At 64.5% G+C, this 53814-nt stretch carries 44 protein-coding genes and 3 pseudogenes; 19 read left to right on the top strand and 28 right to left on the bottom strand.

The window, feature by feature from the left end:
* Window positions 1-826: 826 nt before the first annotated feature.
* Together recJ and IX761_RS22410 are read right to left on the bottom strand one after the other, a co-directional pair.
* A complete protein-coding gene (gene recJ / locus IX761_RS22415) occupies window positions 827-2536 on the bottom strand; it encodes a single-stranded-DNA-specific exonuclease RecJ (protein ID WP_194791690.1) in 1710 nt (569 codons plus the stop codon).
* Between the two features lie 30 nt (window positions 2537-2566).
* Window positions 2567-3109: a YaeQ family protein gene (locus IX761_RS22410; RefSeq protein WP_194791689.1), complete on the bottom strand. Its 543-nt coding sequence runs from the start codon at window positions 3107-3109 to the stop codon at window positions 2567-2569.
* A gap of 106 nt (window positions 3110-3215) precedes the next feature.
* On the opposite strand from IX761_RS22410, the pseudogene IX761_RS22405 reads away from it, so the two are divergent.
* A pseudogene (locus IX761_RS22405) lies at window positions 3216-3365 on the top strand (CoA transferase); the annotation flags it as partial.
* 3 nt (window positions 3366-3368) lie between these two features.
* On the opposite strand, the pseudogene IX761_RS22400 reads toward IX761_RS22405, so the two are convergent.
* A pseudogene (locus IX761_RS22400) lies at window positions 3369-3608 on the bottom strand (YaeQ family protein); the annotation flags it as partial.
* A 188-nt stretch (window positions 3609-3796) separates the two neighbouring features.
* Between IX761_RS22400 and IX761_RS22395 the strand changes: the two are divergent.
* From IX761_RS22395 to IX761_RS22385, 3 genes and pseudogenes are all read left to right on the top strand, one after another.
* Window positions 3797-4036 (top strand): annotated as a pseudogene (locus IX761_RS22395) (CoA transferase); the annotation flags it as partial.
* A gap of 59 nt (window positions 4037-4095) precedes the next feature.
* A complete protein-coding gene (locus IX761_RS22390) occupies window positions 4096-5295 on the top strand; it encodes a CaiB/BaiF CoA transferase family protein (protein WP_194791688.1) in 1200 nt (399 codons plus the stop codon).
* Between the two features lie 68 nt (window positions 5296-5363).
* On the top strand, window positions 5364-6185 hold the full coding sequence (locus IX761_RS22385; protein WP_323744599.1) for a TIGR02285 family protein: 822 nt from the start codon (window positions 5364-5366) through the stop codon (window positions 6183-6185).
* Between the two features lie 134 nt (window positions 6186-6319).
* Here the strand turns inward: IX761_RS22385 and IX761_RS22380 are convergent, their stop codons facing one another.
* From IX761_RS22380 to xerD, 6 genes are all read right to left on the bottom strand, one after another.
* Window positions 6320-6601 carry a DUF3509 domain-containing protein gene (locus tag IX761_RS22380; RefSeq protein ID WP_194791687.1) on the bottom strand — a complete coding sequence of 94 codons (282 nt, stop codon included), beginning with the start codon at window positions 6599-6601 and terminating at the stop codon, window positions 6320-6322.
* A 112-nt stretch (window positions 6602-6713) separates the two neighbouring features.
* Entirely contained in the window at window positions 6714-7115 is a 402-nt protein-coding gene (locus IX761_RS22375) for a histidine kinase (protein WP_194791686.1), read from the bottom strand.
* Window positions 7116-7719: 604 nt separating this feature from the next.
* Window positions 7720-9129 (bottom strand): threonine synthase, encoded by a 1410-nt coding sequence (thrC, locus tag IX761_RS22370; RefSeq protein WP_194791685.1) that lies wholly within the window; start codon window positions 9127-9129, stop codon window positions 7720-7722.
* Between the two features lie 54 nt (window positions 9130-9183).
* Entirely contained in the window at window positions 9184-10488 is a 1305-nt protein-coding gene (locus IX761_RS22365; RefSeq protein ID WP_194791684.1) for a homoserine dehydrogenase, read from the bottom strand.
* Between the two features lie 82 nt (window positions 10489-10570).
* A complete protein-coding gene (locus IX761_RS22360) occupies window positions 10571-11320 on the bottom strand; it encodes a thioredoxin fold domain-containing protein (protein WP_194791683.1) in 750 nt (249 codons plus the stop codon).
* A 154-nt stretch (window positions 11321-11474) separates the two neighbouring features.
* On the bottom strand, window positions 11475-12371 hold the full coding sequence (xerD, locus tag IX761_RS22355) for a site-specific tyrosine recombinase XerD (protein ID WP_194791682.1): 897 nt from the start codon (window positions 12369-12371) through the stop codon (window positions 11475-11477).
* Between the two features lie 68 nt (window positions 12372-12439).
* Between xerD and IX761_RS22350 the strand changes: the two genes are divergently transcribed.
* Window positions 12440-14239, top strand: a complete 1800-nt coding sequence (locus IX761_RS22350) for a cation:proton antiporter (RefSeq protein ID WP_194791681.1) — start codon at window positions 12440-12442, stop codon at window positions 14237-14239.
* Between the two features lie 143 nt (window positions 14240-14382).
* Here the strand turns inward: IX761_RS22350 and IX761_RS22345 are convergent, their stop codons facing one another.
* The 6 genes from IX761_RS22345 to ffh form a co-directional block, all read right to left on the bottom strand.
* Window positions 14383-14793, bottom strand: a complete 411-nt coding sequence (locus tag IX761_RS22345) for an acyl-CoA thioesterase (protein WP_194791680.1) — start codon at window positions 14791-14793, stop codon at window positions 14383-14385.
* A gap of 167 nt (window positions 14794-14960) precedes the next feature.
* Window positions 14961-15311, bottom strand: coding sequence for a 50S ribosomal protein L19 (gene rplS / locus IX761_RS22340; protein ID WP_023629812.1), 351 nt, complete (start codon window positions 15309-15311; stop codon window positions 14961-14963).
* A 43-nt stretch (window positions 15312-15354) separates the two neighbouring features.
* Window positions 15355-16107 carry a tRNA (guanosine(37)-N1)-methyltransferase TrmD gene (trmD, locus tag IX761_RS22335; RefSeq protein WP_110993301.1) on the bottom strand — a complete coding sequence of 251 codons (753 nt, stop codon included), beginning with the start codon at window positions 16105-16107 and terminating at the stop codon, window positions 15355-15357.
* Window positions 16108-16110: 3 nt separating this feature from the next.
* Window positions 16111-16647 carry a ribosome maturation factor RimM gene (rimM, locus tag IX761_RS22330; protein WP_194791679.1) on the bottom strand — a complete coding sequence of 179 codons (537 nt, stop codon included), beginning with the start codon at window positions 16645-16647 and terminating at the stop codon, window positions 16111-16113.
* A gap of 5 nt (window positions 16648-16652) precedes the next feature.
* Window positions 16653-16904, bottom strand: a complete 252-nt coding sequence (gene rpsP, locus IX761_RS22325) for a 30S ribosomal protein S16 (RefSeq protein ID WP_008094480.1) — start codon at window positions 16902-16904, stop codon at window positions 16653-16655.
* Between the two features lie 232 nt (window positions 16905-17136).
* Window positions 17137-18513 (bottom strand): signal recognition particle protein, encoded by a 1377-nt coding sequence (gene ffh / locus IX761_RS22320; RefSeq protein WP_194791678.1) that lies wholly within the window; start codon window positions 18511-18513, stop codon window positions 17137-17139.
* 283 nt (window positions 18514-18796) lie between these two features.
* On the opposite strand from ffh, the gene IX761_RS22315 reads away from it, so the two are divergent.
* From IX761_RS22315 to IX761_RS22305, 3 genes are all read left to right on the top strand, one after another.
* Window positions 18797-19606 (top strand): cytochrome C assembly family protein, encoded by an 810-nt coding sequence (locus IX761_RS22315; RefSeq protein WP_194791677.1) that lies wholly within the window; start codon window positions 18797-18799, stop codon window positions 19604-19606.
* 9 nt (window positions 19607-19615) lie between these two features.
* Window positions 19616-20794, top strand: a complete 1179-nt coding sequence (locus IX761_RS22310; RefSeq protein ID WP_194791676.1) for a transporter associated domain-containing protein — start codon at window positions 19616-19618, stop codon at window positions 20792-20794.
* A gap of 243 nt (window positions 20795-21037) precedes the next feature.
* Complete coding sequence (locus IX761_RS22305) at window positions 21038-22342, top strand: MFS transporter (protein ID WP_194791675.1); 1305 nt, start codon at window positions 21038-21040, stop codon at window positions 22340-22342.
* A gap of 106 nt (window positions 22343-22448) precedes the next feature.
* Here the strand turns inward: IX761_RS22305 and purT are convergent, their stop codons facing one another.
* The 5 genes from purT to IX761_RS22280 all read right to left on the bottom strand — a co-directional run bounded on the left by purT (window position 22449) and on the right by IX761_RS22280 (window position 25673).
* Window positions 22449-23630 (bottom strand): formate-dependent phosphoribosylglycinamide formyltransferase, encoded by a 1182-nt coding sequence (gene purT, locus IX761_RS22300; RefSeq protein ID WP_194791674.1) that lies wholly within the window; start codon window positions 23628-23630, stop codon window positions 22449-22451.
* A 73-nt stretch (window positions 23631-23703) separates the two neighbouring features.
* Entirely contained in the window at window positions 23704-24171 is a 468-nt protein-coding gene (locus IX761_RS22295) for a VUT family protein (RefSeq protein WP_194791673.1), read from the bottom strand.
* 145 nt (window positions 24172-24316) lie between these two features.
* Window positions 24317-24514 (bottom strand): DUF1289 domain-containing protein, encoded by a 198-nt coding sequence (locus IX761_RS22290; RefSeq protein ID WP_125859962.1) that lies wholly within the window; start codon window positions 24512-24514, stop codon window positions 24317-24319.
* On the bottom strand, window positions 24504-25028 hold the full coding sequence (locus IX761_RS22285) for a gamma carbonic anhydrase family protein (protein ID WP_194791672.1): 525 nt from the start codon (window positions 25026-25028) through the stop codon (window positions 24504-24506). The genes IX761_RS22290 and IX761_RS22285 overlap by 11 nt, the downstream gene beginning before the upstream one ends.
* Window positions 25029-25073: 45 nt before the next feature.
* Window positions 25074-25673, bottom strand: a complete 600-nt coding sequence (locus IX761_RS22280; RefSeq protein ID WP_194791671.1) for a CoA pyrophosphatase — start codon at window positions 25671-25673, stop codon at window positions 25074-25076.
* A 132-nt stretch (window positions 25674-25805) separates the two neighbouring features.
* Between IX761_RS22280 and IX761_RS22275 the strand changes: the two genes are divergently transcribed.
* From IX761_RS22275 to IX761_RS22235, 9 genes are all read left to right on the top strand, one after another.
* Window positions 25806-26360 (top strand): NUDIX hydrolase, encoded by a 555-nt coding sequence (locus IX761_RS22275; RefSeq protein ID WP_194791670.1) that lies wholly within the window; start codon window positions 25806-25808, stop codon window positions 26358-26360.
* Between the two features lie 20 nt (window positions 26361-26380).
* Window positions 26381-26938 carry a L,D-transpeptidase family protein gene (locus tag IX761_RS22270; RefSeq protein WP_194791669.1) on the top strand — a complete coding sequence of 186 codons (558 nt, stop codon included), beginning with the start codon at window positions 26381-26383 and terminating at the stop codon, window positions 26936-26938.
* Window positions 26939-27044: 106 nt separating this feature from the next.
* Window positions 27045-29075, top strand: a complete 2031-nt coding sequence (locus IX761_RS22265) for a PhoX family protein (RefSeq protein ID WP_194791668.1) — start codon at window positions 27045-27047, stop codon at window positions 29073-29075.
* Window positions 29076-29362: 287 nt separating this feature from the next.
* Entirely contained in the window at window positions 29363-30094 is a 732-nt protein-coding gene (locus IX761_RS22260) for a GntR family transcriptional regulator (RefSeq protein WP_194791667.1), read from the top strand.
* Between the two features lie 11 nt (window positions 30095-30105).
* Complete coding sequence (gene nagA, locus IX761_RS22255) at window positions 30106-31194, top strand: N-acetylglucosamine-6-phosphate deacetylase (RefSeq protein ID WP_194791666.1); 1089 nt, start codon at window positions 30106-30108, stop codon at window positions 31192-31194.
* 8 nt (window positions 31195-31202) lie between these two features.
* On the top strand, window positions 31203-32213 hold the full coding sequence (locus tag IX761_RS22250) for an SIS domain-containing protein (protein WP_194791691.1): 1011 nt from the start codon (window positions 31203-31205) through the stop codon (window positions 32211-32213).
* An 18-nt stretch (window positions 32214-32231) separates the two neighbouring features.
* A complete protein-coding gene (ptsP, locus tag IX761_RS22245; RefSeq protein ID WP_194791665.1) occupies window positions 32232-34775 on the top strand; it encodes a phosphoenolpyruvate--protein phosphotransferase in 2544 nt (847 codons plus the stop codon).
* A 12-nt stretch (window positions 34776-34787) separates the two neighbouring features.
* Window positions 34788-36452: an N-acetylglucosamine-specific PTS transporter subunit IIBC gene (nagE, locus tag IX761_RS22240; RefSeq protein WP_194791664.1), complete on the top strand. Its 1665-nt coding sequence runs from the start codon at window positions 34788-34790 to the stop codon at window positions 36450-36452.
* A 214-nt stretch (window positions 36453-36666) separates the two neighbouring features.
* Entirely contained in the window at window positions 36667-38652 is a 1986-nt protein-coding gene (locus tag IX761_RS22235) for an HET-C-related protein (protein WP_194791663.1), read from the top strand.
* Between the two features lie 80 nt (window positions 38653-38732).
* On the opposite strand, the gene IX761_RS22230 is transcribed toward IX761_RS22235, so the two are convergent.
* Window positions 38733-39044: a YqfO family protein gene (locus IX761_RS22230; RefSeq protein WP_194791662.1), complete on the bottom strand. Its 312-nt coding sequence runs from the start codon at window positions 39042-39044 to the stop codon at window positions 38733-38735.
* Between the two features lie 2 nt (window positions 39045-39046).
* The gene (gene purL / locus IX761_RS22225) at window positions 39047-42946 is read right to left on the bottom strand and encodes a phosphoribosylformylglycinamidine synthase (RefSeq protein WP_194791661.1); all 3900 of its coding nucleotides are present in this window, start codon (window positions 42944-42946) and stop codon (window positions 39047-39049) included.
* 313 nt (window positions 42947-43259) lie between these two features.
* On the opposite strand from purL, the gene mltF reads away from it, so the two are divergent.
* Complete coding sequence (mltF, locus tag IX761_RS22220) at window positions 43260-44717, top strand: membrane-bound lytic murein transglycosylase MltF (RefSeq protein WP_194791660.1); 1458 nt, start codon at window positions 43260-43262, stop codon at window positions 44715-44717.
* A 156-nt stretch (window positions 44718-44873) separates the two neighbouring features.
* Here mltF and tadA read toward each other — a convergent pair whose 3' ends face one another.
* The gene (tadA, locus tag IX761_RS22215) at window positions 44874-45353 is read right to left on the bottom strand and encodes a tRNA adenosine(34) deaminase TadA (protein WP_194791659.1); all 480 of its coding nucleotides are present in this window, start codon (window positions 45351-45353) and stop codon (window positions 44874-44876) included.
* On the bottom strand, window positions 45353-46735 hold the full coding sequence (locus IX761_RS22210; RefSeq protein ID WP_194791658.1) for a multicopper oxidase family protein: 1383 nt from the start codon (window positions 46733-46735) through the stop codon (window positions 45353-45355). The genes tadA and IX761_RS22210 overlap by 1 nt, the downstream gene beginning before the upstream one ends.
* Window positions 46736-46942: 207 nt before the next feature.
* Between IX761_RS22210 and IX761_RS22205 the strand changes: the two genes are divergently transcribed.
* Window positions 46943-48823, top strand: coding sequence for an LTA synthase family protein (locus tag IX761_RS22205; protein ID WP_194791657.1), 1881 nt, complete (start codon window positions 46943-46945; stop codon window positions 48821-48823).
* A 48-nt stretch (window positions 48824-48871) separates the two neighbouring features.
* Here the strand turns inward: IX761_RS22205 and guaA are convergent, their stop codons facing one another.
* From guaA to IX761_RS22185, 4 genes are all read right to left on the bottom strand, one after another.
* Window positions 48872-50449 (bottom strand): glutamine-hydrolyzing GMP synthase, encoded by a 1578-nt coding sequence (guaA, locus tag IX761_RS22200; RefSeq protein WP_125465272.1) that lies wholly within the window; start codon window positions 50447-50449, stop codon window positions 48872-48874.
* 78 nt (window positions 50450-50527) lie between these two features.
* Window positions 50528-51997 (bottom strand): IMP dehydrogenase, encoded by a 1470-nt coding sequence (gene guaB / locus IX761_RS22195; protein ID WP_023628475.1) that lies wholly within the window; start codon window positions 51995-51997, stop codon window positions 50528-50530.
* An 86-nt stretch (window positions 51998-52083) separates the two neighbouring features.
* Window positions 52084-52641, bottom strand: a complete 558-nt coding sequence (locus IX761_RS22190; protein WP_194791656.1) for a sugar ABC transporter ATPase — start codon at window positions 52639-52641, stop codon at window positions 52084-52086.
* A gap of 50 nt (window positions 52642-52691) precedes the next feature.
* Window positions 52692-53447: a sulfite exporter TauE/SafE family protein gene (locus IX761_RS22185; RefSeq protein ID WP_194791655.1), complete on the bottom strand. Its 756-nt coding sequence runs from the start codon at window positions 53445-53447 to the stop codon at window positions 52692-52694.
* Between the last annotated feature and the right edge of the window lie 367 nt (window positions 53448-53814).

Here is a 53814-nt window from a genome sequence, read left to right as displayed (position 1 = left end):
ACATGGCGACCTCCAAGAGAACGATGTAAGTATCGCTTCTTGGCGTCCGTTGTCAGGGGACAGGCCCAGCAAAACCGCCTGCTCCCATCATCCGGCCCCTACGCTGCGCTCCGGGGTTCCCTCACTCCGGNCTTGCTCCCGCGTGGACGCACCGAAGGGCCATCCATGGCCCATCAGTGCTCGATGGGCATCCATGCCCATCGCCCCGCTCCGCAAGTCCTACGTTCGGCCTCCTGAAGTCGCGTTTGGCGGTGACTGGGCTATCGCGCGCTTAGAAGCAAGAGCAAGAGCAAGAGCAGCGAGTGTTCAATTGTTATTAATGTGTTGTTTGTAATGGCCTCATCGCCGGCAAGCCGGCTCCCACAGTGACCGCGTAAATTTCGAGTTCAGTGCGGTATCTGTGGGAGCTGGCTTGCCAGCGATTGCAATTGAAAGTTCAACAAAACAATCAACTAGCGACAGCAGCGTCAATATAGGCGCCGCCCCTAACTTCGCGACTTCAGGAGGCCGATCGGAGGGCTTGCGGAGGGAGGCGACGGGCATGGATGCCCGTCGAGCACCGATGGGCCATGGATGGCCCTTCGGTGCGTACTCCCGGGAGCAAGACCGGAGTGAGGGAACCCCGGAGCGAAGCGCAGGGGCCGGATGATGGGAGCGAGCGGCTTTGCTTACTTTGGCCAAGACCAAAGTAAGCCGCCGTAAGGGCGGAAAGGTGAATAAGCGTCACCAAAGCAAATGGATATGCTCAAAATCTTAAAAACCAACAAACCAAAAAATCAAAAAATCAAAAAACCAACTAACAATAAGCGAACCCACCAAAGGCGAATCACCGCGCTTCCATGTGCGCAATCATCAACTGCACACTCTCATTCCCGCGAAACTCATTAACATCCAACTTGTAGGCCAACTCCACCCACCGCACAGTAGGATTCGGCCAAACCTCCCGATCAACCCCAAAGGCAATCCCATCCAACCGCACCGAACCGCATTCGCTCTTGAGCACCACCTTCAGATGCCGCTCACCCACGACCCGCTGCTCGACCAGCTGAAACACCCCATGGAACAACGGCTCGGGAAAGTGCTGCCCCCAAGGCCCGGCATTGCGCAAAGCCCGCGCCAGGTCCAGGTGAAACTCCTCGACCGCCAGCACCCCGTCAGATAGCAACCGCCCGGTCAGATCCTCCTCCCGCAGTTGCCGCCGCACCTCAAGATCGAACGCCTCGGCAAACGCCGGAAAATGCTCGGCCGGCAACGACAGCCCCGCCGCCATGGCATGCCCACCAAACTTGCTGATCAGCGAAGGGTGCCGCGCCGCCACCGCATCCAGCGCATCGCGAATATGAAACCCCGCCACCGACCGCGCCGAGCCCTTGAGCATGCCTTCACCGGCATCGGCAAAAGCGATGGTTGGCCGGTGATAGCGCTCTTTCAACCGCGAAGCCAGGATACCAATCACCCCCTGGTGCCAGTCAGCGTCGAACAGGCACAACCCATAAGGCATGGACTCCACCGGCAGATCCTTGAGCTGGGCCAGCGCCTCACGCTGCATACCCTGCTCGATCGACTTGCGATCCTGGTTCAACCCGTCCAGCTGCTGGGCCATGTCCAGCGCCAGCGCGGCGTCCTCGCACAGCAGGCACTCGATACCCAGGCTCATGTCATCCAGGCGCCCTGCAGCGTTGAGCCGTGGGCCAAGGATGAAGCCAAGGTCAGTGGAGGTAATCCGACGGTGATCACGGCGGGCAACTTCGAGGATCGCTTTCAACCCAGGGCGAGCACGACCGGCACGGATACGTTCGAGCCCCTGGTGCACCAGGATGCGGTTGTTGGCATCCAACGGCACCACGTCGGCCACACTGCCCAACGCCACCAGGTCCAGCAGCTCGCCAATGTTCGGCTGCGCTTGCGTTTCATACCGCCCGAGATTGCGCAGCCGTGCACGCAAGGCCATCAGCACATAGAAGATCACTCCGACGCCGGCCAGCGACTTGCTCGGGAACTCACAGCCTGGCTGGTTCGGATTGACGATGGCATCGGCCTGGGGCAACTGCTGGCCGGGCAGGTGGTGGTCAGTGACCAGCACCTTGAGCCCCGCAGCCTTGGCCGCAGCCACGCCGTCGACGCTGGAAATGCCGTTGTCCACGGTGATCAGCAACTGAGGCTGGCGCTCCAGGGCCACGGCGACGATCTCCGGGGTCAGCCCGTAGCCATACTCGAAGCGGTTGGGCACCAGGTAATCGACATGCGCCGCCCCCAGCAACTGCAACCCCAATACCCCGACCGTGCTGGCCGTGGCGCCGTCGGCGTCGAAGTCGCCGACAATGAGGATGCGCTGGCGCTGGTCGAGGGCCTCGACCAGCAGGTCCACCGCCGCCTCGATGCCCTTGAGCTGCTGGTACGGCAACAGCCGGGCCAGGCCCTTGTCCAGTTCGGCCTCGGACTGTACGCCACGGGCGGCATACAAACGGGTCAGCAAAGGTGGCAGGTTACCCAGCAATGGCAGGGTCGACGGCAGGGGACGGGGTTCGATACGCATGAGGTCTTCGGCAATCAGGTCTGTGTCAGGTCAGCCGCGCTCGCCGAGCAGCCACTCCAGCTGCACCTCGTGCTGGCCACGGTCGTCGGTGACGAAAATCGTGCCTTCGCTGATCATCACGTCCCACTTGATGGTGCGCGGCATGTCGGTGGCCAGGGTTTCCAGCACCTCTTGCGGCACGGCGGCGATGCTCAGGTTCTTCAGGCCCTTCACCGCGTCGACCACCTTGTTCTGCCACACCCGCAGGCTGCCATAGGCCAACAGGCTGGTGCGCTCGGTGCGGCGCGAGCACCAGGTCAGGCGCTCGGCGTCCGGCTGGCCGACTTCGATCCAGTGCAGGATGCGGTCGTCCAGGCTTTTTTCCCACAGCGCCGCCTCGTCGACATCCGACAGGCCACGGCCAAACGCCAGCTGCTCGTTGTACCAGAGGGCGTAGGCCAACAGACGCACGGCCATGCGCTCCTCGGTTTCCGAAGGGTGGCGGGCGATGGTCTGGCGCACGCTTTCGTACACGCCGCGATCGAGGTCGGTCAGATTCAGTTCGAACTTGTAGGTGGTGGACGGCTGGGCCATGGGCGAGGGGCTTCGTTGAAAAGAAAGTCGCACAGTCTAACTGATCCGGTGCCATCGCCGAGCTGTGATAAAACCACCGCTCAACGCCCTTTCGCCAGGATGCCCCATGCCCACGCCCAGCAAACCGCTCGCCGGCCTGAAAGTCATCGAGCTCGGCACCCTGATCGCCGGCCCGTTCGCCTCGCGCATCTGCGCCGAGTTCGGCGCCGAGGTGATCAAGGTCGAGTCGCCCGACGGCGGCGACCCGCTGCGCAAGTGNGTGCAGGATGCGGTCGTCCAGGCTTTTTTCCCACAGCGCCGCCTCGTCGACATCCGACAGGCCACGGCCAAACGCCAGCTGCTCGTTGTACCAGAGGGCGTAGGCCAACAGACGCACGGCCATGCGCTCCTCGGTTTCCGAAGGGTGGCGGGCGATGGTCTGGCGCACGCTTTCGTACACGCCGCGATCGAGGTCGGTCAGATTCAGTTCGAACTTGTAGGTGGTGGACGGCTGGGCCATGGGCGAGGGGCTTCGTTGAAAAGAAAGTCGCACAGTCTAACTGATCCGGTGCCATCGCGGGGCAAGCCCGCTCCCACGCCAGGACACGTGGGAGCGGGCTTGCCCCGCGATCAGCTTCACACCGATATATCTGCCATCGCCGAGCTGTGATAAAACCACCGCTCAACGCCCTTTCGCCAGGATGCCCCATGCCCACGCCCAGCAAACCGCTCGCCGGCCTGAAAGTCATCGAGCTCGGCACCCTGATCGCCGGCCCGTTCGCCTCGCGCATCTGCGCCGAGTTCGGCGCCGAGGTGATCAAGGTCGAGTCGCCCGACGGCGGCGACCCGCTGCGCAAGTGGCGCAAGCTGTACGAGGGTACTTCGCTGTGGTGGTTCGTCCAGGCGCGCAACAAGCAGTCGCTGACCCTCAACCTCAAGCATGCCGAAGNTGCCATCGCCGAGCTGTGATAAAACCACCGCTCAACGCCCTTTCGCCAGGATGCCCCATGCCCACGCCCAGCAAACCGCTCGCCGGCCTGAAAGTCATCGAGCTCGGCACCCTGATCGCCGGCCCGTTCGCCTCGCGCATCTGCGCCGAGTTCGGCGCCGAGGTGATCAAGGTCGAGTCGCCCGACGGCGGCGACCCGCTGCGCAAGTGGCGCAAGCTGTACGAGGGTACTTCGCTGTGGTGGTTCGTCCAGGCGCGCAACAAGCAGTCGCTGACCCTCAACCTCAAGCATGCCGAAGGCCGCGAGGTGCTCAAGCGCCTGCTCGCCGACGCCGACATCCTGATCGAGAACTTCCGCCCCGGCGTGCTGGAAAAACTCGGCCTGGGTTGGGATGTGCTGCATGCACTCAACCCACGCCTGGTGATGGTGCGCCTGTCCGGCTTTGGCCAGACAGGGCCGATGAAGGACCAGCCGGGCTTCGGCGCGGTGGGCGAATCCATGGGTGGGCTGCGCTACATCACCGGTTTCGAGGACCGCCCACCGGTGCGCACGGGGATCTCCATCGGTGACTCGATCGCCGCGCTATGGGGAGTGATCGGTGCCCTGATGGCCCTGCGGCACCGCGAGGTCAACGGGGGTGAAGGCCAGGTGGTGGACGTGGCGCTGTACGAGGCGATCTTCGCCATGATGGAGAGCATGGTCCCGGAGTTCGATGTGTTCGGCTTCATCCGCGAGCGCACCGGCAATATCATGCCGGGCATCACCCCCTCCTCCATCCACACCACCGCCGATGGCCGCCACGTGCAGATCGGCGCCAACGGCGACGCCATCTTCAAGCGCTTCATGCAGGCGATCGGCCGCGACGACCTGGCCGACGATGCAAGCCTGGCCAGCAACGATGGCCGTGACGCCCGCCGCGATGAACTCTACGGGGTGATCGATCGCTGGGCCAACAGCCTGCCGCTCGACCACGTCATGCAGGTGCTCACTGACGCCGAAGTGCCGGCCAGCCGCATCTTCTCGGCCGAAGACATGTTCAACGATCCGCAGTACCTGGCCCGCGAGATGTTCCTCCAGGCAAAACTGCCAGACGGCAAGCCGTTCAAGATGCCCGGGATCGTGCCCAAGCTCTCCGACACCCCGGGCAGCACCGAGTGGGTCGGCCCCGCCCTGGGTGAGCACACCGACAGCGTCCTCGCCCGCCTGGGCTATGACACTGCCGCCATCGCCAGCCTGCGCCAGGCGGGCACGGTCTGACTCGCGCCAGCACCTGGCGCAGGCGTATCGCCAGCCTGCCCATTGCGCTGTGCCTGCTGGCGCTTACGGTGCAAGCGGTACAGGCCAAGGAGCGCCTGCTCTGGCTGGTCCGTGACTTGCCGCCGTTTACCATTTTCGAGGGTGCTGAGAAAGGCAAGGGCGTGATCGACCAACTGCTGCCCAAGCTGATCGCACAGATGCCCGAGTACGACCACAGTGTGGTGCGGGTCAACCGCGCCCGGGGCATCCAGATGCTCATGGAGCCCAGTTTCACCTGCGACCCTACGCTGCTGTGGACCCCGGAACGCGCCAAGTACGTGTACTTCTCCAAGCCCACGGTGGGCGTGATGAGCGGCGGCCTGGTGGTGCGCAAGCAGGACCAGACCCTGGTTGCGCCTTACCTCGACGGGCAACAGGTGGACCTCAGGCACCTGCTGGCCGATACCCATCTCAAGCTGGGCATCGTCGCCGAACGCAGCTACAGCGCGCAGGTCGACGATATCTTGCGCCAACTGCCCGACAGCGCCCTGAGCCGCCACTATGGCAACGACGCCACCGCCAGCCTGTTGCAGATGCAGCAACTCGGGCGCCTGCAACTGGTGCTGGGCTATTGGCCCGAGGTGCGCTACCTGATCCAGCAACAAGGTGGCTCGCTGGACGACTATGGTTTCTACCCGATCAGCGGCGTGAACCGTTATCAGTTCCTGCACGTGGGCTGCTCGGACACGCCGCTGGGCCGCGAGGCCATCGCCCACATCGACCAGTTACTGCCCGCGCTGCGCCGCGACACGCTGCCCGAGTTGTATGCCCGCTGGCTGGATCCGGCGTTGCGCGAAGCCTATTTGCAAGAGGCCGGCCATTTCTTCGACGGCACGCTGCCAGCCCCTTAGGCCAGAAAAAAGAAACCCCGGCCGCTGGGGAAGACGACCGGGGCAAGCGAAAGCCAATTTGGGCTTCCGACGACAGCCTGACACTACCGGAGCAAAGCACCGTCACGCTGTGGTCGATAATTCTGATGCGCCTGTCAGGCAAAGGTTCCCTGGTCGTGGCGTTGATGCTGCAAGGCAGCGATCACGCACGGTTGCAGGCGACCTTCGGCGATCTGCAGGTCACGGTGCAAGCCATCGACCAAGTCGACTAGCAGATGCTGGTCGACCAGTTGGCGCGCAGCCACCTGGCGTTGCAGGGTCACGGCGCCACGGGGGTCATACAGGGTCAGTTGGCGATTACCGCTGGCGTCGACGGCGCCAAGTGCGGTCAGGTAGGGGGTCAGGGCATCGTTGAGCAGGCTGCAGACTCTTTCCATCCGGATCACTCGCTGGCTTGTGGGCATGGAGGAACTGACCGTCAGGGCTGGCGCAAAGTTCGCTGCCGGCCCTTGCAGCGAGCATGCGCGGGCAATATGACAGTTTGAGTGCCTAGCCCGGGCGTTGCGCCAGCGGTGCTGGCAGACGCCCTAGCGCCTTGCCCAGGGCCACCGTGGACATTGGCCATGGCAGCTCGTCCAGCACCCACAGCCCCAGTTTGCGGGCTTCACGGGCCAGATCCGGGCCATGCCCTGCACCTTGCCCGACGAACAGCAGCGCCTTTGGCTTCGGCTCCCGCGCGAGGTAGCGGAACAACGACTTCGCGCTGCTGGCGGCCATGTCGTGGTCGAGCACCAGCATGTCCACCGGCCGGTCCTGGTCCAGGCAGGCCAGGGTGCCGGGCATGTCTTCGGTCAGGCGCACGTTGTAGAGCCCTTGGGCATTGAATGCCTGGTGCAGGAGGATCTGGTGGAATGGACGGGGCTGGTGGATAAGGACCTGAAACTGGTGCATGGGGTTTCCCTGGGCGAGGCGCTCTAGGCAGTTCGATGCTCCGAACTTTAGTGGGCAGTTGGACAGCGCCATACAGGAAAATTCTGAAAAGCCTTGGCAAAAGGCTTAAAAATTGACGTGTTTTTCTTTGCCTGGTCGAGGTCGAGGTTCTGACCGCTATCGCATGAGGGCGGCCAAGGGCTTGCCGATGGTTTTGCAGCGCTCTCAAGATCGAGCGCCGCCCGCGCGGCGCATCGCTGGCAAGCCAGCTCCCACATCTGTTTCTGGCCAGTTATGTCTGTGAGGTCTCCACTGTCCGCCTTGGTGCATACCTCAAGTCTGGTGGGGCGGCATCAGCGCCAACGCTGAAACCGCGTCGTACAAACAAGGCGGACAGTGGAGATGGACCAGGAGTAACTGGCCCGAAACAAACTGTGGGAGCTGGCTTGCCAGCGATGCGCCGCGCGGGCGGCGCTCGATCTTGAGAGCGCTGCAAAGTTTTCGACAAGCGCCTGGCCGCCCTCATGCGATATCGGTCAGTACCTTGAAAGGAATGGCACCTCCCGGAACCGCACACCCACAAAAAAACCCGTCCAAAGACGGGCTTCTTCACAAATGACCAGCCTTACAACGGCTTGCCACGATTACCATGCTGGCTGACAAATTCCTGCACGGTCTTCAGGTCATTGGCCAACACCGTGCAACGCTCTTCACGGCTGAACAGGTCGCTCAAATGCGCCGGCAGCTCCAGGGCCTTGCCAATCCCCGCCTTCTCCACCGCATCGGGGAACTTGACCGGGTGCGCAGTCCCCAGCACCACCATCGGCGTATCCAGGCTACGACGGCACTCGCGGGCGGCCTTGACCCCGATCGCCGTATGCGGGTCAAGCACTTCACCCGTGCTGGCAAACACCTCGGCGATGGTCTCGCACGTCTGCTCATCAGTGACCGCCAGCGAATCGAACAGCTTGCGCGCCTCGGTCCAGCGATCCTGCTCGACGCTGAAACCACCGCCCTGCTTGAAGGTATCCATCAGCTGGGCAACAGCGGCGCCATTGCGCCCGTGCAGGTCGAACAGCAGACGCTCGAAGTTGGACGAAACCATGATGTCCATCGACGGCGACAGCGTCGGGTGCAGGGCGTCCTTGACGTACTGGTTGCCGCTCATGAAGCGGTGCAGGATGTCGTTGCGGTTGGTCGCCACCACCAGCTGGCTGATCGGCAGGCCCATGTTGCGGGCCAGGTAGCCGGCGAAGATATCGCCGAAGTTGCCGGTCGGTACCGAGAACGCCACCGAACGCGCAGGGCCACCCAGCTGCAAGGCAGCATGGAAGTAGTAGACGATCTGGGCCATGATCCGCGCCCAGTTGATCGAGTTGACCGCCACCAGGCGGGTGCCCTTGAGGAACGACTGGTCGGCGAAGCTGGCCTTGACCATCTCCTGGCAGTCGTCGAAGTTGCCCTCGATGGCGATGTTGTGAATGTTGTCGCCCAGGATGGTGGTCATCTGCCGGCGCTGCACCTCCGACACACGCTGGTGCGGGTGCAGGATGAAGATGTCGACGTTGTCGCAACGGCGGCAGCCTTCGATGGCGGCGGAACCGGTGTCACCGCTGGTGGCGCCGACGATCACCACACGCTCACCGCGCTTGAGCAGCACGTGGTCGAGCAGGCGGCCGAGCAGTTGCAGGGCGAAGTCCTTGAACGCCAGGGTCGGGCCGTGGAAAAGCTCCATCACCCACTCATTGCCGTTCAACTGGCGCAGCGGCGCGATGGCGGCGTGGGCGAAGTTGCCGTAGGTCTCTTCGAGAATCTTCTTGAAGTCGGCATCGGCGATGCTGCCGGCAACGAATGGGCGCATCACCCGGAAGGCCAGCTCGTGATACGGCAGGCCAGCCCAGGAGGCGATCTCTTCGTGGGTGAAGCGTGGCAGGTTCTCGGGAACGTACAGGCCGCCGTCGGTGGCGAGGCCGGCCAGCAGCACGTCTTCGAAGTTCAGGGCCGGAGCCTGGCCGCGGGTACTGATATAGCGCATGGGTGCAAACCTTCGATGCTGGGCGCGGGCCGCCGTTGCGGCCCGCTGCCGGAATTAATTGAGCTGTTCGACGCGGATGCGCACAACCGGGCCTACCACGTCCTGCAGGGCTTCCAGGGCGACGATGGCGTCGTTGATACGCTGTTCGACCACACCGTGGGTGACCAGGATCATCGGCACCAGGCCGTCCTGTTCCTCGGCTTCCTTCTGCATGATCGACTCGATGTTGATACCGCGCTCGCTCAGGATGCTGGCCACCTGGGCCAGTACGCCCGGGTGGTCCTTGGCCTGGATACGCAGGTAGTAGGCGCTCTCGCAGGCTTCGATCGGCAGGATCGGGTGGGCCGACAGCGAATCCGGCTGGAACGCCAGGTGCGGCACGCGGTTCTCCGGGTCGGAGGTCATGGCGCGGACCACGTCGACCAGGTCGGCGACCACCGACGAGGCGGTCGGCTCCATGCCGGCGCCGGCGCCGTAGTACAGCGTGGAGCCAGCGGCGTCGCCGTTGACCATCACCGCGTTCATCACGCCATTGACGTTGGCGATCAGGCGGTCGCTGGGGATCAGCGTCGGGTGCACGCGCAGCTCGATGCCTTCGGCGGTGCGGCGGGCCACACCCAGGTGCTTGATGCGGTAGCCCAGGGCTTCGGCGTAGTTCACGTCAGCGGTGGTCAGCTGGGTGATGCCTTCGGTGTAGGCCTTGTCGAACTGCAGCGGGATACCGAAAGCGATGGAGGCCAGGATGGTCAGCTTGTGCGCCGCATCGATGCCCTCGACGTCGAAGGTCGGGTCGGCCTCGGCATAGCCCAGCGCCTGCGCTTCGGCCAGCACGTCGGGGAAGGCACGGCCTTTTTCACGCATTTCGGTGAGGATGAAGTTGCCGGTGCCGTTGATGATCCCGGCCAGCCAGTTGATGCGGTTGGCCGACAGGCCCTCGCGGATCGCCTTGATCACCGGGATACCGCCGGCCACCGCAGCTTCGAAGGCGACGATGACGCCCTTCTCGCGGGCCTTGGCGAAGATCTCGTTGCCGTGCACGGCGATCAGCGCCTTGTTGGCGGTGACCACGTGCTTGCCATTGTCGATGGCCTTGAGCACCAGGTCGCGGGCGATGGTGTAGCCACCGATCAGCTCAATGACGATGTCGATCTCGGGGTTGCTCGCCACTTCGAACACATCAGCGGTAATGGGGGTACCGGTAATCTGGCAGTTCGGGTTGGGCGAGCGCATGGCGATCTGGGCCACTTCAATACCGCGCCCGGCACGGCGGGCGATCTCCTCGGCGTTGCGCTTGAGTACATTGAAGGTTCCGCCACCGACGGTCCCCAACCCACAGATGCCTACTTTGACCGGATTCACTGTGAACTCCCCATTGAACGGCCGGCACCTGCGCCGACCGTGAAACATGCCATCACCCCATGACGATGGCGTACTGAATTGGTTACTTGCTTTCTGCCAGGGCCAGCTTGGCGACTTGCGGTGCCGGCTGGTAGCCCGGGATCACCTGGCCGCTCTCCAGCACGATGGCCGGCGTGCCATTCACACCGATCGACTGGCCGAGCTGGAACTGCTTGCTGACCGGGTTGGCGCACTTGGCGGCCTTGATCTCTTTACCGTCGACCATCTTGTCCAGTGCCGCGCGACGATCGCTGGAGCACCAGACCGCCTGCAACTGCTGGTCGCCCGGCGAGCCCAGGCCCTGGCGCGGGAAGGCGACATAGCGCACTTCGATGCCACGGCGGTTGAGCTCCGGTACCTCGGCGTGCAGCTTGTGGCAGTACGGGCAGGTGGTGTCGGTGAACACGGTGATGTGCGACTTGGTTTCACCCTTGGCCGGGTAGACCACCATCTCCGCGGCCGGGATGCCATTGATCAGCTTGGCGACACCCAGGCGCTCGGTCTTCTCGGTGAGGTTGACCGGCTTGCCATCCTGGATCTGGTACAGGTAGCCCTGCATCACGAACTGGCCGTCGGCGCTGGCGTACAGCACGCGGCCGCCTTGCAGTTTCACTTCGTACAGGCCGTTGAGCGGGCTGCTGCCAACGCTCTCGATCGGCACTTCCAGCTCGAGATTCTGCAACGACTTGCGAATGGCCTGCTCGGCACCGGCATTGCCATCGGTGGCTGCGGCAGCGGCAAAGGTGCTGGCCAACGCCAGGGCGGCGGCGGCAAAAATCTGGGTCAAGCGCATGGGGTACTCCTGAAGACGGACGGGGCCGGAGGGGCGTCGCCTACGCAGCGCGCGTGGCAAACGGGCGGCCCTTGCAACAAACCGTCCAAGCCTACCACAACAGGCCCGCGCAGAAAGGCTCCTCAGGCACCAGTCGGCGGAACATGAAAATCATTCATCCACGTGGGTGGTGCTGGGCGTGCAGCTGCTGCAGGCGCGCCTTGGCCACGTGGGTGTAGATCTGCGTGGTGGACAGGTCGCTGTGGCCCAGCAGCATCTGCACCACGCGCAGGTCGGCACCGTGGTTGAGCAGGTGGGTGGCGAAGGCGTGGCGCAGGGTATGCGGCGACAACGGCTTGTCGATACAGGCCACCCGCGCCTGATGCTTGATGCGGTGCCAGAAGGTCTGGCGAGTCATCTGCTCACCGCGCTGGCTGGGGAACAGCACGTCGCTGGGGCGACCATTGAGCAATTCGCCGCGACCATCACGCAGGTAGCGCTCGATCCACACCACCGCCTCTTCACCCATCGGCACCAGGCGCTCCTTGCTGCCCTTGCCCATCACCCGCAGCACCCCCTGGCGCAGGTTGACCTGGTCGAGCGTGAGGCTGACCAGCTCGGTCACCCGCAGGCCGCAGGCGTACAGCACTTCGAGCATCGCGCGATCGCGCTGGCCGATGGCTTCGCCCAGGTCCGGCGCTTGCAGCAGCGCCTCGACGTCGGCTTCCGACAGCGACTTGGGCAGCGGCCGGCCCAGCTGGGGCATGTCCACCTGCAAGGTTGGGTCGACGGCAACCAGCCGCTCGCGCAGCAGGTAACGGAAAAAACCCCGCACACCGGAGAGAAACCGCGCCGTGGAGCGCGGCTTGTAGCCCTGGTCGAAGCGCCAGGCCAGGTGATCGAGGATCAGTTCGCGCCCGGCGTCGGGCAGCGCCACGCCGCGCTCCTGCAACCAGCCATGGAACAAGGCCAGGTCGCTGCGATAGGAAACGCGGGTATTGTCGGAAAGCCCCTTTTCCAGCCACAAGGCGTCGAGGAACTGGTCGATCAGGGGGTGGTCGAGGGCGGGCATGAAGACTCGGTGGCAAACGGCAGAATGGCGCTTAGTCTTTCATAACCACGCCAACATAGGGAGCCCGCATGAGCGAACAGCAGATCCTTCTGAGCTTCGGTGGCATCGGCGCCGCCGCCCTCGCCTGCCAGTGGCTGGCCTGGCGCCTGAAGCTGCCGGCAATCCTGTTCCTGTTGCTGTCCGGCATCCTCGCCGGGCCAGTGCTGGGCTGGCTGCAACCGCAGGCGTTGTTCGGGCCGCTGTTGATGCCGCTGGTGTCGCTGGCGGTGGCGCTGGTGCTGTTCGAAGGCAGCCTCACCCTGCACATTTCACAGTGGCGTGAGATCGGCAGCGTGGTCCACCGGCTGATCACGCTCGGCGCCCTGAGCACGTGGGTGGTGATCGCCGTAGCGACCCATTGGCTGCTGGATTTCGATTGGCCGCTGGCGATCCTGTTCGGCACCTTGACCCTGGTCACCGGGCCGACGGTGATCGTGCCCATGTTGCGCGTGGTGCGGCCCAAGGCGACGATCGCCAACATCCTGCGCTGGGAGGGCATCGTCATCGACCCGATCGGCGCGCTGCTGGCAGTGGTGGTGTACAGCTTCATCATCGCCAGCGGCAGTGGCGAAGGCCTGCTGCACAGCCTGGGCACGTTCGCCGGGGTGATCTTCTGCGGCTGCGCCCTGGGCGCAGCCGGTGGCTGGCTGCTGGGGCAGATCATGCGTGCGCAGTGGCTGCCCGAGTACCTGCACAACCTGGCATCCCTGGCAGCGGTGCTGGGCATCTTCATCGCCGCCAACCAGATCGTCCATGAGTCGGGGCTGCTGGCGGTGACGGTGATGGGCATGTGGCTGGCCAATATGCCGGGCGTGGATGTGCGGCAGATCCTGCACTTCAAGGAAAACCTCAGCGTGCTGCTGATCTCCGGCCTGTTCATCCTGTTGGCCGCACGCCTGGACCTGCATGCCCTGCTGGGACTCGGGCCGGCGGTGCTGGCCTTGTTGCTGGTGATCCAGTTGCTGGCGCGACCGTTGAACGTGTTCCTGTCGACCCTGGGGTCGTCGCTGAACTGGCGGGAACGGGCGCTGCTGGCCTGGATCGCCCCGCGCGGCATCGTTGCCGCCGCAGTCTCGGCGATCTTCGCCATTCGCCTGCATGAGGCCGGTCACGAGGGCGCATTGCTGCTGGTGCCGCTGACCTTCGCCGTGATCATTGGCACCGTGGTGCTGCAAAGCGCCACCGCCAGGCCGCTGGCGCGCCTGCTCAAGGTCGCGGAGCCGGCCCCCAGCGGCTTTCTCGTGGTCGGTGCCAACCCGCCCGCGCGGGCCATCGCCAAGGCGTTGCATCAACTGGGCAGCCGGGTGCTGTTGACCGACTCGAGCTGGGAGAACATCCGCGCCGCGCGCATGGAGAACCTGCCCACCTACTTCGGCAACCCGGCCTCGCAACACGCCGACGCGCATCTGGACCTGGTGGGCCTGGGGCACCTGCTGGGGTTGTCACCCGCTGGCGAGATCAACACCCTGGCCTGCGCCCGGTTTCGCCACGATTTCGGCCATGCCCGGTTGTTCGCCCTGGCCAGCGGCCTGGAAAAACAGCGCAGTGACAAGCACCGGGCCAGCGAGGAGCATCGCGGCCATGCGCTCGGTTCACGGCCGATGACCTATGCGCAACTGGCCAAGCTGCTGCAGCAGGGCGCCGAGCTGTACAGCACCACCCTGACCGAAGCCTTCGCCTGGAATGACTACCTGCAATTGCACGGTGAGCGCGCAACCTTGATGTTCGCCCGTGACAACCATGGCTGGGTGCACGTGGCCAGCCCGGATCATCCGTTGCAGCCGCAACCGGGCTGGACGCTGGTGGCGCTGATAGAGCTTGAGGCTTGATAGCTTCTGTAGGAGCGGCCTTGTGTCGCGAAAGGGCTGCAAAGCAGCCCCATGTCATGGCGGTGCAACAACTATCGCCAGGGCCGCTTTGCGGCCCATCGCGACGCAAGGCCGCTCCTACAGGGGCTGCGCTGCGCGCGAAATCAGGCCTGTGGCAGCACCGGCACCGGGCGCTTGTCCTCGTCGATGGCGACGAAGCTGAACACGCCGTGGATCGCGCGTTCGCGGCCGTCCAGGTACATGTTCTCGACGAATACATCCACCTGCACCTGCAAGCTGGTATTACCGACCTTGACCACGCTGCCCACCAGCTCGACGATCGAGCCCGCCGGGATCGGGTGCTTGAAGTCGATGCGGTCGGTGGACACGGTCACCAGCGGCAGGCGGCAGAAGCGCGTGGCGGCGATGAACGATACTTCGTCCATCCAGGCCAGGGCGGTACCGCCGAACAGGGTGTTGTGGTGGTTGGTGGTGTTGGGGAACACCGCCTTGGTCACGCGGGTCACCGACAGTTCGGTGCGGTGCTGGATTTCCTGGTCTCTTGGGGTGGTCATGGGCGCTCACATCGCAAGGGTTTGAGGGCCGTGTCGCCTGCATCGCCGGCAAGCCGGCTCCCACAGGACGTACAGCACAGGCTGAACAGGGGGGAGCAGAAAGCAAAAAAGCAGCCCGAAGGCTGCTTTTTTCTCGCAAGGGGCCTAGGCCACCAGGCAAACCGTCATCAGGACAGTTTTTCCTTGATGCGAGCGGCTTTGCCGGACAGGTCGCGCAGGTAGTACAGCTTGGCTTTACGCACGTCACCACGACGTTTCACGGCCAGGCTGTCGATCTGCGGGCTGTAGGTCTGGAAGGTACGCTCTACGCCAACGCCGCTGGAGATCTTGCGCACGGTGAAGGCGCTGTTCAGACCGCGGTTACGCTTGGCGATAACGACGCCTTCGAACGCCTGCAGACGCGAGCGGTCGCCTTCCTTCACTTTAACCTGGACGACAATGGTGTCGCCTGGTGCGAAGGTCGGGATCTCTTTGCTCATCTGCTCGGCTTCGAGCTGCTGGATGATCTTGTTGGTCATGCTGTGCTCCTAAGATGGATAACGCGATCCACCATCGATACGTTTAACTATCGTCCCGCTCGCGGAGGTATTCCTCGAGCAGCTTCTTCTCTTCTCCAGAAAGCGAGCGACTTTCCAGAAGATCGGCGCGTCGTTCGAAGGTCCTACCAAGGGACTGCTTCATCCGCCATCGCCGGATATGTGCATGGTTGCCACTAAGCAACACGTCGGGTACACGCTGATCCGCATACACCTCAGGTCGGGTGTAGTGCGGGCAATCCAGCAGACCGTCGGTGAAAGAATCTTCCTCCGCCGAGTCCACATGCCCTAAAGCTCCGGGCAGCAGCCGCGTAACCGCATCGATCAGTACCATGGCCGGCAGCTCGCCACCGGAAAGCACATAGTCGCCAATCGACCACTCCTCATCGACATGAGCCTCGATAAAGCGCTCGTCGATGCCTTCATAACGACCGGCGATCAGGATCAACGATTCCTGTTCGGCCAGGCCTTTGACCGCTTGCTGAGTCAGCTTGCGGCCTTGCGGCGAAAGGTAGATCACCTTTGCCGTTGCTCCGGCGACTTGCCTGGCGTTGACCAGGGCGTCTTCCAGAGGCTTGATTTTCATCACCATGCCCGGACCACCGCCAAACGGCCGATCATCCACGGTGTGGTGGCGATCTGTGGTGTAGTCCCGCGGGTTCCAGCAGGTCACTTGCAGCAACCCCTGTTTCACCGCGCGGCTGGTAATGCCGTACTCCGTGATGGCCGAGAACATCTCGGGGAACAACGTGATGACGTCTACGCGAAGGTTACCCATCGTTTAGAAATCCGCGTCCCATTCGACTCGCATCACACCGGCTTCGAGGTCGATTGCCAGCACACATTGCTCCGTATAGGGCAACAGACGCTCGCGATCATCCAGGCTGCCTGTGCAAGGCTTGACCACCATTACATCGTTCGCGCCGGTCTCCAACAGGTGATCGATCGTGCCGAACAACTGTTCGTCCTGATTGATGACCTTCAGGCCTTCCAACTGGTACCAGTAGTACTCGTCGGCTGCCAGGTTGGGCAAAAGGCTCCGCGCAATGCAGATCTCAAAGCCGCTCAGAAGCCGGGCTTCATCACGATCATCGAGGCCTTTCAATTTCACGACCAGGCCCTTTTGGGAGCCACGACCGCTGACCAGCTCGACCTGCTTTACCTTGCCTTCATGCCGAAGCGTCCAGCGCGGATAATCCAACAGGTTTTCAATCGGATCGGTAAAGGAGTACACCTTCACCTCGCCGCGAACGCCGTGAACCGAAAAAATCTTGCCAACGACGATGAGGTCGTCAGCCTTTTCTGGCGTCGCGTTCATACTGCTCAGGCTGCGGCCTTGGCAGCGTCCTTCAGCAGCTGAGCAACACGCTCAGACGGCTGTGCGCCCTGGCTCAGCCAGTAGGTGACGCGCTCTTGGTTGACCGACAGCTTGACTTCGGCGCCCGATGCGATCGGGTTGAAGAAGCCAACGCGCTCAACGAAACGGCCGTCACGGGCGTTACGCGAGTTGGTCACGGTCAGGTGGTAGAAAGGGCGCTTTTTCGAGCCGCCACGGGCAAGACGGATGGTTACCATGTGAACATCGTTCCTATAGTCGGTGCTGCAAAACTGAATGCCCAATGGGCACACGGGTGCCCAAAAGGCCGCATATTCTCGGGGAATACACGGACATTTGCAAATGCCTTTTTCGGCGAGTGCATGACCCACCGTTCAGTTGTGCCGGTTAAGCCGCTGTTTTGCGGCGCTGTACCCGCCGAAGCGGGGGTTGGCGGGCTACCTTCATGCAAAGGCAGCCCGCCGAATTCGATTACATCTTGGGCATGCCGCCGCCCGGCAGCATCCCGCCTAGGCCACGCATCATCTTGGCCATGCCGCCCTTGGCGGAGAATTTCTTCATCATCTTCTGCATCTGCTTGTGCTGCTTGATCAGCCGGCCGATGTCCTGCACCTGGGTGCCGGAACCGAGGGCAATACGGCGCTTGCGCGAACCGCTGATCAGGTCGGGGTCACGGCGCTCGGCAGGGGTCATGGAGTTGATGATCGCCTCCATCTGCTTGAACTGCTTCTCCGCTGCGCCCTGGGCGTTGCCCATCTGCGACAGGTTGACGCCGCCGATGCTGGGGAGCTTGTCCATCAGGCCACCGAGGCCGCCCATGTTCTTCATCTGTTGCAGCTGGTCGCGGAAGTCTTCGAGGTCAAAGCCCTTGCCCTTCTTGAGCTTCTTGGCGAGCTTGTCGGCCTTGGCCTTGTCGATGTTCTGCTCGGCCTGCTCGATCAGGCTGAGCACGTCACCCATACCCAGGATGCGCGAGGCGATCCGGTCGGGGTGGAACGGCTCGAGGGCTTCGGTCTTCTCGCCCATACCGATGAACTTGATCGGCTTGCCGGTGATCGCGCGCACCGACAGCGCGGCACCGCCACGGGCATCACCGTCGACCTTGGTCAGCACCACGCCGGTCAGCGGCAGGGCATCGCCAAAGGCCTTGGCGGTATTGGCGGCGTCCTGGCCGGTCATGGCGTCGACCACGAACAGGGTTTCGATCGGCTTGACCGCGGCGTGCAGCGCCTTGATCTCGTCCATCATGTCGGCGTCGACATGCAGGCGGCCGGCGGTGTCGACGATCACCACGTCGATAAACTTGAGCTTGGCTTCGCGGATTGCCGCTTCAGCGATGGCGACCGGCTTCTGCGAGATATCCGACGGGAAGAAGGTCACGCCGATGTCGTTGGCCAGCGTTTCCAGCTGCTTGATCGCCGCCGGGCGGTATACGTCGGCGGACACCACCATCACGCTCTTTTTCTTGCGCTCTTTCAGGTGGCGCGCCAGCTTGCCGGCGGTGGTGGTCTTACCCGCACCCTGCAAGCCGGCCATCAGCACCACGGCGGGCGGAGCGGCATTGAGCGTCAGCTCTTCGTTGGCCGCGCCCATCAGGCTTTCCAGCTCGGCCTGGACGATCTTCACGAAGGCCTGGCCTGGGGTGAGGCTGCGCGACACTTCGGTACCGACCGCGCGCTCCTTGATGCTGTTGACGAAATCCTTGACCACCGGCAGGGCGACGTCGGCCTCGAGCAGGGCCATGCGCACTTCGCGCAGCGTGTCCTTGATGTTGTCTTCGGTCAGCTTGGCCTTGCCGGTGACATGGCGCAGCGTCTGTGACAGGCGGTCGGTCAGGTTTTCGAACATGGTGATCCTTTCAGGCCCAGTGAAGCCGAGGTTTTTCAGGCGCCCAGGTGGAAATGCACACGCGCTGGGCACAACAAGGCGGCGATTATAGCGGAGACTTGGGGCTGCGCACACCTTGCGCGGGACCACCGGCCAATCGCCGTGCAAGCCCGCTCCCACGTGATTCTCGATAACGCATGGGGCTGCGTGGGAGCGGGCTTGCCCCGCGATTGATTCGCAGTCTTCCTTGCCCACCGGGTTCTATGCCAAACTCCGTCCCTTTAGGGCTTGCCTGCCAGGACTTATGTTCTCTTCACCCAGCCTCATCCCCACACTGATCGCCGCCTTCCTTTATGTGGCCGCGACCGTCTACCAGGCCATCGGCCTGGCCCGTGGCGCCCGCGCCGACAAACGGCTGCTCGGCCTGTTCGGCCTGCTGGCGCTGTTCGCCCAGGGCGGCGCACTGTTCTTCCAGCTGATCACCCCACTGGGCCTGAGCCTGGACTTCTTCAGTTCCGCCAGCCTGATCGCCGTGGCGGTGATCGCCCTGACGCTGATCGCCTGCCTGAGCATTCCGGTGGAGAACCTGCTGGTGCTGCTGTTCCCGCTGGGTGCGGTGACCGCGCTGCTGGCTCAGTTCGCCCCACCCGGCACCGTGCCGCTGATCAACGAAGAACCCGGCATCCTCGCCCATATCCTGTTGTCGATCCTGGCCTACGGCCTGTTCACCATTGCCGTGTTCCAGGCCCTGCTGCTGCTGTTGCAGGACCGCCAGCTGAAGAACAAGCACCCGTCCGGGCTGATCCGCAACTTCCCGCCACTGCAAACCATGGAGAGCCTGCTGTTCGGCTTCCTCTGGGCCGGCTGGGGCCTGCTGTCGCTGTCGTTGCTGTCCGGCTGGCTGTTCCTCGACAACCTGTTCGCCCAGCACCTGGTGCACAAGACCCTGCTGGCCTGCCTGGCGTGGATCGTCTTTAGCGTGCTGCTATGGGGGCGCACTCGCCTTGGCTGGCGCGGGCACAAGGCGATCCGCTGGACGCTCGCCGGTTTCTGCCTGCTGATGCTGGCCTACTTCGGCAGCAAGCTGGTCCGCGAATTCATCCTGCATATCTGACGGCCGCCCATGGACACCCTGCCGTACACCCCGCTGCTCGGCACCCTCGCACTGGCCCTGCTGTGGTCGGCGCTGTTCACCGCGGTGGACTGCGCACGCCAGCAGCTCAATGGCCACGGCGAACCCACCCTGCCCGCCCAGGCGCTGGTGCTCTGCGCCAGCCTCGGCAAGTTGCTGGTGCTGGGCCTGGCCTGCCTGATCGGCCAGCGCGTCGATGGCGAACACGGTTTCTGGCTGGCTGGCCTGGCCGCTACCTTCGCCGTGCTGGTGCTGGCCGAATACCTGCCCAGGCGCCTGGTGCGGCGCGACCCACAGGCCTTCATCAGCCTCGGCGCCAGCCTGCTGCGCCTGCCACTGGCCGCACTGCAGCCGCTGGCCTGCCTGCTCGACGGTTGTGCCCGGCTGATCCTGCGCCCGTTCCGCGTGCAGCCTACCGCCGTCGCGCTGCACCCGCAGGCAGACGATTACGACGATGACCAGCCGCCCACCCCCAACGGCCTGCTGGAGGGTTTGCAGGCGCTGGACAAGATCACCGTCAACGACATCCTGGTACCGCGCAGCGAGGTGGACGGCGTCAACCTCGACGACCCCATCGAGCAGATCGTCGAGCAGTTGATCGTCAGCCGCCACACCCGCCTGCCGGTCTACCACAACGACATCAACCAGGTCGAAGCGGTCCTCAACACCAAGCTGATCAGCCACCTGCTGCCCCGTGCCGAGCTGACCCTGGAGAAGCTCCAGGCCGCCTGCTACGAGCCCTACTTCGTCCCGGAAAGCACCCCCTTGCAGATGCAGTTGCTGAACTTCCACAAACAGCAGCGGCGCATGGGTGTGGTGGTGGACGAATACGGTGAAGTGCTGGGCATCGTCACCCTGGAAGACATCCTCGAAGAAATCGTCGGCGAATTCGAGGATGAGCAGAGCCTCGAAAACCCCCACGTCCATCCGCAACCCGATGGTCGCTTCATCATCGAAGGCACCGCCTCGCTGCGCGAGATCAACCGCACCCTCGGCTGGCATCTGCCCTGCGACGGCGGGCCGAAGACCCTCAACGGCCTGGTCACCGAAGCACTGGAAAGCATCCCGGCCACGGCGGTGTGCCTGAAGATCGGCCGCTATCGCCTGGAAATCCTCGAAACCGAGGACAATTGCGCCAGCAAGGTGCTGGTCTGGACCGTGACCCGATAGCTATACTGCGGTCACGCTTACCCAGCCCTGCCGCTGCGCCTGCTACCCGCACCCGGCGCCCTACGGCCAGTCCGCATCACTGACACGCCCCGCAGCCCTGCTTCAGCACCCCGAACAGCGCCCGCTCCCTCCCCTATCCCCTGGGCTATCGTCAGTCACGCGACCAACAACAATACGCTCCGGCTCCCGTGTGCCTGCCACATGGGCCGTGCCCCATGGAGCATGACTGTCAGGGACTTTCGCATGACTACCAGCAGCACCTACGCCGAACCTGCCTCGGCCGCCCCGGTCAACTCGCCAGCGCGGGTGGCCACCGCCAGCTTCATCGGCACCGCCATCGAGTTCTACGACTTCTACGTCTACGCCACCGCCGCCGCCCTGGTGATCGGCCCGGTGTTCTTCCCGTCTGGGTCGGGCACCGCACAGATGCTCGCGGCCTTCCTTACCTTCGGTATCGCCTTCCTCGCACGGCCACTGGGCTCGGCGCTGTTCGGCCACTTCGGCGACCGCATCGGGCGCAAGTCGACCCTGGTCGCCTCGCTGCTGCTGATGGGGGTCTCGACCACCTTGATTGGCGTGCTGCCGGGCTATGACAGCATCGGCGTGTGGGCGCCGATCCTGCTTTGCGTGCTGCGCTTCGGCCAGGGCCTTGGGCTGGGCGGCGAATGGGGTGGCGCGGCGCTGCTGGCCACCGAGAACGCCCCCGAAGGCAAACGCGCCTGGTTCGGCATGTTCCCGCAACTGGGCCCCTCGATCGGCTTTTTGGCCGCCAACGGCTTGTTCCTCACCCTGGCCCTGGTGCTCAGTGACGAGCAGTTCCGTGACTGGGGCTGGCGCATTCCGTTCCTGCTCAGCGCCGCACTGGTGCTAGTCGGCCTGTACGTGCGCCTGAAGCTCGAGGAGAGCCCGGTGTTTGCCAAGGCCGTGGCGCGCCAGGAGCGGGTCAAGATGCCGGTAGTCGAGCTGTTCGCCCAGTACTGGCTGCCGACCCTGCTGGGTGCGGCGGCGATGGTGGTGTGCTACGCGCTGTTCTACATCTCAACGGTGTTCTCGCTGAGCTACGGCGTGTCCACGCTGGGCTACAGCCGCGAGACCTTCCTTGGCTTGCTGTGCTTTGCCGTGGTGTTCATGGCCTTGGCCACGCCGCTGTCGGCCTGGCTGAGTGACCGCTACGGGCGCAAGCCGGTCTTGATCGTCGGTGCTGTGCTGGCCATTGCCTCGGGCTTCGCCATGGAGCCGTTGCTCACCTCGGGCTCGACCACGGGTGTGGCGCTGTTCCTGAGCATCGAGCTGTTCCTGATGGGGGTGACGTTCGCCCCGATGGGCGCGCTGCTGCCAGAGCTGTTCCCGACCCACGTGCGCTACACCGGCGCTTCGGCTGCCTACAACCTGGGCGGCATTGTCGGCGCCTCGGCGGCACCGTTCTTTGCCCAGAAGCTGGTGAGCATGGGGGGCTTGAGCTGGGTGGGGGGTTATGTGTCGGCGGCGGCGGTGATCAGTTTGATTGCCGTGTTGTGCCTTAAAGAGACGCGTAACACCGAGCTTTGAGTCATCTGGGCTGCTGTGCAGCCCTTTCGCCGGCAAGCCGGCTCCCACAGGGTCGGGTGGGAGCCGGCTTGCCGGCGAAAGGGCCGCACAGCGGCCCCCGCCTGAATCAGAACTCGACCTTCACCGCCTGCGAAGCACGGGTCGCCTTGGCCCGCGCCGCTTCGACCGACTCGTCCCGTGCCAGGCATACGCCCATGCGGCGCTGGCCGTCGATCTCCGGCTTGCCGAACAGGCGGATGGCAGTATCCGGCTCGCTCAGCGCAGCACCAAGGTTGGCAAAGCTGGTCTGCTGCGACTTGCCCTGCGGCAGGATCACCGCCGAAGCCGATGGCCCGAACTGGCGCACCACCGGGATCGGCAGGCCGAGAATCGCCCGGGCGTGCAGGGCGAACTGCGACAGGTCCTGGGAGATCAGGGTCACCAGGCCAGTGTCATGCGGGCGCGGCGATACTTCGCTGAACCACACCTGGTCGCCCTTGACGAACAGCTCGACACCGAACAAGCCACGGCCACCCAGCGCATCGGTGACCGCCTGGGCCACCCGCTGCGATTCGGCCAGCGCCTTCGGGCTCATGGCCTGGGGCTGCCAGGACTCCTGATAGTCGCCCTTCTCCTGGCGATGGCCGACCGGCGCGAGGAACGTGGTGCCGCCCACGTGGCGCACGGTCAGCAGGGTGATTTCGTATTCGAAGTCGATGAAGCCCTCGATGATTACCCGGCCCTTGCCGGCGCGGCCGCCTTCCTGGGCGTAGTCCCAGGCCTTCTGCAAGTCATCGGCGCTGCGCAGCAGGCTCTGGCCCTTGCCCGACGAGCTCATCACCGGCTTGACCACGCACGGGTAGCCCAGGTCGGCGACAGCCTTGCTGTAGTCTTCGAAGGTGTCGGCGAAGTGGTACGGCGAGGTTGGCAGGTCCAGCTCTTCGGCGGCCAGGCGGCGGATGCCTTCGCGGTTCATGGTCAGCTGGGTGGCGCGGGCGGTGGGCACGACATTGAAGCCTTCGTTCTCCAACTCCACCAGTGTGGCGGTGGCGATGGCCTCGATCTCGGGGACGATGTAGTGCGGCTTTTCCGCCTCGATCACCGCGCGCAGGGCCACGCCATCGAGCATGTTGATCACATGGCTGCGGTGTGCGACCTGCATGGCCGGGGCATTGGCGTAGCGGTCCACGGCGATCACCTCGACGCCCAGGCGCTGCAACTCGATCACCACTTCCTTGCCCAGCTCGCCGCAGCCACACAGCAGTACACGGGTCGCGGTCGGCGACAATGGGGTTCCGATACGGGTCATTTCAGGTCCTCGAAGGCATCCGGGGCCGCGCCACGCTGGCTGCCGCCCGCTGAAAAAGGACCGGTATTCTACATCAGGACGCGAGCATCGCGCGCCGGGCACGCCAGGCCATGATCAACCACACCGCCGTCACCCCGGCGAACTTCGAGGCCAGCGCCGTGCCGACCACCGCCGGCGTCAGCGCGCCGATCATGCCGAAGAAGATGAAAGTGTCCACCGGAATGCTCAGCGCCGAACTCAGCCACAGGCGATCGCGCAAGGGCCGGCGAGTGACGCTGAACACCAGCCAGTCGATCAGCTCGGAGACGAAGAACGCGGTGGCGCTGGCCAGGGCGATGGCCGGTTCCGAGGTGGCGTAGGACAACACCAGCGCCGCCAGCATGGCCAGCAAGGCGCCATGGCCGTAACGGGTCTGCACCATGTCGCGCAGGATGAACACCAACCCGCCCCAGGCGGACCAGATCACGTCCAGGTGCGGTGCGCTGGAGAAGGCGTAGTTGATCAGCACCACGCTGCTGATGTAGGCGATGAGATAGAACATGGGCCATGTGTATTGGTTAGGCGGGCCGCACAGATTACTGGATTCTGTGCGCAATTCCAGAAAATCGCGTCATCTGAATCGCCGGCAAGCCGGCTCCCGCAAGGAGCCGGCTTGCCGGCGATAGGGCCAACCCGGACGACGAAGATTACAAGCCGATGATCAGCCCCGCCGCCACCGCTCGCTCATGGCAACGCTTGAGCACTTCACGACGCTCCTGGTTGTCCATGCGCCCCCAGCGGGTGATCTCGCTCACCGTGCGCTGGCACCCCGTACAGATATCCTGCTCGTCCAGCGCGCAGATGCTGACGCAGGGCGAGGCCACGGGCCGTTCGTCAGTCTTCATCGAGCACCAGCTCGCGGGCATAACGCTCGGCGTTGTGCACGTAATGGGCGGCGCTGGCCTCGAGCATGCGTTTCTGCTGCTCGGTCAATTCGCGTACCACCTTGCCGGGTGAACCCATTACCAGCGATCCGTCGGGGATTTCCTTGCCTTCAGGGATCAGCGCATTGGCGCCAATGATGCAATGCTTGCCGATACGCGCGCCATTGAGGATCACCGCATTGATGCCGATCAGGCTGTAGTCGCCCACCGTGCAGCCATGCAGCATGGCGTTGTGGCCGATGGTCACGCCTTTGCCGATGTTCAGTGGCGACCCCATGTCGGTGTGCATCACCGTGCCGTCCTGGACGTTGCTGCCCTCACCGATGTCGATCAGCTCGTTGTCGCCACGCAGCACCGCGCCGAACCACACGCTGGCACGGGCCTGCAGGCGCACCTTGCCGATCAGCGTGGCATTCGGCGCGGTCCAGCTGGTGGGATGGGTCTCGACCCGCAGGTCGCCCAGGCGGTATTTCATGTATCGCTCCTCACGGTTGAGCACAGGTGGCGGGGTGTGCCCCGCTCAGTTCTGGATGAAACGCTCTGGCGGCTGGTGCAGGCTGATGCCGGCGTCGTACAGCACGTTGACCAGTTCGACGATCATGATCGCCGACAGCCCCCAGATCTTGTAGTCGCCGTAGCGGTAGCTGGGCACGTACCAGCTGCGGCCTTGGTAATCGATGCGATGGGTGTGGTCGCGCGGGTCCTGGCGGAAGAACGCCAGCGGCACGGTGAACACGGCGGCGATCTCCGCATCGTTGGCGCGGTACTCGACGTAATCGGGGATCAGGCCGACGAACGGCGTCACTTTCAGGCCGTGCAAGGAGATCAGCGGGCTGAGCGGGCCGATCACCTCGACCAGGCCGGGGGGCAAGCCGATTTCTTCTTCCGCCTCACGCAGCGCGGTGAACACCAGGTCCGGGTCTTCCGGGTCGCGCCGCCCACCGGGGAACGCCACTTCACCACCATGGGTGGAGAGGCCCTTGGCGCGAAGCGTCAGCACCAGCTCCGGTTCTTCGCTGCGGGTGATGGGCAGCAGCACCGCCGCTTCCGGGAAGCGACGATCCACCTCCAGTGAGGCGGGGGTGTGGTTGCTCATTCGGCGAAGAAGCTCGTCCAGCATTACGCACTCTCGATTCCAAGGCCTGCCGTGCATGATGCACCAAAAGCCACGAGGCACCCAAGCCCCGCCCTGCTTGCGGTGGGCAGGCTCGGCGCGCCAAGATAGCCCGACCCCACAGGAATGAATGAAAGCATGAAATTCTGCAGCGCGTGCGGCCAGCCCGTGACCCAGCGAATCCCCGAGGGCGACAGCCGCCCGCGGTATGTCTGCGACCACTGCCAGACCATCCACTACCAGAACCCCAACATCGTCGCTGGTGTGCTACCCACCTGGGGCAGCCAGGTGCTGCTGTGCCGCCGTGCCATTGAGCCGCGCCGGGGCTACTGGACCCTGCCAGCCGGGTTCATGGAGAACGGCGAGACGCTTGATGCCGCCGCTCGTCGCGAAACCGTCGAGGAAGCCTGCGCCCGGGTCGGCGAGATGAGCCTGTACCAGCTGTTCGACTTGCCGCACATCAACCAGGTGCATGTGTTCTTCCGCGCCGAACTCAGCGACCTGGACGTCGCCGTGGGCGTCGAAAGCCTGGAGGTGCGGCTGTTCGACGAGCACGAGATTCCATGGGGGGAGCTGGCTTTCCGGACTGTCACACGCACACTAGAATGCTACTATCGCGACCGCATCAGGCAGCACTACCCGATAGGCCATGAATACCTGCCGCCGATGAACGTTTCGTCGTCCACCACCTAAGTCTTCAGGGATACGGTTTCATGCGCTGGTTGCTTGCCCTCTTCTGCCTCAGTGTCGTCTCGGTGTCGCACGCCGCGTATACCGAGACCATCATCCGCAAGCCGCAATCGGCCATGCAGTCCACCACCGCCGCCAGCACCGCCGCGCAAGGCCCGCGGATCGACAAGGTGCTGGTTCTCAAATCCGAGCGGCGCCTGCAACTGATCAGTGAGGGCGCGCCCCTCAAGACCTACCGCATCTCGCTGGGCAAGCAGCCCAAGGGCGCCAAGGATCGCGAGGGCGACAAGAAGACCCCCGAAGGCCTGTACTGGCTCGACTGGCGCAAGGTCAGCGACCGCTACAACCTGGCCATGCACATCTCCTACCCGAACATCAGCGACGCCGCCAAGGCCCGCCGTGAAGGCGTGAGCGCCGGCAGCATGATCATGATCCATGGCACACCGATCAACGAGGAGTATCCAGAGTGGTACTTCCATACCCTCGACTGGACCGAGGGCTGCATCGCCATGCGCAACGACGACATGCGCGAGGTGTGGAGCATGGTCCAGGACGGCACGCTGATCGAGATCCGCCCCTGAGCGCTCGAGCCGTGTTACACGCCTGTTCACATTTCTGCAAAACAATCATCACATTTGCGTCTTAAAGTCCCGGTTTGCCTAAAACTCAGCCAAAAGGGACGCACTGATGAGTCGACATTCCGGCGGCAGCCTGGACCGCAACCGTAGCGGCAACCTGCCGATGGCCAGCGTCATGGACACCTACCTGAGCCGTCGTGCGGTGGTCCGTGGCGGCCTTGGCGCGGCCATCGCGATGATCGCCGGCACCGGACTGGTCGGTTGCCTGGACAGCGCCAGCCAGCCCAAACCACCTGCCAAACCTGCCAATCCCAAGCTGGGCTTCCAGTCCATCAAGGGCTCACGCACCGATGGCTGTGTCGTCGCCACGGGCTACAGCGCCTACGTATTGGCCCCCTGGGGCACGCCACTGAACAACAATGCCAAGCCCTGGCAAGCGGACGGTAGCAATAGCGCCAGCGACCAGGCCAACGCCATGGGCATGCACCATGACGGCATGCACTTCTTCCCCCTCGCGGGCAGCGCCGACGACGGCCTGCTGGCGATCAACTTCGAATACATCGACACCGCCGCCCTGCACCCCCACGGCCCGACCACGGTCGACGGCAGGCGCCCGGCCGAAGAGGTCCGCAAGGAGATCAACGCCCACGGCGCCGGTGTGGTGCGCATCCGCAAGGTCAATGGGCGCTGGCAGGTAGTCGACAACGACCCGCTCAACCGCCGCTTCACCACCGCCACCACCATGGACATCGCAGGCCCCCTGCGCGGCAGCGAACACGTGCGCACCCGTTTCTCGCCCAGCGGTGTCGAATGCCGGGGTACCAACAACAACTGCGGCAACGGCTACACCCCGTGGGGCACCTACCTGACTTGCGAGGAAAACTGGCCGGGCATCTTCGTCAACACCGCCAGCCGCCCGGCCGACCAGGTGCGCATCGGTGTTTCTGCCACCGTCGGCCAGTACAGCTGGGAAACCGCCGCCGGTGATGCCAGCGAGTTCGACGACGAGTTCGCCCGCTTCAACATCACCCCAACGGGGGACAGCGCCAGCGACGACTACCGCAACGAGGCCAGCACTTACGGCTACATCGTCGAAATCGACCCCTACAACAGCGCCACCCGGGCGGTGAAGCGCACCGCGCTGGGCCGATTCCGCCACGAGGGCTGCTGCCCAGGCCTGGCGGTGGCCGGCAAGCCGCTGGTCTGGTACATGGGCGACGACTCCAACAACGAGTACCTGTACAAGTTCGTCTCGGATGCCCACTGGGACCCGGCCGACGCCAACCGCGCCGATCGCCTGGCCACCGGGGCCAAGTACCTGGACAAGGGCAAGCTGTACGTTGCCCGCTTCAATGCCGACGGCAGCGGTGCATGGTTGCTGCTCGACACCGCTACCGCTACCACGGCCGGCGGCACCCTCGGCGCGCTGTACGGCGACCTGGCCGGCATCATCCTCAACACCCGCGGCGCCGCCGACGCGGTGGGAGCGACGCCGATGGACCGCCCCGAGTGGACTGCGGTCAACCCGCTCAATGGCGATACCTACCTCACCCTGACCAACAACAGCGCGCGCAGCCCGGACAAGGTCGATGCCGCCAACCCGCGCGGCCCCAACCGCCACGGCCACATCATCCGCTGGCATGACAGCGACGATCAGCAGCGCTTCACCTGGGACATCTTCGTGTTCGGCGCCAACGCCGACGGCGGCCCGGACATCAACCGCTCGGGCCTGACCGAGATGAACCAGTTCGCCAGCCCCGACGGCATGAGTTTCGATAGCCGGGGCGTGCTGTGGTTCGAGACCGACAACGGTGAACAGAGCGTGACCCGCTACACCAACGACCAGTTGCTGGCGGTGATCCCTACCGACCTGGTGGATGCCAGCGGCACGCAGGTCCCGATCAATGCCAGCAACCAGGCCGACCTGCGGCGGTTCTTCGTCGGGCCCAATGGCTGCGAGGTGACCGGCATCACCTTCACCCCCGACAACAAGACCCTGTTCGTCAATATCCAGCACCCGGACAACTGGCCTTCCACGGCGCTGGCCACCGATGCCACGCCCAATGGCAGCAAGGTGCGCCCACGCTCTTCGACCGTGGTGATCCAGCGCAACGACGGCGGTGAGATCGGTACCGTCTGATCGAACGTAAGGGGGGCTTGCTCCCACATCCCATGGGTTTGCACGGGCCCTGTAGGCGCGGCCTTGTGTCGTGAAAGGGCCGCAGAGCGGCCCCGGCAATATTCGCTGTAACGCTTAAATTCAGGGGCTGCGTTGCAGCCCTTTCGCGACACAAGGCCGCTCCTACAGGGAATGTACAAGCTTAAGGAGTCAGCCCCGCTCCCCTATTGAATTTCAAGACCAGTGGTATTGACCTGGTATTGAAGTGGTATTAGATTTTTCACCACAACAATACCGGACCTACCGCCATGCGCCCTCTCACCGCCCTGCGCCCGGACGACAACGCCGCCACCCCGCTTTACTTGCAGCTGGCGCGCAACCTGGAACAGGCCATCCACGCTGGCCAGTGGAGCGCCGACCAGGCACTGCCCTCCGAGCGCACCCTGAGCGAAACCCTGGATATCTCCCGCGTCACCGCGCGCAAGGCCCTCGAAGTGCTGCTCGAGCAAGGCCTGATCCGCCGCATCCAGGGCTCCGGTACCTTCATCACACCGCGCCTGGAACAGCCGCTGTCACGCCTGTCGAGCTTCAGCGAAATGCTGCGCATGAAGGGTTTCGTGCCCAGCTCCCAGTGGCTGGAACGCAGCATCGGCGCGCCGAACAGTGACGAACTGATCCGCCTGGGCCTGTCGCCCACCGACCAGGTCACCCGCCTCAAGCGCCTGCGCAAGGCCGACGACATCGTCATGGCCGTTGAGATCAGCACCCTGCCCGCCCGCCTGCTGACCGACCCGCAGGCCATCGGCGACTCGCTCTACCAGTACCTGGACCAGCTCGGCCGCCCCGTGGTCCGCGCCCTGCAACACATCCGCGCGATCAACGCCAGCGACGAGCTGGCCAGCCAGGTCGGCATCGCCCCCGGCACCGCCATGCTGCTGATGACCCGTATCGGCTACCTCGACGACAACACCCCGATCGAGCTCACCGACACCTATTGCCGCAACGACTACTACGACTTCGTCGCCGAACTGCGGCGCTGACCGGAGCCCCCATGGACATCGCCAATATCCTCACCCCCGACGGCTGGGTGCGCGGCCACCTGCACCCGCACGACGGGCGCATCCAGGCCATCGAAGGCACCCCGTGCAACCCGCAGGACAACGACCTGCCCTACCTGCTGCCTGGGTTCATCGACCTGCATGTGCACGGCGGCGGCGGCAGCGACATCATGCAAGGTGGCGAGGCATTCGCCACCATCGCCCGCACCCACCTGCGCTTTGGTACCACCTCGCTGCTGGCCACCACCATGACCGCCCCACGCGAGGAACTGGCCGACGTGCTGGGGCAGCTGGGTGAGCATCTGCAACAGCCCCGCCAGGGCGCACGCATCCTCGGCGTGCACCTGGAAGGCCCCTACATCAACCCCGGCAAGCTCGGCGCGCAGCCGAACTTCGCTCACCAGGCACTGCTCGAGGAAGTCGAACAGTACCTGGCCCTGGCACCGATCAAGGTCATCACCATCGCCCCGGAGATCGCCGGCCACCTGCCGCTGATCCAGGCCCTGAGCCAGCGCGGCATCCGCCTGCAGATCGGCCATACCCTGGGCAGCTACGAGGAAGGCGTCGCAGCGCTCGAGGCCGGGGCCAGCAGCTTCACCCATCTGTACAACGCCATGAGCCCGCTGCACCACCGCGAACCCGGTATCGTCGGCGCGGCCCTGGCCCATGCCCGCTACGCCGAGCTGATCCCCGACCTGTTGCACGTGCACCCCGGCGCGATGCGCGTAGCCCTGCGCGCAATCCCTTGCCTGTACTGCGTGACCGACTCCACCGCCGCCGCCGGCATGCCCGACGGCGAGTACCGCCTGGGCAGCCACACCGTGACCAAGTGCCTGGGTGGCGTGCGCCTGCCCGACGGCACCCTGGCCGGCAGCACCCTGACCATGGACCAGGCGCTGCGCAACCTGGTGAAGATCGGCCTGCCGCTGGCCGAAGCCTCCGCGCGCCTGTCGCGCTTCCCCGCCGACTACCTCGGCATCACCGACCGTGGCCGCCTGCAAGCAGGTGCCTGGGCCGACGCGGTGTTGCTGGACCGCCAACTGAACCTGACCGCCGTGATGGTCGAAGGAGAAACCGCGTGACTTCAAGGATGCTGCAAGAGGCGCGCGCCTGCGCCGATGTCGTCGAACACCAGCTCCAGCAGCTGGCGCCGCGTTGCGCCGCGCTGGCCGAACAGCTGCGCCGCCTCGACCCGCAGGTGGCGCTGACCGTGGCCCGCGGCAGTTCCGACCATGCCGCCAGCTACTTCGCCTACGTGGCCATGCAGCAACTGGGGTTGCCAGTGGCCTCGCTGCCGATGTCGGTGGTCACCCTGCAACAGGCGCCGCTGCGGGTGCGTGGCCAGGTGGCCCTGGGCTTTTCGCAATCGGGACAGAGCCCGGACTTGGTCGACAGCCTGCGCCGTTTGAACCAGTGCGGGGCGACCACAGTAGCGCTGGTCAATGCCGAAGGCTCGCCCCTGGAGCAGGCTTGCCAGCATCACTTGCCGCTGGGTGCGGGGCCTGAACTGTCGGTCGCCGCGACCAAGAGCTTCGTCGCCACCCTCAGCGCCAGCGCACAGCTGGTGGCCCACTGGGGCCAGGACCCGGCACTGCTGCAGGCCTGCCAGGCCCTGCCGGGGCAACTGCGCGAGGCCGCCGAACTCGACTGGAGCGCCGCCATCGACACCCTGCAAGGCAGCGAACAGTTGATGGTAATCGGCCGTGGCGCAGGCTTTGCCATCGCCCAGGAAGCCGCGCTGAAATTCAAGGAAACCTCGGTGATCCAGGCCGAGGCCTTCAGCAGCGCCGAGGTGCGCCATGGGCCCATGGCGCTGATCGACGCCCAGTATCCGCTGCTGGTGTTCGCCCCGCGTGGTGTCGAGCAGGCCGGGCTGTTGCAGCTGGCCGCCGACATGCGCCAGCGCGGCGCCCGGGTGCTGCTGGCGGCGCCCGCCGACATCGCCGGGCGCGACCTCACCCTGGCCTGTGCCGAACACCCGGCTTTGGACCCGCTACTGGCGATCCAGAGCTTCTACATCATGGCCGCCGCCCTGGCCGAGGCCCGTGGCCTGGACCCTGACCAGCCGCGCCACCTGAGCAAAGTGACCTGCACGCAGTGAAGCCGCGAGGAACAGCGCATGCCCGACAATAACAAGATCATCCTCCACGCCCCGCTCGCTGGCCCGCAGGTCCCGCTGGACCAGGTGCCAGACCCGGTGTTCAGCAGCGGTACGCTGGGCGACGGGGTAGCCATCGACCCGCTGAACGACGTGCTGCACGCCCCCTGTGCCGGCGAGGTGGTGCAACTGGCCCGCACCGGCCATGCGCTGACCCTGCGCGCGGCCAATGGCGCCGAGATCCTCCTGCATATCGGCGTCGACACCGTGCAGTTGCAGGGGCGCGGATTCTCGCCACAGGTCGCGCTGGGCGACCAGGTGGCCCAAGGGCAGGCACTGGTGCGCTTTGACATGGACCTGGTCGCGCAGCATTGCACCAGCCTGGTCACGGTGATGCTGGTCAGCAACGGCCCGGGCTTCGCGTTGATGCCCCTCGATGCCCGGTCCGACACGCTCGGCACGGCATTGCTGGAAGTCGCGGCCATCACGGCGGCGACTACGACAGCCTCGCCCACCGCTAACCAGGCCTGTGTCCGTGGCCGCGCCCGGGTTGCCCATCACGGTGGCCTGCACGCCCGCCCCGCGGCCCTGCTGCGCCACACCGCACAAGGTTTCCAGAGCCGTGCGGTGCTGCACTTCCAGGGCCGGCAGGCCGACCTGGACAGCCTGATTGCGGTCATGGGCCTGGGCGTTGGCGAGGGTGACGAAGTGGAGTTCAGTTGCACCGGCCCCGATAGCCAGGCAGCGCTCCAGGCCCTGATCCAGGCCGTGCAGACCGCCACCACCGGCGAACGCCAGGCCGCACCGCCGCCCATGGCCAAAGCGCAAGCCAGCCAGGCGCCCGGCATCATCGCTGGCGTCTGCGCCTCCCCCGGCCTGGCATCGGGCCCTCTGGCCCGCCTGGATGGCATCAGCCTGCCGCCGGACACCGGTGGCAACGACCCCGCCGAGCAGCACAAGGCACTGGCCAGCGCGCTCGACGAAGTGCGCCATGCCATCGACCGCGACTGGCGCCATCTGCCGCGCGGCCAGGAGGAGGCCGCGGCGATCCTCGAAGCCCACCTGGCCCTGCTCGACGACCCGGCCTTGCTCGACGCCGCCCGCCTGCACATCGACAGCGGTGTCGCCGCCAGCCACGCCTGGAGCCGTGCCATCGACGCCCAGTGCCAGGTTTTGCGCAACCTCGGCAACCCGCTGCTGGCCGAGCGCGCCAACGACTTGCACGACTTGCAGCAGCGCGTGCTGCGCGCCCTGCTCGGCGAAACCCGCGAGCTGCGCCTGCCGCCCTCGGCCATCGTCGTCGCCCACGAACTGACCCCGTCCGACCTGCTGCTGCTCGCCCGGCACAATGTCGCCGGGCTGTGCATGGCCGCTGGCGGCGCCACGTCCCATGTCGCCATCCTTGCCCGGGCCCGGGGCCTGCCATGCCTGGTAGCGCTGGGCGATACCCTGCTGGAAACAGCCCCCGGCACGACGTTGGTACTGGACGCCGACAACGGCCGCCTGGAAACCCAGGCCGACCCGCAACGCCTCGCCCAGGTGCAGCAGCACTGCCAGCAGCGCCGCGAGCAACGCCAGCGCCAGCAGGCCGCCGCCCAGGACAGCGCACACACCCGCGATGGCCGGCTGATCGAAGTCGCCGCCAACGTCGCCAGTGCCGAGGAAGCCGCCCAGGCCATGGCCCAGGGCGCCGATGGCATCGGCCTGCTACGCAGCGAGTTCCTGTTCATCGACCGCCCCACCGCGCCAGACGAAACCGAGCAGCAGCGTGCCTACCAGGCCGTGCTCGACGCCATGGGCGAGCGCCCGGTGATCATCCGCACCATCGACGTGGGCGGCGACAAGCAGCTCGACTACCTGCCGCTGCCCGCCGAAGCCAACCCGGTGCTGGGCCTGCGCGGCATCCGTCTGGGCCTGGTGCGCCCGGAACTGCTCGACCAGCAACTGCGCGCACTGCTCAAGGTCAGCCCGCAGCGCCGCTGCCGCATCATGTTGCCGATGGTCACCGAGGTCGACGAGTTGCTCGCCATCCGTCAGCGCCTGGACGGCCTCGCCGCCGAACTGGGCATCGTGGAGCGCGCGGAGCTTGGGGTGATGATCGAAGTCCCGGCGGCGGCCCTGCTCGCTGAGCGCCTGGCCGAGCATGCCGACTTCTTCTCTATCGGTACCAACGACCTGTCCCAGTACACCCTGGCCATGGACCGCGACCACGCCGGGCTCGCGGTGCGGGTCGATGCCCTGCACCCGGCCCTGCTGCGCCTGATCGAGCTGACCTGCCAGGGCGCGGCAAAACATGGGCGCTGGGTTGGGGTGTGCGGGGCACTGGCCTCCGACCCGCTGGCCACACCCGTGCTGGTCGGCCTGGGCGTAGCGGAGCTTTCGGTCAGCGCGCCGCAGATCGGCGAAATCAAGGCCTTGGTCCGTCAGCTCGACGCCGGGGCTTGCCGCCGCTTCAGCCAAGGCCTGCTGGCCCTGTCCAGCGCCGGCGCGGTGCGCCAGGCTTGCCGCGACTTCGCCGCCCAGCCTCATGCCCAACCGACCGCCCCCGTGGCCCTACAACAATAATCGGAGCGCACCATGTACCAGCACTTCATACAGGGCCTGCAACGGCTCGGCCGCGCCTTGATGCTGCCCATCGCCATCCTGCCCATCGCCGGGCTGCTGCTGCGCCTGGGCGATACCGACCTGCTCGACATCGCCCTGGTGCATGACGCCGGGCAAGCGATCTTCGCCAACCTGGCGCTGATCTTCGCCGTCGGCATCGCCGTGGGCTTCGCCCGCGACAACAACGGCACCGCCGGGTTGGCGGGGGCCATCGGCTACCTGGTGCTGGTGGCCACGCTGAAGGTGATCGACCCGAAGATCGACATGGGCATGCTCGCTGGCATCCTCTGCGGCCTGCTGGCGGGCGGCCTGTACAACCGCTGCAAGGATATCCAGCTGCCGGACTACCTGGCGTTCTTCGGCGGGCGGCGCTTCGTGCCGATCGCCACCGGCCTGTCGGCGGTGGCCCTGGGCTTGCTGTTCGGGCTGATCTGGCCGCCGATCCAGAACGGCATCAACGAGCTCGGCCAGCTGATGCTGGAAAGCGGCAGCATCGGCGCGTTCTTCTTTGGGGTGCTCAACCGGTTGCTGATCATCACCGGCCTGCACCACATCCTCAACAACCTGGTGTGGTTCGTCTTCGGCAGCTTCCAGGGGGCGACGGGGGGCGTGGTGACAGGCGACCTGGCGCGCTACTTCGCCGGCGACCCCAACGCCGGGCAGTTCATGGCCGGCATGTTCCCGATGATGATCTTCGGCCTGCCCGCCGCGTGCCTGGCCATGTACCGCCATGCACTGCCGGCCCGGCGCAAGTTGATCGGCGGGGTGTTGCTGTCGATGGCGCTGACCTCGGCCTTGACGGGGGTGACCGAGCCGATCGAGTTCGCCTTCATGTTCCTCGCGCCGCTGCTGTACCTGATCCATGCGCTGCTGACCGGGCTGTCCATGGCGGTATGCGACCTGCTGGGCATTCGCCTGGGGTTCACCTTCTCCGGCGGCGCCATCGACATGGCCCTGGGCTGGGGGCGCTCGAGCAATGGTTGGCTGGTGTTTCCGGTGGGCCTGCTGTATGCGCTGGTCTACTACTTCGTGTTCGACTTCTGTATCCGCCGCTTCAACCTGAAGACACCGGGTCGAGAGGATCAACCCGCCTCGGAACAGGAAGCCGGTACCGATGCGTCGCGGGCTCGGCGCTACATCGATGCATTGGGTGGAGCCGGCAACCTGCAAGGTGTCGATGCCTGCACCACCCGCCTGCGCCTGGTCCTGAGCGACCGCAACCTGGCCAACGACCCCGCGTTGAAAGCCCTGGGCGCCCTGGCCGTGGTACGCCCCGGCAGCGCTGGCAGCCTGCAGGTGGTGGTGGGACCGATGGCCGACGCCCTTGCCGATGAAATCCGCGCCGAATTGCCCCAAGCCCTGAGCGCCGTCCCTGAGGCGGGGCACAGGCCGGTGGCCGACACCCAGGCGTTGGCCGTGGACGCATGGCTGCAGGCACTGGGTGGGCGCGACAACCTGCTGCAGGTCGATTGCGTAGCCACGAGTCGGCTCCGGATCCGGTTCAAGGACGAGGGCAAGGTGACAGAAGAAGGTTTGCGGCTACTCGGTTGCCAGGGCGTGAGTCGCCAGGACGCTGGTGTCAGCCATCTGCTGCTGGGGCCCCAGGCAGCAGCCCTGGGCCAGGCCTTGAAGAGCTGAACCTCGGCTCAAGCGTGCAGCCGCATCGGGTTTACGCTTCCGGTACGGCTGCCATCTGAACATCGCGTAGGTAGCCCCCGCCAAGCTTGAAAGACACTCAACACCTGGCGAAAGGATGGGCTTGATTTCGCCGTAGGAAATTTCTTCCATATTCGTTCGCCTCATCAAGTACGCCACGCTGTTTGTCCCAACCATCCTACGCGGGACTTTCAGCATGACGAGCACGTTCAAAAGGCCGGTACTGCAAAGCGACTTTGCCCTGAATCAACTGACCGGTATTGCGTGGACATTGCCGGAGCACGACTTCGTTCTGCTCTTCCAGCCCATTTTCGGCGACGGCATTGCCGTGGATATCTACCAGAACATGTGGCTCGCCCTGCGCGAAGGCCAGCTCGAAAACCCCGAATACCACGTGTTCGAAGGCGACGAACGCCAGCGTACCGTCGTTTACGACGATGACGAGCTAACCTTGCTGGTCAGGCAGGGCGCCATCGAACAGGCCATCAGCGAACCGCACACCTCCCCTGACCTGTTACTGGCATTGGTGGGCGGATTCGGCCAGTACCTGGCGAGCCTGATCCAGTTCGAATGGCATCACCTGGGTGGCACCGAGGCACCTGTGCTGACAGCGGAACAGGCCAGGCAAACCGGCGCCCGCTACGCCAGCCTGATGACCTTCGTCGACGGCTCTGCCAAGCAGGACATGATCTTTGGGCATTACATCCGTGATGGACACAAGGCACCGCTGGCCCTGGACATGAGCGAGGCTCCGGCACTTGAAAAGAACTTTCAGGAGCCCCCGCAAAAAATCGTTATCCAACCACGCTTCGCTGCGGGTGCGGACGGCCATGAAGCGATCGAGCAAGTGCTTGAGGACGTCGGCTTCAGCCCATTTGAATGCAAAGCGATCTATTTCGGCAATTGGCTGCGCGACTACTCGCAACTGGTTGATCCCAAGATAGTTCGCCCGGTGGGTGCGCCGAAACAATTCCCCCGCAAGTTCTCCCGGAAAGCGCTCACCCTGATCGTCGATGTATTGGCAGATAAACCGTTCCAATCGTTGCGAGCATCCGATGCCGAGTACTATCGCGTGACCGAGCGTTTACTGGGTGTGTATCGCGCATCGGAGCACATCGACAACCCCACCAACCACGATGCGAACGTCCAAAACCCGAAAGAGATCGATGAGTGGTTCGATACGCCGGTCTTGCCCGGCGACATCGCAACACAGGTGCACCCCGAAAAGTCGATGAAACGGTACATCAACGCTCCGTACGAATACATGCTTGGAAAACTCGGGGACGCCATCAAACATGGCAAGACCCCCCGCGGCATGCGCTATTTCGGTGAAGCGCTGCATGTACTCGAGGACTACTTCGCGCATTCGAACTTCGTGGAACTGAGCCTGCGCAAACAAGGCCATGATGTGCTGCCCTGGACCACACAGGCTGAATGCAAACATGGTTTTCCCGTGGTGACCGGCCTGTTTTCGGGCTCCGATATTTTCGCCAGCATCGCCGAGCCATTGGGCAAGCTTCTGTTCCCCAAAGAGGTACCAATCTATCAGCACCTCGTTCCCGGCTACCGAAGTACGGCCGAGCGAATCCTGGCGATCATCCTTGATGAACTGGAAAACCCACTATGGGGCAATACGCTGAAAACGCTCCTGAAACTTCGTGATCAGGTGGCCGCGAACCCGCTGTTCCGCTACGTCAACCTGGCGGTGTGGGTATTGACCCTGCCGTTGAAACTGATTGCCTACTACTGCAGTGAAGTCTTCCAATCGCTGTTCCAATGGCTTGGGGACCGGGTGGGCCATGAGCAATCGAGGTGGAGCGGCAACCCGAACGAAGAAAAGCATACGGATGCCACCCACTCACAACTGGCCAAGGACCACGATTCGCATCCCCTGCATGATTTGGCAACGAAGCTGGCGCGCCATGCGGTCACCGTGGTGGGTGAAGGAATGCTGCGTTTCTGGAACGAAGAGACCGATACACTGCCCATCGAGCTGGCCGCGCAATTCATCCGTCACCCCTATGACACGGACTGGCAGGACGAGCTCGTGAAGGAATGGGCTGCGGCAAACACGCACAATGTCACGGCTGCTACATCCATCGAAAACCTCCAACGGTTACACAATGAACATCTGTCCAGCCATTTTGACAAGTTGAAGGGCATGGGCCAGACATCCCGCTGACGTTGTGGAGGCCTTGAATGCACAAAGGGTGGACTGCTCTGCAGCCCACCCTTTGCATTGTTTCTGGTCCGCTGACGCTGTCAGAGATCCAGCAACTGCCAGATCTCATAGGCCGGTGTTTCATACGGGTGGCTGCGCTTGAGGGCGTCGACGACCTGGGCGATCAGTTCGTCGGCCACCACCAGCTCCACCTTCCACTCCTCGACCAGCTCGACCTGGCCCACCTGCCCGAGGTACGGCTGGCTGCCGTCCAACGGGCGGAACTGGCCCTGGCCAAGTGTTTGCCAGGCGCAGTGGTCATAGTCGCCGATGCGTCCGCCGCCAGCGGCGAACACAGCGGCCTTGACCACCTCGACATGACTGCCGGGGACGAAGAAGGCGAGCTTGTGCACCCTTAGTTCACCCAGACCCGCGCGTTGCGGAACATGCGCATCAGGGCCGCGTCTTCCTGCCACTCATCCGGGCGCCAGGAGTTCTGCACGGCGCGGAACATACGCTCCGGGTGCGGCATCATGATGGTCACGCGGCCGTCGCGGCTGGTGAGACCGGTGATCCCGCGCGGCGAGCCGTTCGGGTTGGCCGGGTACGCCTCGGTGACCTTGCCGTGGTTGTCGACGTAGCGCAGGGCCACGCAACCGGACAGGTCGGCTTCCAGCAGTGCCTCTTCGCTTGCGAACTCGGCATGGCCTTCGCCGTGGGCGATGGCGATCGGCATGCGCGAACCGGCCATGCCCTGCAGGAAGATCGAGTTGGACTTCTGCACCTCGACCATGGCCACACGCGCCTCGAACTGCTCGGAGCGGTTGCGCACGAAGTGCGGCCAGTACTCGGTGCCCGGGATCAGCTCGTGCAGGTTGGACATCATCTGGCAACCGTTGCACACGCCCAGGGCGAAGCTGTCGGTACGCTCGAAGAAGGCCTGGAAGGCGTCGCGGGCACGGGCGTTGAACAGCGCCGACTTGGCCCAGCCTTCACCGGCGCCGAGCACGTCGCCATAGGAGAAGCCACCGCAGGCCACCAGGCCCTTGAAGGCTTCGAAGTCGACACGACCAGCGAGGATGTCGCTCATGTGCACGTCGATGGCGGCAAAGCCTGCGCGGTCGAAGGCAGCGGCCATCTCGACCTGGCCGTTGACGCCCTGCTCGCGCAGGATCGCCACTTGCGGGCGCACGCCCTTCTTGATGTAGGGGGCGGCGATGTCGTCGTTGACGTCATAGCCCAGCTTGACCGACAGGCCTGGGTTGTCTTCCTCGAGCAGCAGGTCGAATTCCTGGTCGGCGCAATCGGCGTTGTCACGCAGGCGCTGGACCTGGTAGCTGGTCTCGGCCCACTGGCGCTGCAGCAGGCGGCGGTCGCCCTTGAACAGCTCGGTGCCTTCGAACTTGATCAGCACTTCACCGTTGTTGATCGGCTGGCCGATCACGGCGACGCAATCCTCGCCCAGGCCGGCGGCGCTGAACTGAGCCAGCACGTCCGGGGTGGCGTCCTGACGCACCTGGATCACCGCGCCCAGCTCTTCGTTGAAGAGGATGGCCGCGATTTTCTCGCGCTTGCTGGTCAGGGTGTCGAGTTCCAGCTCCAGGCCGCAATGGCCGGCGAAGGCCATTTCCAGCACGGTGGTCATCAGGCCGCCGTCGGAACGGTCGTGGTAGGCCAGCAGGTGACCGTCGGCATTGAGCCCCTGGATCACTGCGAAGAACGCCTTGAGGTCTTCGGCGTCGTCGACGTCAGGCGCGGCACTGGCCAGCTTGGCGTGGGTCTGCGCCAGGATCGAGGCGCCCATGCGGTTCTGACCGCGGCCCAGGTCGATCAGGATCAGGTCGGTTTCGCCCTTGTCCATGCGCAGTTGCGGGGTCAGCGTTTTGCGAATGTCGGTGACCGGGGCGAAGCCGGTGATGATCAGCGACATCGGCGAGGTCACGCTCTTCTCGGCGCCCTCTTCGCTCCACTTGGTCTTCATCGACATCGAGTCTTTGCCGACCGGGATGGTGATGCCCAGCTCCGGGCACAGCTCCATGCCCACGGCCTTGACGGTGTCGTACAGGCGAGCGTCTTCGCCTGGGTGGCCGGCAGCGGACATCCAGTTGGCCGACAGTTTGATGTCGGACAGCTTGTCGATGCGCGAGGCGGCCAGGTTGGTAATGGTCTCGCCGATCGCCATGCGCCCGGAAGCCGGGGCATCCAGCAGCGCCAGCGGGGTACGCTCGCCCATGGCCATGGCTTCACCGGTATAGACGTCGAAGCTGGTCGCGGTGACGGCGCAGTCGGCCACCGGTACCTGCCACGGGCCGACCATCTGGTCGCGGGCGACCAGGCCGGTGATGGTGCGGTCGCCGATGGTGATCAGGAAGCTCTTGCTGGCCACGGCCGGGTGGCGCAGGACGCGTTCGATGGAGTCGCTCAGGTCCAGCGTGCTCGGGTCGAAATCATCGCCCTGCTCCGCTTCGCGGGTGACCGAACGGTGCATGCGCGGCGGTTTGCCCAGCAGCACGTCCAGTGGCATGTCCACCGGGGTGTTGTCGAAGTGGCTGTCGGTGACGGTCAGGTGCGGCTCTTCGGTGGCCTCGCCGACCACCGCGAACGGGCAGCGCTCGCGCTCGCAGATGGCCTGGAAGCGCTCGAAGTCCTCGGCGCTGACTGCCAGCACGTAGCGTTCCTGCGACTCGTTGCTCCAGATCTCGTGCGGGGCCATGCCCGGCTCGTCGTTGGGTACGTTGCGCAGCTCGAAGCGGCCACCACGGCCACCGTCGTTCACCAGCTCAGGGAAGGCGTTGGAGATACCGCCGGCACCGACGTCGTGGATGAAGGCGATTGGGTTCTTGTCACCCAGCTGCCAGCAACGGTCGATGACCTCCTGGCAACGGCGCTCCATTTCCGGGTTTTCGCGCTGCACCGAGGCGAAGTCCAGGTCGGCGGAGCTGGCGCCGGTGGCGACCGACGAAGCGGCGCCGCCGCCCAGGCCGATCAGCATGGCCGGGCCACCGAGCACGATCAGCTTGGCGCCGACGGTGATCTCGCCCTTCTGCACGTGGTCTTCACGGATGTTGCCCATGCCGCCGGCAAGCATGATCGGCTTGTGGTAGCCGCGCACTTCATCACCGTGGGGGGTGCTGATGCGCTGCTCGAAGGTACGGAAGTAACCGGTCAGGGCAGGACGGCCGAATTCGTTGTTGAACGCGGCGCCGCCCAGCGGGCCTTCGATCATGATGTCCAGGGCGTCGACGATACGCTCGGGCTTGCCGTAGGCCTGTTCCCAGGGTTGCTCGAAGCCCGGGATGCGCAGGTTCGATACGGTGAAACCGGTCAGGCCGGCTTTTGGCTTGGCGCCACGACCGGTGGCGCCTTCGTCGCGGATCTCGCCGCCGGAGCCGGTGGAGGCGCCGGAGAATGGGGCGATGGCGGTCGGGTGGTTGTGCGTTTCGACCTTCATCAGGATGTGCACCGGCTCCTGCACCGCGCCGTACTGGCGGGTCTCAGGGTTCGGGAAGAAGCGGCCGGCCACCGAACCGACGATCACCGAGGCGTTGTCCTTGTAGGCGGACAGCACACCCTCGTTGTGCATCTGGTAGGTGTTCTTGATCATGCCGAACAGGCTTTTCTCCTGCGCCTGGCCGTCGATGTCCCAGCTGGCGTTGAAGATCTTGTGGCGGCAGTGCTCGGAGTTGGCCTGGGCGAACATCATCAACTCGATGTCGTTCGGGTTGCGCTGCAAGCCCTGGAAGGCAGCGACCAGGTAGTCGATCTCGTCTTCGGCCAGGGCCAGGCCCAGGTCGATGTTGGCTTGCGCCAGGGCGGCGCGGCCACCGGCCAGCACGTCGACCGAGGTCATCGGCTTGGGCTGGGCGTGGCTGAACAGGTCGGCGGCGTCTTCCAGCTGGCCCAGCACACGCTGGGTCATGCGGTCGTGCAGTTCGCTGGCGATGAGCTGGGCGTCAGTGTCGCTGATGTTGCCGGCGACGTAGTAGGCGATGCCGCGCTCCAGGCGCTGGATCGACTGCAGGCCGCAGTTGTGGGCGATGTCGCTGGCCTTGGATGCCCAGGGCGAGATGGTGCCCAGGCGCGGCACTACCAGGTACAGGCGGCCGGTCGGCTCCTGCACCGGTACGCTCGGGCCGTACTTGAGCAGACGGCCCAGCACCTGCTGCTGGTCGGCGGTCAGCTCGCCGTCGACGTCGGCGAAATGGGCGAATTCGGCATACAAACCAGTAACAGCGGGGACTTTCTGGCTCAGTTGCTCGAGTAATTTACCGTGGCGAAAGGCAGAAAGGGCAGGAGCGCCGCGCAGGATCAACATCGTCGGGACAGCCTCAGGAAGGGGTGTGCTTAGAGGCCGTGCATTCTAGCCTAATTCGCAGGCTTTCGGCACCCGCTCTAAGCCACGGCTGCCGGGCGGCGGAACCGGACCTGAAGGTCAAAAAAACCAGGGCTTAATCGTGGGAGCGGGCTTGCCCCGCGATGGGATCTGAAAGCCAGTGAAGCCCCCCATTCGCGGGGCAAGCCCACTCCCACAACTGTCCGCATGTCGCTACAGGCGTAAAATTCGCTATCAGACAACCCGCATATTGTCGAGATATGGCGCCAGCAGTCCTTTGCGTATACTGCACCCTATGTTCGCCCACACTGCTTTGCGCCAGCGTTGCGCCAGATGGCTCTTCGCAACCGGACTCTTCCTGATGCTCGGTGCCTGCGTTGAAAAACCCAGCACCCTCGAACGCGTCAAGGAGGACGGCGTATTGCGCGTGATTACCCGCAACAGCCCAGCCACCTACTTCCAGGACCGCAACGGCGAAACCGGCTTCGAGTACGAGCTGGTCAAGCGCTTCGCCGACGACCTGGGGGTAAAACTCGAGATCGAGACCGCCGACAACCTCGACGAACTGTTCGACCAGCTGGGCAAACCGTCCGGCCCGGTGCTGGCCGCCGCCGGCCTGGTCAGCAGCGAACGGCGCACGGCCCAGGCGAAATTCTCCCACCCATACCTGGAAGTCACGCCCCAGGTCATCTACCGCAACGGCCGCCCGCGCCCCACCAACGCCAAGGGCCTGGTGGGCAAGAAGATCATGGTGCTCAAGGGCAGCAGCCATGCCGACCAGTTGGCAGCGCTGAAACAGCAGAACCCTGGCCTGCAATACGAAGAATCCGATGCCGTCGAAGTGGTCGACCTGCTGCGCATGGTCGACGAAGGCCAGATCGACCTCACGCTGGTCGACTCCAATGAACTGGCAATGAACCAGGTGTACTTCCCCAACGTGCGTGTAGCCTTTGACCTGGGGGATACCCGCGACCAGCGCTGGGCAGTGGCCGCCGGCGAAGACAACAGCCTGCTCAACGAGGTCAACGAGTTCCTCGACAAGGCGCAGAAAGATGGCACCCTGCAACGCCTGAAAGACCGCTACTACGGGCATGTCGACGTGCTCGGCTATGTCGGCGCCTACACCTTCGCCCAGCACCTACAGCAGCGTCTGCCCAAATACGAGAAGCACTTCAAGAGCTATGCCAAGGTCGAACAGGTGGACTGGCGGCTGCTGGCTGCCATCGGCTACCAGGAGTCCATGTGGCAGCCGGAAGTCACCTCCAAGACCGGCGTGCGCGGCCTGATGATGCTCACCCAGCGCACGGCGCAAGCCATGGGCGTCTCGAATCGCCTGGACCCCAGGCAGAGCATCCAGGGCGGCGCCAAGTACTTCATGAAGATCAAGGCGGAGCTCGACGACAGCATCAAGGAGCCCGACCGTACCTGGTTCGCCCTGGCCGCCTACAACGTCGGCAGCGGCCACCTGGAAGATGCCCGCACCCTGGCCAAGCGCGAAAAGCTCAACCCCAACAAATGGCTGGACGTGAAGAAGATGCTGCCGCGGCTGTCGCAGAAGCAGTGGTATCGACAGACCAAATACGGCTACGCCCGCGGCGGCGAACCGGTGCACTTCGTGGCCAACATCCGTCGTTACTACGACATCCTCACCTGGGTGACCCAGCCGCAGCTCGAAGGCCAGGTGGCCGAAGGCAACCTGCATGTACCCGGGGTGAACAAGGACAAGCCGGCCGAGCAGGCGGCGCCGATGTGACAGCGGCGGTCTGTGGGATGTTTGCCGGATGCACCGGCCTCTTCGCGGGCAAGCCCGCTCCCACAGAAGCACCCTAGTTTTTGAAGCATGCGCTGAACCTGTGGGAGCGGGCTTGCCCGCGAAGAGGCCCGCACAGCCAACACAACCTTTCAGGACTCAGGTTTTCGACCGTCGCGCCTTGAAGAACTCGCTCAGGATCGCCCCGCATTCCTCTGCCAGCACCCCACCCTCCACCATCACCCGATGGTTGAGAAAGCCCTGGCCAAAGAACTGCCCCTGGCTCTGCACGACCCCGGCCTTGGGCTCCAGCGCTCCGTACACCACCCGCGCCACCCGCGAATGCACGATCAACCCCGCGCACATGCTGCACGGCTCCAGGGTCACGTACAGGGTGCTGCCAGGCAGGCGGTAGTTGCTGGCGGACTTGGCCGCCGCGCGGATCGCGACCATTTCGGCATGGGCACTGGGGTCGCTGTCGATGATCGGCCGGTTGAAGCCCTGGCCAATCACCTGGCCGTGCTGCACCAGCACCGCCCCCACGGGCACTTCGCCCATGGCCGCACCCTGGGCTGCCAGTTCCAGCGCCAGGCGCATGAATTCCTGGTCGCGGCTGCGATCGATGATCTGTGGACGCATCAGACCACCGCGATCGCGGCCATCAGGCCGGTTTCCATGTGGTCGATGACGTGGCAATGGAACATCCAGGTACCCGGGTTATCCGCCACCAGCGCCACCTGGGCGCGCTCGTTCTTGCCCAGCAAGTAGGTGTCGGTGAACCACGGTTCGACGATCTTGCGGCGATTGGAGGCGATCACCTTGAAACTCATGCCGTGCAGGTGGATCGGGTGCTGGTACTGGGTCATATTCTTCAATTCGAGGATATAGCTCTTACCCCGCGTGAGCGTGGCGATCGGCCGGTCGGCGCAGGTCTTGTCGGTGATGTCCCAGGCCTGGCCGTTGATCTGCCACAGGCTCGGCGGCTTGCCGTTGTCGGTGTTCACCGACACCTTGCCGACCCATTCGAAATTGAAGTTGAGCTTCTCGGCATTCTCCAGGTCCGGCTCGGCGACCGGGTTGGGCGGCAGCGCCTTGGGCCAGTCGCCCGGCGCCTCGCTGCTGGGCACCGAACGCAAGGTGCCCAGGCGCACGAAACCGTCACGCAGGGAAATTTCTTCGCCCGCCTGGGGAATGCGGATGGCCAGGCAGATGCGCATGCCCGGGCCGAGCCAGTAGTCGTCGTCCAGCGGGCGCGGCGTGATCGGGTTGCCGTCGAGGGCGTAGATCATCGCCTCGCAGTTGCCCTTGAGGTTGAGCCGGTAGGTCCAGGTATTGTCCAGGTTCAGCAGGCGCACCCGCACCACGTGCCCGGCGGGCAGCTCGGTAACCGAGTCGGCCTGGCCGTTGATGGTGATCAGGCGCCCGGCAGTGCCGTTGCGCGCGGCCTCGCGCGGCACGCTGAAAGGCATCCAGGCGCCCTGCTCGTCCACGTGCCAGTTCTTCAGGCTCAGGGTGCGCTCATGCAGGAACCCGGTCGGTTCGCGCTCCTCGACGATCAGCGGGCCGACCAGGCCGCGGCCGAGCTCTTCGGAGCTGCTGACATGTGGGTGGTACCAGTAGCTGCCCGCGTCCGGCACCTTGAACTTGTAGTCGAAGTACTCGCCCGGCTTGACCGGCAACTGCGACACATAAGGCACGCCGTCCATTTCCAGCGGCAGGCGGATGCCATGCCAATGAATGGTGGTTTCCACCGGCAGGTGGTTGATGAAGCGAACTCGCAGCCAGGTACCCTGGCGCACCCGCAGCTCGGTGCCCGGTGCCGAAGGCCCGAAGGCCCAGGCTTCGGTCTTGAAGCCTGGCACCAACTCGACGTCCAGCGGTGCGGCGATCAGTTCGTAGTCGTGCCCGGCGTTGTCGTCCTCGACCTTGCCCAGCCAGTAACGCGCCGCGCCCCCGGCGCCCAGGCCTACCACTACAAGGCCGGTCAGGCCTTTGAGCATTTGTCGACGGGTAAAGGACATCGGTGCGGGTACCTCGTGTTCTGCGCAATCTGTCGGCCAGCGGGGCCGGCAATGAAGGGCGAATACGATACACCTGCATTTGCGAAAGATTAAGTGAAGTCTTGCCGCAGGCGTCTGCAAGCCCTGGCGCAGAGGCTTTCTTGCCCAAACAAGGGCGTGCTGCTTAAGTGATGTCATGGGGCCAGGGACTCGGGGGAGCGCAGCACCATGGAACGAAACAACCATTTGCTTGGGGTCACGTTGCTGTTTGCCGTTGCCTTGCTGCTGGTACCGAAGATCATCCTGATCAGCTACTTCTCCAGCCGCTGGATCGACACCGACCTGGCCAGTCTCTGCCTGTACCTGTTGCAGGACCTGCTGCTTGCCGCGCTGGTCTACCTGCTGGCGATCACCACGCTGCGCAGGCACCGCTACAACTTCTTCCTGATCGCCCTGCTGGCCGGCGCCCTGCTGCTGTTCCTGTTGATAGACATGCGCGTAAGGGAGCTGTGGCTCAAACCGCTGGACTGGGCGCTGATCCACTACAGCCTGCAGAACGCCAGCAACCTCACGTCGGGCGCCCAGGTGTTCCTCAACCAGTTGGCCGGCTTTGGCCTGACCTTCCGGTTCATCGTGTTCGTGCTGTTCCTGGCTTACCTGGCCACCTGGTCGCTGGTGGGCATTGCCACCTACCGAGCGTTCAAACGCCCGCCAACACCCCACTCGCGGCCCGCAAAGGCGGGGCTGGCCGTGCTGCTGTGCGGCCTGCTGCTAGGCGCCCTCTACGCGAAGGACGCCCGCTACGACCTGAATGAGAACATCGTCACCAGCCCGCTGGTCGCGGCACTGAAGAACACCAGCGGCCTGAACGCCAGCCAGAATGCCAACCTGCTGCCCTTCGAACAGCCCGCCTACCCGCTGTCGGCCATCAATGCGCTGCCCAGAATCGACGCCTCACCAGCGCCTGCGTTCAAGAACCTGGTGTTCATCGTCATGGAGTCGGTGCGCTGGAACAGCATCTTCGGTGCGGGCATCGACACCGCCGAACGCTACCCCACCTTCGACCGTCTTTCCCGCGAGGGCATGCTGACCAAATCGTATGTCACGGTGCCGCACTCCTCCAAAGGCTATTACTCGATCTTCACCGGGCAGCACGCCTACCCCGGCGTTGAAATCAAGGAGGCGATGCACCTGTACCAGCCTGGCGTAATCCATGAGCTGAAACAGAGGCACAACATGGAAGCGGTCGCCTTCAGCTCCTTGTTCCTGCAATTCGAGAACATGGACGGTTTCCTCAAGTCCATCGGCGTCTCCAAGGCCTATTCGGTGGCGGACATCGCGCCCGCCAACAGCCTTGCACAGAACAGCAGCAGCTTTGGCCACAGCGATGAACTGCTCTATGCGTCCAGCATTCCCTACCTGCAAGCCATCAACCAGTCAGGTAAAGGTTTCATCGCCCTGTACTTCCCAAGTGCGGCCCACTACCCCTACGACTGCACGGACACCTCCGCCTCGCAGCCTGCGCTGGAAAAGTACGAGGCGTGCATAAAAGCAACCGACACCTTGGTGGGGCAGACCCTCGAAAGTTTCGAAACGTCGGGCCTGCTCGATTCCACCTTGTTCGTGCTGGTGGGCGACCATGGCGAGTCGTTTGGCGAACATGGGCTGTTCATTCACAACTCCTCCATGCACGAAGAAGAAGTGACCGTGCCACTGATTTTCTGGGCCAAGGGCACGACGCTGCCCAAACCCGCCGCCACCACCAGCCAGCAGACCGATATCGCCCCCACCGTGGCGGACTTCTTCGGCGTGACCGATGCGACCTTCAAGGTGCAAGGCATCAGCCTGCTGCGCCCCCACGACAAGCGGGCGTTCTTCATGTCGACGTTCTTCGACCAGCTGTCGTCGGCGCTGGTGGAGCACCCGTACAAGTACATCTACGAGTACAGCCCGGACACCCTGGTGCGCTACCACCTGGAGGATGATCCGCAGGAAAGGCACCCGCAACCTGTCGAGGGCGACGCGTTCACAGCCACGAAGAACCGCTTGCTGTCCTATGACGCGTATCAGAAGGCGTTTTTCTCAAAGGAGCCGGAACAGCGCGAATGATCGGGGCAGATACGACAAGGGCGCCTTGCGGCGCCCTTGTGGCTCAACTCACTCCCACTCGATAGTGGCAGGCGGCTTGCTCGACACGTCGTAGGTGACGCGGGAGATACCGGCGATTTCGTTGATGATACGGCCGCTGACGGTTTCCAGCAGCTCGTACGGCAGGTGCGCCCAACGCGCAGTCATGAAGTCCACGGTCTCGACGGCGCGCAGCGCCACGACCCAGGCGTAGCGACGGCCGTCGCCGACGACGCCCACCGACTTGACCGGCTGGAACACCACGAACGCCTGGCTGGTCTTGTGGTACCAGTCGGCCTTGCGCAGTTCTTCGATGAAGATGTGGTCGGCACGACGCAGGATGTCGGCGTATTCCTTCTTCACTTCACCGAGGATGCGCACGCCCAGGCCTGGACCTGGGAACGGGTGGCGGTAGACCATGTCGTACGGCAGGCCCAGTTCCAGGCCGATCTTGCGCACTTCGTCCTTGAACAGCTCACGCAGCGGCTCGACCAGCTTGAGGTTCATTTCCTCCGGCAGGCCACCGACGTTGTGGTGCGACTTGATCACGTGGGCCTTGCCGCTCTTGGCGCCGGCCGACTCGATCACGTCGGGGTAGATGGTGCCCTGGGCGAGGAACTGGATGTTGTCCAGCTTGCTGGCTTCGGCATCGAACACGTCGATGAAGGTGCGGCCGATGATCTTGCGCTTCTTCTCCGGGTCGGCTTCGCCTTCCAGGTTGTCGAGGAACTGCTTCTCGGCGTCGGCGCGGATCACCTTGACGCCCATGTTCTCCTTGAACATGGCCATCACCTGGTCACCTTCGTGCAGGCGCAGCAGGCCATTGTCGACGAACACGCAGGTCAGCTGGTCGCCGATGGCGCGGTGCAGCAGCGCCGCAACCACCGAGCTGTCGACGCCGCCGGACAGACCCAGCAGGACGTTGGCCGAACCGACTTGCTCGCGCACCTGGGCGATGGCGTCTTCGACGATGTTCGACGGGGTCCACAGGGCTTCACAGCCGCAGATGTCCTGGACGAAGCGGGACAGGATGCGACCACCTTGCTTGGTGTGGGTCACTTCCGGGTGGAACTGCACGCCGTAGTAGCCCAGGGCGTCGTCGTACATGCCGGCAATCGGGCAGCTCGGGGTGCTGGCCAGCACGTTGAAGTTGCCCGGCATCTGGGTGACCTTGTCACCGTGGCTCATCCACACGTCCAGGCCCAGCACGCCGTCATCGTCGACGTGGTCTTCGATGCCGTCGAGCAGGCGGCTCTTGCCGACCACGTCAACGCGGGCGTAGCCGAACTCGCGCAGCTCGGAACCTTCGACCTTGCCGCCCATCTGCTCGGCCATGGTCTGCATGCCGTAGCAGATGCCCAGTACCGGGACTTTCAGGTCGAACACGGCCTGCGGGGCACGTGGGCTGTTGGCTTCGTGGACCGACTCGGGGCCACCGGCCAGGATGATGCCGCGCGGGTTGAATTCGCGGATCGCTTCATCGTCCATGTCGAACGGGTGCAGTTCGCAGTACACGCCGATTTCGCGCACGCGGCGGGCGATCAGCTGGGTGTACTGGGAACCGAAGTCGAGGATCAGGATGCGGTGAGCGTGAATGTCGAGGGCCATGACTCAATCTCGTCAGTGGGAATCTTGAAACGACGCGGGGCTGTTTATGACAGCCCCGTTCGGTAATTGCTGGAAGCCTTAGCCTACGCGGTAGTTAGGGGCTTCTTTGGTGATCTGCACGTCATGCACGTGGGACTCGGCCATGCCGGCGCCGGTGATGCGCACGAACTCCGGCTTGGTGCGCATCTCTTCGATGGTCGCGCTGCCGGTGTAGCCCATGGACGAACGCAGGCCGCCCATCAGCTGGTGGATGATCGCGGCCAGGGCGCCTTTGTACGGGACGCGGCCTTCGATACCTTCCGGTACCAGCTTCTCGGCACCGGCCGAGGAGTCCTGGAAGTAACGGTCGGAGGAGCCCTGCGCCTGCGCCATGGCACCCAACGAGCCCATGCCGCGGTAAGCCTTGTACGAGCGGCCCTGGAACAGCTCGACTTCGCCCGGGGCTTCTTCGGTACCGGCGAACATCGAACCCATCATCACGCAGGACGCACCGGCAACGATGGCCTTGGACAGGTCACCGGAGAAACGGATACCGCCATCGGCGATCAGGGGCACGCCAGTGCCTTCCAGTGCGGCGGCGACGTTGGCGATGGCGCTGATCTGCGGCACGCCGACACCGGCGACGATACGGGTGGTGCAGATCGAGCCTGGGCCGATACCGACCTTGACGGCGTCGGCGCCGGCTTCGGCCAGGGCCTTGGCGGCGGCGCCAGTGGCGATGTTGCCGCCGATCACCTGCACTTGCGGGTAGGTCTCTTTGACCCAACGCACGCGGTCGATCACGCCTTTGGAGTGACCGTGGGCGGTGTCGACCACCACCACGTCAACGCCAGCAGCCACCAGGGCAGCAACGCGCTCACCGGTGTCCTTGCCGGTGCCGACCGCGGCGCCGACGCGCAGGCGACCTTGGTCGTCCTTGCTCGCCAGCGGGTAGGCCTTGGCCTTTTCGATGTCCTTGACGGTCATCATGCCCTTGAGGGCGAACTTGTCGTCGACGATCAGGACTTTTTCCAGGCGGTGCTTGTGCAGCAGCTCGCGGACTTCGTTCTTGTCGGCGCCTTCGCGGACGGTGACCAGACGCTCTTTGGGGGTCATCACGTCGCGGACCTTGGCGTCCAGGCGGGTTTCGAAGCGCACGTCACGGGAAGTGACGATACCGACCAGGTCGCCGTTCTCCAGCACCGGAACACCCGAGATGTTGTTCAGGCGGGTCAGGTCGAACAGGTCGCGCACGGTGGCGTCAGCGTCGATGGTGATCGGGTCTTTGACCACGCCAGCCTCGAACTTCTTGACCTTGCGCACTTCGCCGGCCTGCTGCTCGATGGTCATGTTCTTGTGGATGATGCCGATGCCGCCTTCCTGGGCCATGGCGATGGCCAGGCGCGCTTCGGTCACGGTATCCATGGCGGCGGAGACCAGGGGAATGTTCAGCTCGATGCCACGAGTCAAACGGGTCTTGAGACTGACTTCATTGGGCAGTACCTCGGAGTAGCCAGGTACAAGGAGGATATCGTCGAAGGTCAGGGCTTCTTGGCTGATACGCAGCATCGCGGGGGCTCCCGGGAGGGAAAAATGGAAGCGCGCCATTATACCCATCCAAGGCGCGCCGCTCAATGCAAAATAAGGGCCTTCGGTCAGCCTTGTGGCAGTTTTACCTGCACCACCGCCACCGGCTGATCGAGCCAGTCGGCAAAGCTGTCGAGGAAGGCCTGGGTGAACCCGGCCTCGCCCCAGTTGTTGAAGATGAACCCGAGGTTGGAAAAGGCACATGGCTGCAAGTAAAGAAAGCCATTGATGTCGTCCTCGAAGCCGCACAGCGGGCAGGTGAAGTTGTCGCTCACCCCCGGCGTCCACTCCTCGAGGCTTTCGAACAGCGGCTCGCCGACCTCGCGCCGGCACTCCGGGCAGCCGGCCTCTTCGAGGAAACCGTCGGTGGGGGTGTAGATGCAGCGCTTGAGCACCACTTCCAGGCCGTTGACCTGTTGATCGAGCGGCAGCTTTTCCGGGTGCAGGGCGACCTTGCGCGCACCTTGCGCCAGGGCATGGCCCATGCGGTTGCCGGTGCGCCCGCAAGTGGTCAGCTGCTCCTCGACGATCTTCTCGCGCACCAGCCAGCGCAGGATGGCCCTCGAGCGGGCTTCGTGGGACGGCACGGTGGACAGTTTGGGGACGATGATGCTCTGGGTGTTCATGAACGAAACGGGCCTGCGGACTGCGGTAGTGGCGCAATTCTACAGCCTGCTCAGGCGCTCAGGTAGCGACCGATCAGCGCCAGGCCGCTGGCCAGCACCAACCAGGTGACCAGGCGCACAAAGGCTTCGCGGGACAGCTTCATCGTTAGCCGCCGGCCGAACCACAACCCGATGAACATCACTGGCAGCAGGCAGGCCGCCAGAAGCAGCAGACTGGTGTCGGCATAGACGCCGGCGATCAGGAACAGCGACAGACGCACCACCGTGCTGCAACTGATCAGCGCGCTCTGGGTGGCCCGCGCCTGCTCCTTGGACGCCAGCCGGCCGCTCAGGTAGATCGCATAGAGGAACCCGCCACTGCCGAACAACGCACCAAACAACCCGCCTACCGTGCCCATCGGCACCGCCCACAGTCCGGACAGGTTCGCCGGGCGTACCTTCACCGCCAGGCTGTAGATCGCATAAGCCGTAACGAACAGGCCCATCAGCAGCAGCAACAGGTCGGACTTGAGCCGCAGCAGGAACACCACGCCCAGGGCGCAGCCCACGGCCATGCACGGCAGCAGGCGCAGCAGTTCGCCGCGCACCACGTCCTTGCGCGAGGGCAGCAGGTTGCCGAAGGCGGCGACGAAGTCCAGCAGCACCAGCAGCGGGATGATCCGTGACAGGGGCATGAAGTGAATCAGTACCGGGCCCGCGACCAGCGCGGTGCCGAAGCCAGCGATGCCGAAGACGATGTAGGCGGCGGCGATGGCGAGCAGGATGGGGAGCCAGTCGAAGGGGGTTAGGGCGAGTTGGGTGAGCATCGTGCTGGGTCCTGGGGTCGTCCGTGGGGGTGTTTGTCGTGGGGATGCGGTGAGGCGAACAGGTGCAGGCCTTGAGGGTTATGGCGCCTATGAGATCGAGCGCCGCCCGCGCGGCGCATCGCTGGCAAGCCAGCTCCCACATTTGTTTCGGGCCAGTTACTCCTGAAAGGTCATCACTGTACGCCTTGTTGGTTCGACTCGGTATTGGAGTGGGCGCCACTGGCGCCTCGCCCGACTTGAGACATGCACCAAGGCGGACAGCGGCACCCTCACAGGAGTGATTGGCCCGAAATAGATGTGGGAGCTGGCTTGCCAGCGATGCGCCGCGCGGGCGGCGCTCGATCTCAAGGGCGCTGCAAGCACATCT

The sequence above is a fragment of the Pseudomonas sp. UFMG81 genome (assembly GCF_015354575.1).
Classification (GTDB): Bacteria; Pseudomonadota; Gammaproteobacteria; order Pseudomonadales; family Pseudomonadaceae; genus Aquipseudomonas.
The sequence above is the reverse complement of the archived record's forward strand: the minus strand, read 5'-3'. Positions and strand labels throughout refer to the sequence as shown.

Excerpts from the sequence above, each read along its gene's own strand:
- IX761_RS22290 (WP_125859962.1), bottom strand. The coding sequence starts at position 24,514 with ATGAAGACTGACGAACGGCCCGTGGCCTCGCCCTGCGTCAGCATCTGC.
- ffh (WP_194791678.1), bottom strand. The coding sequence starts at position 18,513 with ATGTTCGAAAACCTGACCGACCGCCTGTCACAGACGCTGCGCCATGTC.
- IX761_RS22345 (WP_194791680.1), bottom strand. The coding sequence starts at position 14,793 with ATGACCACCCCAAGAGACCAGGAAATCCAGCACCGCACCGAACTGTCG.
- IX761_RS22270 (WP_194791669.1), top strand. The coding sequence starts at position 26,381 with ATGCGCTGGTTGCTTGCCCTCTTCTGCCTCAGTGTCGTCTCGGTGTCG.
- thrC (WP_194791685.1), bottom strand. The coding sequence starts at position 9,129 with ATGCGCTATATCAGTACCCGCGGCCAGGCTCCGGCCCTGAACTTCGAA.
- IX761_RS22235 (WP_194791663.1), top strand. The coding sequence starts at position 36,667 with ATGACGAGCACGTTCAAAAGGCCGGTACTGCAAAGCGACTTTGCCCTG.
- purT (WP_194791674.1), bottom strand. The coding sequence starts at position 23,630 with ATGACCCGTATCGGAACCCCATTGTCGCCGACCGCGACCCGTGTACTG.
- rpsP (WP_008094480.1), bottom strand. The coding sequence starts at position 16,904 with ATGGTAACCATCCGTCTTGCCCGTGGCGGCTCGAAAAAGCGCCCTTTC.
- IX761_RS22250 (WP_194791691.1), top strand. The coding sequence starts at position 31,203 with ATGCTGCAAGAGGCGCGCGCCTGCGCCGATGTCGTCGAACACCAGCTC.
- ptsP (WP_194791665.1), top strand. The coding sequence starts at position 32,232 with ATGCCCGACAATAACAAGATCATCCTCCACGCCCCGCTCGCTGGCCCG.
- IX761_RS22410 (WP_194791689.1), bottom strand. The coding sequence starts at position 3,109 with ATGGCCCAGCCGTCCACCACCTACAAGTTCGAACTGAATCTGACCGAC.
- trmD (WP_110993301.1), bottom strand. The coding sequence starts at position 16,107 with ATGGGTAACCTTCGCGTAGACGTCATCACGTTGTTCCCCGAGATGTTC.
- IX761_RS22185 (WP_194791655.1), bottom strand. The coding sequence starts at position 53,447 with ATGCTCACCCAACTCGCCCTAACCCCCTTCGACTGGCTCCCCATCCTG.
- guaB (WP_023628475.1), bottom strand. The coding sequence starts at position 51,997 with ATGCTGCGTATCAGCCAAGAAGCCCTGACCTTCGACGATATCCTCCTT.
- guaA (WP_125465272.1), bottom strand. The coding sequence starts at position 50,449 with ATGGCCCTCGACATTCACGCTCACCGCATCCTGATCCTCGACTTCGGT.
- rimM (WP_194791679.1), bottom strand. The coding sequence starts at position 16,647 with ATGAACGCGACGCCAGAAAAGGCTGACGACCTCATCGTCGTTGGCAAG.
- IX761_RS22375 (WP_194791686.1), bottom strand. The coding sequence starts at position 7,115 with ATGCACCAGTTTCAGGTCCTTATCCACCAGCCCCGTCCATTCCACCAG.
- purL (WP_194791661.1), bottom strand. The coding sequence starts at position 42,946 with ATGTTGATCCTGCGCGGCGCTCCTGCCCTTTCTGCCTTTCGCCACGGT.
- rplS (WP_023629812.1), bottom strand. The coding sequence starts at position 15,311 with ATGACCAACAAGATCATCCAGCAGCTCGAAGCCGAGCAGATGAGCAAA.
- IX761_RS22310 (WP_194791676.1), top strand. The coding sequence starts at position 19,616 with ATGGACACCCTGCCGTACACCCCGCTGCTCGGCACCCTCGCACTGGCC.
- tadA (WP_194791659.1), bottom strand. The coding sequence starts at position 45,353 with ATGCGTCCACAGATCATCGATCGCAGCCGCGACCAGGAATTCATGCGC.
- IX761_RS22295 (WP_194791673.1), bottom strand. The coding sequence starts at position 24,171 with ATGTTCTATCTCATCGCCTACATCAGCAGCGTGGTGCTGATCAACTAC.
- nagE (WP_194791664.1), top strand. The coding sequence starts at position 34,788 with ATGTACCAGCACTTCATACAGGGCCTGCAACGGCTCGGCCGCGCCTTG.
- IX761_RS22285 (WP_194791672.1), bottom strand. The coding sequence starts at position 25,028 with ATGAAATACCGCCTGGGCGACCTGCGGGTCGAGACCCATCCCACCAGC.
- nagA (WP_194791666.1), top strand. The coding sequence starts at position 30,106 with ATGGACATCGCCAATATCCTCACCCCCGACGGCTGGGTGCGCGGCCAC.
- IX761_RS22205 (WP_194791657.1), top strand. The coding sequence starts at position 46,943 with ATGGAACGAAACAACCATTTGCTTGGGGTCACGTTGCTGTTTGCCGTT.
- IX761_RS22360 (WP_194791683.1), bottom strand. The coding sequence starts at position 11,320 with ATGCGCTTGACCCAGATTTTTGCCGCCGCCGCCCTGGCGTTGGCCAGC.
- IX761_RS22350 (WP_194791681.1), top strand. The coding sequence starts at position 12,440 with ATGAGCGAACAGCAGATCCTTCTGAGCTTCGGTGGCATCGGCGCCGCC.
- IX761_RS22275 (WP_194791670.1), top strand. The coding sequence starts at position 25,806 with ATGAAATTCTGCAGCGCGTGCGGCCAGCCCGTGACCCAGCGAATCCCC.
- xerD (WP_194791682.1), bottom strand. The coding sequence starts at position 12,371 with ATGCCCGCCCTCGACCACCCCCTGATCGACCAGTTCCTCGACGCCTTG.
- IX761_RS22210 (WP_194791658.1), bottom strand. The coding sequence starts at position 46,735 with ATGTCCTTTACCCGTCGACAAATGCTCAAAGGCCTGACCGGCCTTGTA.
- IX761_RS22305 (WP_194791675.1), top strand. The coding sequence starts at position 21,038 with ATGACTACCAGCAGCACCTACGCCGAACCTGCCTCGGCCGCCCCGGTC.
- recJ (WP_194791690.1), bottom strand. The coding sequence starts at position 2,536 with ATGCGTATCGAACCCCGTCCCCTGCCGTCGACCCTGCCATTGCTGGGT.
- IX761_RS22380 (WP_194791687.1), bottom strand. The coding sequence starts at position 6,601 with ATGGAAAGAGTCTGCAGCCTGCTCAACGATGCCCTGACCCCCTACCTG.
- IX761_RS22280 (WP_194791671.1), bottom strand. The coding sequence starts at position 25,673 with ATGCTGGACGAGCTTCTTCGCCGAATGAGCAACCACACCCCCGCCTCA.
- IX761_RS22390 (WP_194791688.1), top strand. The coding sequence starts at position 4,096 with ATGCCCACGCCCAGCAAACCGCTCGCCGGCCTGAAAGTCATCGAGCTC.
- IX761_RS22265 (WP_194791668.1), top strand. The coding sequence starts at position 27,045 with ATGAGTCGACATTCCGGCGGCAGCCTGGACCGCAACCGTAGCGGCAAC.
- IX761_RS22190 (WP_194791656.1), bottom strand. The coding sequence starts at position 52,641 with ATGAACACCCAGAGCATCATCGTCCCCAAACTGTCCACCGTGCCGTCC.
- IX761_RS22260 (WP_194791667.1), top strand. The coding sequence starts at position 29,363 with ATGCGCCCTCTCACCGCCCTGCGCCCGGACGACAACGCCGCCACCCCG.
- IX761_RS22315 (WP_194791677.1), top strand. The coding sequence starts at position 18,797 with ATGTTCTCTTCACCCAGCCTCATCCCCACACTGATCGCCGCCTTCCTT.
- mltF (WP_194791660.1), top strand. The coding sequence starts at position 43,260 with ATGTTCGCCCACACTGCTTTGCGCCAGCGTTGCGCCAGATGGCTCTTC.